The sequence below is a fragment of the Cyanobium sp. CH-040 genome (assembly GCF_024346135.1).
Classification (GTDB): Bacteria; Cyanobacteriota; Cyanobacteriia; order PCC-6307; family Cyanobiaceae; genus NIES-981.
Genome location: NZ_JAGQCJ010000007.1, coordinates 1 through 56,342, shown reverse-complemented (window position 1 = coordinate 56,342; position 56,342 = coordinate 1). Strand labels below are relative to the sequence as shown.

The 56,342-nt window shown below is 66.0% G+C and carries 57 protein-coding genes (1 of these 57 running past the window's edge); 41 read left to right on the top strand and 16 right to left on the bottom strand.

Features of this window, described 5'->3' with window-relative positions; genetic code table 11:
- From KBY90_RS08170 to KBY90_RS08130, 9 genes are all read left to right on the top strand, one after another.
- On the top strand, positions 1-94 hold the final stretch of the coding sequence (locus KBY90_RS08170; RefSeq protein WP_254968064.1) for a DUF2231 domain-containing protein. The gene continues 404 nt to the left of window position 1, outside the view; the window shows 94 of its 498 coding nt (coding positions 405-498); its start codon lies off the left edge, out of view; its stop codon occupies positions 92-94.
- Complete coding sequence (locus tag KBY90_RS08165; protein ID WP_254968063.1) at positions 94-711, top strand: DUF2231 domain-containing protein; 618 nt, start codon at positions 94-96, stop codon at positions 709-711. The genes KBY90_RS08170 and KBY90_RS08165 overlap by 1 nt, the downstream gene beginning before the upstream one ends.
- Complete coding sequence (locus KBY90_RS08160) at positions 708-1,673, top strand: cytochrome c oxidase subunit II (protein ID WP_254968061.1); 966 nt, start codon at positions 708-710, stop codon at positions 1,671-1,673. Before KBY90_RS08165 ends, KBY90_RS08160 begins: the two co-directional genes overlap by 4 nt.
- A 26-nt stretch (positions 1,674-1,699) precedes the next feature.
- Positions 1,700-3,430 carry a cbb3-type cytochrome c oxidase subunit I gene (locus tag KBY90_RS08155; protein WP_254968059.1) on the top strand — a complete coding sequence of 577 codons (1,731 nt, stop codon included), beginning with the start codon at positions 1,700-1,702 and terminating at the stop codon, positions 3,428-3,430.
- 4 nt (positions 3,431-3,434) lie between these two features.
- The gene (locus KBY90_RS08150; RefSeq protein ID WP_254968058.1) at positions 3,435-4,043 is read left to right on the top strand and encodes a cytochrome c oxidase subunit 3; all 609 of its coding nucleotides are present in this window, start codon (positions 3,435-3,437) and stop codon (positions 4,041-4,043) included.
- 13 nt (positions 4,044-4,056) lie between these two features.
- The gene (locus KBY90_RS08145; RefSeq protein ID WP_254968057.1) at positions 4,057-5,577 is read left to right on the top strand and encodes a GMC oxidoreductase; all 1,521 of its coding nucleotides are present in this window, start codon (positions 4,057-4,059) and stop codon (positions 5,575-5,577) included.
- Positions 5,578-5,910: 333 nt separating this feature from the next.
- Positions 5,911-7,335: an Eco57I restriction-modification methylase domain-containing protein gene (locus KBY90_RS08140; protein WP_254968056.1), complete on the top strand. Its 1,425-nt coding sequence runs from the start codon at positions 5,911-5,913 to the stop codon at positions 7,333-7,335.
- On the top strand, positions 7,332-8,117 hold the full coding sequence (locus tag KBY90_RS08135; protein ID WP_254968054.1) for a hypothetical protein: 786 nt from the start codon (positions 7,332-7,334) through the stop codon (positions 8,115-8,117). The genes KBY90_RS08140 and KBY90_RS08135 overlap by 4 nt, the downstream gene beginning before the upstream one ends.
- A gap of 81 nt (positions 8,118-8,198) precedes the next feature.
- A complete protein-coding gene (locus KBY90_RS08130) occupies positions 8,199-8,858 on the top strand; it encodes an HNH endonuclease (protein ID WP_254968053.1) in 660 nt (219 codons plus the stop codon).
- Between the two features lie 402 nt (positions 8,859-9,260).
- On the opposite strand, the gene KBY90_RS08125 is transcribed toward KBY90_RS08130, so the two are convergent.
- A complete protein-coding gene (locus tag KBY90_RS08125) occupies positions 9,261-10,328 on the bottom strand; it encodes an alkene reductase (protein ID WP_254968052.1) in 1,068 nt (355 codons plus the stop codon).
- Positions 10,329-10,667: 339 nt separating this feature from the next.
- On the opposite strand from KBY90_RS08125, the gene KBY90_RS08120 reads away from it, so the two are divergent.
- The 16 genes from KBY90_RS08120 to KBY90_RS08045 all read left to right on the top strand — a co-directional run bounded on the left by KBY90_RS08120 (position 10,668) and on the right by KBY90_RS08045 (position 25,235).
- Positions 10,668-10,859, top strand: coding sequence for a type II toxin-antitoxin system HicB family antitoxin (locus tag KBY90_RS08120; protein WP_254968051.1), 192 nt, complete (start codon positions 10,668-10,670; stop codon positions 10,857-10,859).
- Positions 10,860-10,901: 42 nt separating this feature from the next.
- A complete protein-coding gene (locus KBY90_RS08115; RefSeq protein WP_254968050.1) occupies positions 10,902-11,099 on the top strand; it encodes a type II toxin-antitoxin system HicA family toxin in 198 nt (65 codons plus the stop codon).
- A gap of 126 nt (positions 11,100-11,225) precedes the next feature.
- Positions 11,226-12,014 (top strand): alpha/beta fold hydrolase, encoded by a 789-nt coding sequence (locus KBY90_RS08110; RefSeq protein WP_254968049.1) that lies wholly within the window; start codon positions 11,226-11,228, stop codon positions 12,012-12,014.
- Positions 12,011-12,241, top strand: a complete 231-nt coding sequence (locus KBY90_RS08105; protein WP_254968048.1) for a hypothetical protein — start codon at positions 12,011-12,013, stop codon at positions 12,239-12,241. Before KBY90_RS08110 ends, KBY90_RS08105 begins: the two co-directional genes overlap by 4 nt.
- A gap of 252 nt (positions 12,242-12,493) precedes the next feature.
- On the top strand, positions 12,494-13,762 hold the full coding sequence (locus tag KBY90_RS08100; RefSeq protein WP_254968047.1) for an ATP-binding protein: 1,269 nt from the start codon (positions 12,494-12,496) through the stop codon (positions 13,760-13,762).
- Between the two features lie 3 nt (positions 13,763-13,765).
- Positions 13,766-13,996, top strand: coding sequence for a hypothetical protein (locus tag KBY90_RS08095; protein ID WP_254968046.1), 231 nt, complete (start codon positions 13,766-13,768; stop codon positions 13,994-13,996).
- Entirely contained in the window at positions 13,993-14,367 is a 375-nt protein-coding gene (locus tag KBY90_RS08090; RefSeq protein WP_254968045.1) for a VOC family protein, read from the top strand. The genes KBY90_RS08095 and KBY90_RS08090 overlap by 4 nt, the downstream gene beginning before the upstream one ends.
- 13 nt (positions 14,368-14,380) lie before the next feature.
- Complete coding sequence (locus KBY90_RS08085) at positions 14,381-14,554, top strand: hypothetical protein (RefSeq protein ID WP_254968044.1); 174 nt, start codon at positions 14,381-14,383, stop codon at positions 14,552-14,554.
- A gap of 35 nt (positions 14,555-14,589) precedes the next feature.
- On the top strand, positions 14,590-14,709 hold the full coding sequence (locus KBY90_RS08080; RefSeq protein WP_254968043.1) for a type II toxin-antitoxin system PemK/MazF family toxin: 120 nt from the start codon (positions 14,590-14,592) through the stop codon (positions 14,707-14,709).
- Between the two features lie 48 nt (positions 14,710-14,757).
- Positions 14,758-14,985, top strand: a complete 228-nt coding sequence (locus KBY90_RS08075; protein ID WP_254968042.1) for a type II toxin-antitoxin system Phd/YefM family antitoxin — start codon at positions 14,758-14,760, stop codon at positions 14,983-14,985.
- Positions 14,982-15,392 (top strand): type II toxin-antitoxin system VapC family toxin, encoded by a 411-nt coding sequence (locus KBY90_RS08070; RefSeq protein WP_254968041.1) that lies wholly within the window; start codon positions 14,982-14,984, stop codon positions 15,390-15,392. The genes KBY90_RS08075 and KBY90_RS08070 overlap by 4 nt, the downstream gene beginning before the upstream one ends.
- A 43-nt stretch (positions 15,393-15,435) precedes the next feature.
- The gene (locus KBY90_RS08065; RefSeq protein ID WP_254968040.1) at positions 15,436-15,702 is read left to right on the top strand and encodes a type II toxin-antitoxin system Phd/YefM family antitoxin; all 267 of its coding nucleotides are present in this window, start codon (positions 15,436-15,438) and stop codon (positions 15,700-15,702) included.
- On the top strand, positions 15,702-16,094 hold the full coding sequence (locus KBY90_RS08060) for a type II toxin-antitoxin system VapC family toxin (RefSeq protein WP_254968039.1): 393 nt from the start codon (positions 15,702-15,704) through the stop codon (positions 16,092-16,094). Before KBY90_RS08065 ends, KBY90_RS08060 begins: the two co-directional genes overlap by 1 nt.
- A gap of 293 nt (positions 16,095-16,387) precedes the next feature.
- Positions 16,388-16,600, top strand: coding sequence for a hypothetical protein (locus KBY90_RS08055; protein ID WP_254968038.1), 213 nt, complete (start codon positions 16,388-16,390; stop codon positions 16,598-16,600).
- A 398-nt stretch (positions 16,601-16,998) separates the two neighbouring features.
- Positions 16,999-21,438, top strand: a complete 4,440-nt coding sequence (locus KBY90_RS08050) for a hypothetical protein (protein WP_254968037.1) — start codon at positions 16,999-17,001, stop codon at positions 21,436-21,438.
- 11 nt (positions 21,439-21,449) lie between these two features.
- Positions 21,450-25,235, top strand: coding sequence for a hypothetical protein (locus KBY90_RS08045; protein WP_254968036.1), 3,786 nt, complete (start codon positions 21,450-21,452; stop codon positions 25,233-25,235).
- A 1,287-nt stretch (positions 25,236-26,522) separates the two neighbouring features.
- Here KBY90_RS08045 and tssD read toward each other — a convergent pair.
- On the bottom strand, positions 26,523-27,011 hold the full coding sequence (tssD, locus tag KBY90_RS15170) for a type VI secretion system tube protein TssD (RefSeq protein ID WP_396122556.1): 489 nt from the start codon (positions 27,009-27,011) through the stop codon (positions 26,523-26,525).
- A gap of 201 nt (positions 27,012-27,212) precedes the next feature.
- Here tssD and KBY90_RS08040 point away from each other — a divergent pair, with 201 nt between their 5' ends.
- Entirely contained in the window at positions 27,213-27,338 is a 126-nt protein-coding gene (locus KBY90_RS08040) for a hypothetical protein (protein ID WP_254968035.1), read from the top strand.
- A gap of 128 nt (positions 27,339-27,466) precedes the next feature.
- Complete coding sequence (locus KBY90_RS08035; protein ID WP_254968034.1) at positions 27,467-28,192, top strand: MBL fold metallo-hydrolase; 726 nt, start codon at positions 27,467-27,469, stop codon at positions 28,190-28,192.
- A gap of 186 nt (positions 28,193-28,378) precedes the next feature.
- On the opposite strand, the gene KBY90_RS08030 is transcribed toward KBY90_RS08035, so the two are convergent.
- From KBY90_RS08030 to hemL, 3 genes are read right to left on the bottom strand one after another with little or no spacing between them, the layout of a single operon-like run.
- Positions 28,379-28,783: a YccF domain-containing protein gene (locus KBY90_RS08030; protein WP_254968032.1), complete on the bottom strand. Its 405-nt coding sequence runs from the start codon at positions 28,781-28,783 to the stop codon at positions 28,379-28,381.
- A gap of 28 nt (positions 28,784-28,811) precedes the next feature.
- Positions 28,812-30,074, bottom strand: coding sequence for an NRAMP family divalent metal transporter (locus KBY90_RS08025; RefSeq protein WP_254968031.1), 1,263 nt, complete (start codon positions 30,072-30,074; stop codon positions 28,812-28,814).
- Positions 30,075-30,096: 22 nt separating this feature from the next.
- Entirely contained in the window at positions 30,097-31,383 is a 1,287-nt protein-coding gene (gene hemL, locus KBY90_RS08020) for a glutamate-1-semialdehyde 2,1-aminomutase (RefSeq protein ID WP_254968030.1), read from the bottom strand.
- Between the two features lie 230 nt (positions 31,384-31,613).
- Between hemL and KBY90_RS08015 the strand changes: the two genes are divergently transcribed.
- On the top strand, positions 31,614-33,098 hold the full coding sequence (locus KBY90_RS08015; protein ID WP_254968029.1) for an FAD-linked oxidase C-terminal domain-containing protein: 1,485 nt from the start codon (positions 31,614-31,616) through the stop codon (positions 33,096-33,098).
- A 6-nt stretch (positions 33,099-33,104) separates the two neighbouring features.
- Here KBY90_RS08015 and xth read toward each other — a convergent pair whose 3' ends face one another.
- On the bottom strand, positions 33,105-33,920 hold the full coding sequence (gene xth / locus KBY90_RS08010) for an exodeoxyribonuclease III (protein WP_254968027.1): 816 nt from the start codon (positions 33,918-33,920) through the stop codon (positions 33,105-33,107).
- 51 nt (positions 33,921-33,971) lie between these two features.
- Between xth and KBY90_RS08005 the strand changes: the two genes are divergently transcribed.
- Entirely contained in the window at positions 33,972-34,394 is a 423-nt protein-coding gene (locus KBY90_RS08005; RefSeq protein ID WP_254968025.1) for a hypothetical protein, read from the top strand.
- Here KBY90_RS08005 and KBY90_RS08000 read toward each other — a convergent pair.
- Positions 34,306-35,175, bottom strand: a complete 870-nt coding sequence (locus tag KBY90_RS08000) for a tetratricopeptide repeat protein (protein ID WP_254968024.1) — start codon at positions 35,173-35,175, stop codon at positions 34,306-34,308. The genes KBY90_RS08005 and KBY90_RS08000 overlap by 89 nt on opposite strands.
- 62 nt (positions 35,176-35,237) lie before the next feature.
- Between KBY90_RS08000 and KBY90_RS07995 the strand changes: the two genes are divergently transcribed.
- From KBY90_RS07995 to KBY90_RS07970, 6 genes are all read left to right on the top strand, one after another.
- The gene (locus KBY90_RS07995) at positions 35,238-35,975 is read left to right on the top strand and encodes a hypothetical protein (RefSeq protein WP_254968023.1); all 738 of its coding nucleotides are present in this window, start codon (positions 35,238-35,240) and stop codon (positions 35,973-35,975) included.
- Positions 35,976-35,978: 3 nt separating this feature from the next.
- Positions 35,979-36,704 carry a DUF554 family protein gene (locus tag KBY90_RS07990; protein ID WP_254968022.1) on the top strand — a complete coding sequence of 242 codons (726 nt, stop codon included), beginning with the start codon at positions 35,979-35,981 and terminating at the stop codon, positions 36,702-36,704.
- The gene (locus KBY90_RS07985; protein ID WP_254968021.1) at positions 36,701-37,345 is read left to right on the top strand and encodes a hypothetical protein; all 645 of its coding nucleotides are present in this window, start codon (positions 36,701-36,703) and stop codon (positions 37,343-37,345) included. Before KBY90_RS07990 ends, KBY90_RS07985 begins: the two co-directional genes overlap by 4 nt.
- 1 nt (position 37,346) lies before the next feature.
- Positions 37,347-38,606 carry a nickel pincer cofactor biosynthesis protein LarC gene (gene larC, locus KBY90_RS07980; protein ID WP_254968019.1) on the top strand — a complete coding sequence of 420 codons (1,260 nt, stop codon included), beginning with the start codon at positions 37,347-37,349 and terminating at the stop codon, positions 38,604-38,606.
- On the top strand, positions 38,603-39,679 hold the full coding sequence (locus KBY90_RS07975; protein WP_315858716.1) for a lysylphosphatidylglycerol synthase domain-containing protein: 1,077 nt from the start codon (positions 38,603-38,605) through the stop codon (positions 39,677-39,679). The genes larC and KBY90_RS07975 overlap by 4 nt, the downstream gene beginning before the upstream one ends.
- 77 nt (positions 39,680-39,756) lie before the next feature.
- Positions 39,757-40,245: a Fur family transcriptional regulator gene (locus KBY90_RS07970; RefSeq protein WP_254968171.1), complete on the top strand. Its 489-nt coding sequence runs from the start codon at positions 39,757-39,759 to the stop codon at positions 40,243-40,245.
- Positions 40,246-40,337: 92 nt separating this feature from the next.
- Here KBY90_RS07970 and KBY90_RS15090 read toward each other — a convergent pair whose 3' ends face one another.
- Positions 40,338-41,378 carry an AraC family transcriptional regulator gene (locus tag KBY90_RS15090; RefSeq protein WP_254968017.1) on the bottom strand — a complete coding sequence of 347 codons (1,041 nt, stop codon included), beginning with the start codon at positions 41,376-41,378 and terminating at the stop codon, positions 40,338-40,340.
- A 212-nt stretch (positions 41,379-41,590) separates the two neighbouring features.
- On the opposite strand from KBY90_RS15090, the gene KBY90_RS07960 reads away from it, so the two are divergent.
- Positions 41,591-43,093: an arylsulfatase gene (locus tag KBY90_RS07960; RefSeq protein WP_254968015.1), complete on the top strand. Its 1,503-nt coding sequence runs from the start codon at positions 41,591-41,593 to the stop codon at positions 43,091-43,093.
- Here the strand turns inward: KBY90_RS07960 and KBY90_RS07955 are convergent.
- Positions 43,088-44,107 carry an HAD family phosphatase gene (locus tag KBY90_RS07955; protein WP_254968013.1) on the bottom strand — a complete coding sequence of 340 codons (1,020 nt, stop codon included), beginning with the start codon at positions 44,105-44,107 and terminating at the stop codon, positions 43,088-43,090. The genes KBY90_RS07960 and KBY90_RS07955 overlap by 6 nt on opposite strands.
- 64 nt (positions 44,108-44,171) lie before the next feature.
- Here KBY90_RS07955 and KBY90_RS07950 point away from each other — a divergent pair, with 64 nt between their 5' ends.
- The 4 genes from KBY90_RS07950 to KBY90_RS07935 are packed head-to-tail and all read left to right on the top strand — an operon-like array spanning position 44,172 to position 46,908.
- Positions 44,172-45,206: a formylglycine-generating enzyme family protein gene (locus tag KBY90_RS07950; RefSeq protein WP_254968012.1), complete on the top strand. Its 1,035-nt coding sequence runs from the start codon at positions 44,172-44,174 to the stop codon at positions 45,204-45,206.
- A gap of 5 nt (positions 45,207-45,211) precedes the next feature.
- Positions 45,212-45,598, top strand: coding sequence for a DUF1622 domain-containing protein (locus KBY90_RS07945; RefSeq protein WP_254968011.1), 387 nt, complete (start codon positions 45,212-45,214; stop codon positions 45,596-45,598).
- On the top strand, positions 45,595-45,996 hold the full coding sequence (locus tag KBY90_RS07940) for a YidH family protein (RefSeq protein WP_254968010.1): 402 nt from the start codon (positions 45,595-45,597) through the stop codon (positions 45,994-45,996). Before KBY90_RS07945 ends, KBY90_RS07940 begins: the two co-directional genes overlap by 4 nt.
- Before the next feature lie 48 nt (positions 45,997-46,044).
- Positions 46,045-46,908, top strand: coding sequence for a bile acid:sodium symporter (locus tag KBY90_RS07935; RefSeq protein WP_254968009.1), 864 nt, complete (start codon positions 46,045-46,047; stop codon positions 46,906-46,908).
- A 13-nt stretch (positions 46,909-46,921) separates the two neighbouring features.
- Here the strand turns inward: KBY90_RS07935 and KBY90_RS07930 are convergent, their stop codons facing one another.
- The 4 genes from KBY90_RS07930 to KBY90_RS07915 all read right to left on the bottom strand — a co-directional run bounded on the left by KBY90_RS07930 (position 46,922) and on the right by KBY90_RS07915 (position 51,827).
- Positions 46,922-48,520 carry a mechanosensitive ion channel family protein gene (locus KBY90_RS07930; protein WP_254968008.1) on the bottom strand — a complete coding sequence of 533 codons (1,599 nt, stop codon included), beginning with the start codon at positions 48,518-48,520 and terminating at the stop codon, positions 46,922-46,924.
- 281 nt (positions 48,521-48,801) lie between these two features.
- Positions 48,802-49,839, bottom strand: coding sequence for a porin family protein (locus tag KBY90_RS07925; RefSeq protein ID WP_254968007.1), 1,038 nt, complete (start codon positions 49,837-49,839; stop codon positions 48,802-48,804).
- A gap of 537 nt (positions 49,840-50,376) precedes the next feature.
- Positions 50,377-51,258: a hypothetical protein gene (locus KBY90_RS07920; protein ID WP_254968006.1), complete on the bottom strand. Its 882-nt coding sequence runs from the start codon at positions 51,256-51,258 to the stop codon at positions 50,377-50,379.
- Between the two features lie 92 nt (positions 51,259-51,350).
- On the bottom strand, positions 51,351-51,827 hold the full coding sequence (locus KBY90_RS07915; RefSeq protein WP_254968004.1) for a hypothetical protein: 477 nt from the start codon (positions 51,825-51,827) through the stop codon (positions 51,351-51,353).
- A 261-nt stretch (positions 51,828-52,088) separates the two neighbouring features.
- Between KBY90_RS07915 and KBY90_RS07910 the strand changes: the two genes are divergently transcribed.
- On the top strand, positions 52,089-52,244 hold the full coding sequence (locus tag KBY90_RS07910; protein WP_254968003.1) for a hypothetical protein: 156 nt from the start codon (positions 52,089-52,091) through the stop codon (positions 52,242-52,244).
- Here the strand turns inward: KBY90_RS07910 and KBY90_RS07905 are convergent.
- The 3 genes from KBY90_RS07905 to KBY90_RS07895 form a co-directional block, all read right to left on the bottom strand.
- Complete coding sequence (locus KBY90_RS07905) at positions 52,241-53,797, bottom strand: iron ABC transporter permease (protein WP_254968002.1); 1,557 nt, start codon at positions 53,795-53,797, stop codon at positions 52,241-52,243. The two genes, KBY90_RS07910 and KBY90_RS07905, sit on opposite strands and share 4 nt — an antisense overlap.
- A gap of 24 nt (positions 53,798-53,821) precedes the next feature.
- A complete protein-coding gene (locus KBY90_RS07900) occupies positions 53,822-54,868 on the bottom strand; it encodes an extracellular solute-binding protein (RefSeq protein WP_254968001.1) in 1,047 nt (348 codons plus the stop codon).
- 112 nt (positions 54,869-54,980) lie between these two features.
- The coding region (locus KBY90_RS07895; protein WP_254967999.1) for an iron uptake porin at positions 54,981-56,342 on the bottom strand (1,362 nt) is incomplete at its 5' end.

Sequence of the window (56,342 nt, the reverse complement as noted above, 5' to 3'; positions counted from 1 at the left end):
GGTGGTGCAGGTGCTGTTGGGCAACCAGCTGGTGTGGGTGTACGGGCTGCACACGGTGCCCGTGGTGGAAGCGGTGCGCGCGGGGCTGGTGTGATGGCTGCTGTTGCTGCGCTCAGGGCGTTCACGCCGGTGACCGACCAGCTGGGCCCCAACCAGCTGCCCTATTCGATGCCCGTGCACCCCAACCTGGTGCACTTCACGATCGGGCTGTTCGTGATCGCGATCACCTTCGACATCGCCGGCGCCCTGTTTCCGCTGGAGAAGCGCCTGTTCCGCTTCCTGGCCCTGCCGGTGACCCGCGCCGGCTTCCACGACGTGGGCTGGTACAACCTGCTGGCCTGCGCCGGCGTGAGTTTCCTCACGGTGGCGGCCGGTTTCTACGAGATGCTGCTGGCGGTGCCGATCGCGGGCGGGCGCAGCGACTTCGGCCTCGGCAGCATGGCCACCATGCTCTGGCACGGGGTGGGCGGGGTGCTGCTGCTGCTGCTGATCGTGGCGATGACGGTGTGGCGCGGGCTGCAGCGCTTCCGCTGGCGCCGCGACCTGGGCCGCCAGGTGCAGTGGAGCTACCTGCTGGCGGGTGTGGGGCTGTTCGTGCTGATCGGCGTGCACGGCACCCTCGGCGCCCAGCTGGCGGGCGAGTTCGGCGTGCACATCACCGCGGCCCAGCTGCTGGCTGGCGGCGTGGATCTGCGCGAGGCGCTGCCATGACCACCGCTTCTCCATCTCCGGGCCGCTCCCCCCGGCTGTGGGGCGTGCTGCTGGTGCTGCTGGCGGTGCTGGCCGATCTGGCCGCCAGCTTCTGGATGGCCGCCGCGTCGCACCACTGGCTGCCGGTGCCGGCCTCGGCCGCCGCCGCCCCGGTGGACAACCTCTTCGCCCTGGAGGTGGGCATCGGCAGCTTCATCTTCTTCGGCTGCAGCGGCGTGATGCTCTGGACGCTGCTGTTCAACCGCGCCCCCAAGTACGACCTGGACAACGGCGATCCGATCGAGGGCAACCTCAAGCTGGAGATCGTGTGGACGCTGATCCCGCTGGTGATCGTGATGCTGATCGCCTGGAAGGCGATCGACGTGAGCACCACCCTCTCCACCCTGGGGGGCAAGGTTCGCGTCACCGGCGGCCATGGGGCGATGCACGGCGCCGAGGGTCCCGCTGCCGCACTGGAGGCCGCGGACGATCCGGCGGCAGCTGAGCCGATCGAGGTGATCGGCCGCCAGTGGAGCTGGGAGTTCATCTATCCCAACGGCGTGCACAGCAGCGAGCTGCACCTGCCCGAAGGCCAGCGCAGCTACCTGCGCCTGAGCGCCACCGATGTGATCCACGGCTTCTTCGTGCCGGCCTTCCGGCTCAAGCAGGATCTGATTCCCGGTAGCGTGATCGACTACAGCCTCATCCCCACCCGCGCCGGCCGCTACCGGCTGCGCGATTCGATGTTCAGCGGCGGCTACTTCTCCTCCAACCAGACCGACGTGGTGGTGGAACCGCCGGAGCAGTATGCGGCCTGGCTGGAGCAGGCGCTGGCCCAGCCGCTGCGGCCCGCCGCCAATGCCGCCACCGACCTCTACGCCCAGCGCCTGGCCCGCGGTGACCGGGGCTGGGCCACGGTGCCGCCGGCGCCGCCGCCGCTGGTGCACGTGAGCGCCGATCCCGCCGCCAGCCACGAGGGCTGAACCATTCCGCCACCACTGCCCCCGCCATGACCAGCACCGCCCCCGCCCCCGCTCCCTCCTTCGACCCGCGCGTGCTCAAGGCGCCCCATCCGGTGCCGGGGGCGCCGAACAACTGGCGGCGCTTCCTGAGCTTCAACACCGACGCCAAGGTGATCGGCCTGCAGTACATGATCACCTCGCTGTTCTTCCTGCTGGTGGGCGGCCTGCTGTCGATGATCATGCGCGGCGAGCTGATCACACCGGCGGCGGATCTGGTGGATCCCACCGTGTACAACGGGCTCTACACGATGCACGGAACGGTGATGCTGTTCCTGTTTCTGTTCCCGATCCTCAACGGCTTCAACAACCTGCTGATCCCGCCGATGATCGGCGCGCCGGACATGGCCTTCCCGCGCCTGAACGCGGCCGCCTTCTGGATGGTGCCGGTGTTCGGCGTGATCCTGATGGCCAGCTTCCTGGTGCCGGGCGGACCCTCGGGAGCGGGCTGGTGGGCCTATCCGCCCCAGAGCATCCAGAACCCGCTGGGGCACTTCCTCAACGGCCAGTTCCTGTGGATCCTGGCGGTGGCGCTCTCGGGCATCTCCTCGATCATGGGGGCGGTGAACTTCATCACCACGATCATCCGCATGCGGGCGCCGGGCATGGGCTGGTTCCGGATGCCGATCTTCTGCTGGACCGCGGTGGCCGCCCAGGCGATCCAGCTGATCGGCCTGCCGGTGCTCACCGCCGGGGCGGTGCTGCTGCTGTTCGACCTGAGCTTCGGCACCAGCTTCTACCGGCCGGAGGGCGGCGGCGACCCAATGCTCTATCAGCACTTCTTCTGGTTCTATTCGCACCCGGCGGTGTATGTGATGGTGCTGCCGGTGTTCGGCATCTTCTCGGAGCTGTTTCCGGTGTATGCCCGCAAGCCGCTGTTCGGGTATCACGTGGTGGCGATCGCCTCGTTCGCGATCACCTTCCTCAGTCTGATCGTGTGGGTGCACCACATGTTCTACAGCGGCACACCGCAGTGGATGCGCAACCTGTTCATGGTCACCACGATGCTGATCGCCGTGCCCACCGGCATCAAGGTGTTCGCCTGGATCGGCACCCTCTGGGGCGGCAAGCTGCGCCTCACCACGGCGATGCTGTTCTGCCTGGGTGGGGTGTTCAACTTCATCTTCGCCGGCATCACCGGCATCATGCTTGCCACGGTGCCGGTGGACATCCACGTGGGCAACACCTACTTCGTGGTGGGTCACTTCCACACGGTGATCTTCTCCACCATCACCTACGGGGTGTTCGCCGGCATCTACCACTGGTTCCCGAAGTTCACGGGCCGGATGATGTATGAGGGCCTCGGCAAGCTGCACTTCGTGCTCACCTTCATCGGCAGCCAGCTCACCTTCCTGCCGATGCATGCGGCGGGGCTGCTGGGCATGCCGCGGCGGGTGGCGTCGTACGACCCGGAGTTCGCCTTCGCCAACGTGCTCGCCAGCCTCGGCGCCTTCCTGCTGGGGGTGGCCACGATCCCCTTCCTGCTCAACCTGGTGAGCTCCTGGGTGCGGGGCGAGAAGGCGCCGCCCAATCCCTGGCACGCCATCGGCCTGGAATGGCTGCTGCCCTCGCCGCCGCCGGCGGAGAACTTCGAAGACGACGTGCCCACGGTGATCAGCGGCCCCTACGGCTACGGCCTCGGCCGGCCGCTGGTGGAGGACGAGCAGCGCTACGTGGCCAAAGCCGCCAGCGCCGCCAGCGCCGCCACGGGGGGAGCCTGACGCCATGACCGCCACCACGCCCACCCCGGCCGACCTGCCCGCCCAGCCCGCTGCCCACGGCCACGGCCACGGCGATCACACCCTCACGGGCTTCGTGATCTTCCTGCTCTCGGAGAGCGTGATCTTCCTGGCGCTGTTCGCCGGCTATGCCATCTACAAGACCTCCTCACCCCTGTGGCTGCCGCCGGGGGTGGAGGGGCTGGAGGTGGCGATGCCCCTGCGCTTCACGGTGGTGCTGGTGAGCAGCAGCGGCGTGATTTACCTGGCCGAACGGGCCCTGCACCGGGGCCGGCTGGGGGAGTTCCGCGCCTGGTGGCTGCTCACCATGGCGATGGGCACGGTGTTCCTGGTGGGGCAGGGGCTGGAGTGGGCCGGGCTGCCCTTCGGGCTGGGGGATGGCGTGTATGGCGCCAGCTTCTACCTGCTCACCGGCTTCCACGGCCTGCACGTGCTCACCGGCGTGCTGCTGATGGGGCTGATGCTGGCCCGCTCGTTCCGGCCGGGCAACTACGACGCCGGCTCGGTGGGGGTGACGGCCGTGTCGCTGTTCTGGCACTTCGTGGATGTGATCTGGGTGGTGCTGTTCGTGCTGATCTACGTGTGGCAGCGCTGAGGAGGCCCCGGCGATGATCATCGACGACACGCTCTACGACGTGGTGGTGATCGGCAGCGGTGCGGCCGGCGGCACCCTGGCGGCGGAGCTGGCTGAGGCGGGGCGCAGGGTGCTGCTGCTGGAGCGGGGCGAGCGGCTGCCGCTGGTGGATCAGAACGTGGTGGATGTGGACCTGTTCCGCAAGCAGCGCTACCACCCGGAGCAGCCCTGGTTTGGCAGCGACGGCGATCCCTTCAAGCCGCAGATGGTGTATGCGCTGGGGGGCAACACCAAGATCTGGGCGGCGGTGCTGGAGCGGCTGCGGGAGGCGGAGTTCGAGGGCGTGGCGATGCAGGACGGCCGCTCGCCGGCCTGGGGCCTGCACTACGGCGATCTGGAGCCCTGGTACGACCGGGCCGAGGCGCTCTACCGGGTGCACGGCCAGGCCGGCGAAGACCCCACGGCGCCGCCGCGCGCCGGGGCCTATCCGTATGCGCCGCGGCCGATGGAGCCGGTGCTGGAGCAGCTGCATGCCGACCTGTCGCGCCAGGGGCTGCGGCCGTATCACCTGCCGCTGAGCTGGAGCGAGAACGCGGCGGATCCCACCGGCGATGCCGAGCTGTTCGGCGTGGAGCGGGCCCTGGCGGCGGCCACACCGGCGGCGGTTCGCAGCGGGGCGGAGGTGGAGGCGCTGCATGTGGACCCCTCCGGCCGCCAGGTGAAGGGGGTGGAGGCACGGATCGGCGAAGACCGCTGGCTGTTCCAGGGGCACCAGGTGGTGCTGGCGGCGGGGGCGGTGAACACGGCGGCAATCCTGTTGCGTTCGGCGGGGGAGCGGCATCCGCGCGGGCTGGCCAACGGTTCGGATCAGGTGGGCCGCAACCTGATGAAGCCCCAGCTCACGGCGATCCTGCAGCGGGCCAGCAGCCCCAATTCGGGGCGCTACTCACCGGCCCTGGGCCTCACCGAGTACTACTGGGGCGACAAGAACGTGAACTATGCGCTGGGGTCGATCCGCAACGGCGGTGGGGTGCTGCAGGATCCGCTGTTCGCCGAGTCGCCGCCGCTGCTGTCGCTGGTGAGCCGGCTGCTGCCGGATCCGGCGCTGGAGTGGTTGGCCGACCGTTCGATCACCTGGTGGGCGATGACGGCGGTGCTGCCCGATCCGGAGAACCGGGTGACGGTGCGGGGCGAGCGCATCGATGTGGCCTACATCGCCAACAACCGCGAAGCCCACGACCGGCTGGTGTACCGCTGGCTGGACACGATCCAGAAAACCGAGGCCGACCCCGCCACCACGGTGGTGCAGCGGGCCCCGATCTACCCCCGCGGCGAAGCACCGCTGAGCGTGATGGGCCTGGCCTGCGGCACCTGCCGCATGGGCAGCGATCCGGCCACGTCAGTGGTGAACCTGCAGGGCCGCTGCCACGAACTGGAGAACCTCTGGATCGCCGATGCCAGCGTGTTCCCCAGCTGCCCGGCGGTGGGGCCCGGGCTCACGGTGATCGCCAATGCCCTGCGCGTGGCTGGGGAGGTGCAGGGGGTGTTGGGGTGAGGTTTGTTTCCACGCTTGAGACATCGCCCCGGGTGTTCTGTAGCCCTCTGCACCATTGGTTCTCGGGTCCGATAACCACCCCTACTCTTTTGAATGTCGAAGCGAGAAGCGATGCCCTAGCTGGGTTTTGTGGATCACTGAGCCATGATTGCGGTGTGGTTATCGGACAGGGGGGAGGCTCTTCCCTTGGTTTACGGAACCGTCCAATGACTAGTTGGGCGGAATGGAAGCGAGCGCTTCCCCTGCCTGAAACCGAGATTTTGAGGCAGGCAGTCACCATAGACCGACCCTAGGCTCCATCCCAGGTAAGATCCCATCATCTGAGGGCATTGCATGCGCGGTTTCGTGCCCACGCAATCGACCACCGTTGATCTGATGGTGGAACTACTGTTTAGGGAGAAATGGCCGGACGAGACCGATAGGATACTTGATCCTGGTTGTGGACCCGGTGCCTTTATTGACGGAATACTCAGGTGGTGCGAGGCCAACAATGTAAAGACGCCTCAAATCACAGGAGTTGAGCTTGACGTTGAAAGAGCAGAGAAAGCAAGAAAGAAGTTCGCGGCTATACCACAGATTGAGATCATCACCAGTGACTTCTTGCTTGACAAAGTAAAGGGGCCTTTTGAGTATGTCATTGGAAATCCTCCTTACGTGTCAATACTATCCCTCACAGAAGCAGAGAAACGGCAGTTCCGTAACCACTATAAATGTGCCGTAGGCAGATTTGATCTGTACATGCTTTTCATTGAAAGGGCAATCTCGCTTTGCAAAAAAGATAGTACGCTTGTTTTTATTACACCTGAGAAATTTACCTACGTGCAAGCAGGTTCGGAAGTGCGGAAGCTCCTGGCATCACACGCTATTACTGATATTATCCTTCTCCAAGAAAATGAATTTCCTGGGCGAACCACGTATCCGACAATATCAAGAGTAAGAATCTCAGCAACAACTGACAATACAGTCATCCGGAGTCGAGACGGCGCAAGGTTTACCACTGTATTGCCGAATACTGGTGAGAGTTGGCGCCATCTCTTGTCAAGCAGAAAACTATCTGAAGTTACGGGGACTCTTCGTCTAGTCGATTTTTGCCATCGAATTAGCTGTGGCATTGCCACAGGCGCTGATGCCGTCTTCGTGAAAGAGCTCAATGAGCTGCCTGAGAATCTTGCGCAGCATGCTTGGCCCACGATATCAGGCAGGCAATTGCAGCCCACAACATCTACAGTCAAGACATCTTCTGTGATTCTTATTCCCTATACGATAGAGTCTCGGCTGCAAAGTCTAGAGGATATTGGTGAGCTAGGCACTTATCTTAGTCGATCTGATATTAAGTCGAGACTTGCCATGCGTTCTTGCACACAACGCAAACCATGGCATGCCTTTCATGATGCACCGCAGATGAGCGACTTGCTACGCCCAAAGATACTCTGCAAGGACATCTGTGATGATCCTGTATTTTGGATAGATCAAGAAGGCCTTGTAGTTCCACGGCATTCAGTCTACTATATCGTTCCAAGTAATCCGAGGCACTTATATCTCTTGGCTGAGTTCCTAAACTCAGATCCAGCTAAGTCATGGCTATCGTCCAACGCTCAACGGGCTGCCAATGGCTTTTTGAGAATCCAAAGCTCAGTGCTCAAGCGCCTCCCCATACCCGAACATTTGGCTCACAATCTCTTAGAAGACCAAATTACAAATCTAAGCCTTCGGCGAGTGCAGAAGTCAATGAGGGCTGAGGTGCTGAAAGTAGCATGATCACGCCAGCCGACCGAGTAGTAGAGCGAATTCAGCAAGACAGGTACCATGATCATAGATCGGCACGTCATTCAGACATCATCTGCAATCACTTCATCTTGGATCTCCTTAAGGAGTGCCCAGCCCTTGCCAATGATATTGAGAACGCCAAAGTAGAGTATCGCCTTAATGTGGATGTGCCAGGACTAACTCACAAGGTCGATCTGATGATTTATGAAGTAAGTGATGCCGATGGCGACCCAGCGCTTGAACGAGCCAGATTGTGCATGGAAAACAAGTCGGTTATTACGGCACATGGCAAAAACAGAAAGAATAGACAGAGCGACTTGTCTGACTTTGTCAACCTCTTGCAAACAAAGAAGCCTGAGGCAATTGTCTTAGGGCATGTTCTCGTAGGGACTGGGATTCAATACGTTAATATTCCTGATGCCGTAAAGCGCAAGTGCCAGATTTTGGGAATTGACTTCGACCGTGATGTCTTGCCCAGGCTTTCGTCGGGTGACCAGAAGCTCTGGGAAGAGTTTGGAACAAAACCGAATTCGCTTGATGCCGCGACTAAGACTATAGAAATGATGCGAACGCTGCCGGTCAAAGAGAGGGGATTTACTCACGAACTAGGTTTTGACTTTCTTCTCATTGAACCTGTCTTCGTCGATAATGTAAATCCTCCGCGAGTCGAGCGAGAAAATCCATTTGGCATTAACGTTGATGGACAGTACGAAGAGATGCTTAGGCGCACCTGCCGAGCTTATACTTCTAGGTGGCATACTTTAGCAGGATAGCCACCATCCTCCCAACATCAAGATGCAGAAGACGGGTGCAGAGAGCTTAATCTATGCGAAGCATCCTGCCCGCTTCTGATCTTGAGCGTTAGACAGACAGATGCAGGACTTGATAGGTTATCAAGAATACTCAAGCTCTCAGTAAGTATTGGCATGCCAAGTCGACCGAATAAGCTCTGCAAGCATTGCAAGCAACTAAAGCCGATTGAGGAGTTTGTCAAGGCCAACGGCCTCCATAATCCACGCGGCAATAAATGCCATACATGCTATGCGACTGGAATTAGAAAGACAATCTTTGAGCTGCTGGAAGGCAGGGACAGCTGTATATACTGTGATGTTAAAATTCCAATCCCCCCGGCTGGCAAGGCATTCTCGCATTACCTAGAGAGAGATCATATGGACCCAAGAGCACGAGGGGGATGGGATCATCCAGACAATCTTATCTGGTGTTGCAGGAAGTGTAATCAAAGAAAGAGAGATGCACTGTTTGTTGACTGGCTCAATACGATTCCGCTAGCCTACAAAGAAAATGCAAGACAGGTATACATAAAAAGGCACTGTTACCAGCCAGATGAGTTCTTTCCATTTGATCTGGGAGGAACCGGGATCACAGTAAGTGTTGGGCTCTTGGGGAAGAGGGATAGGGATGAGCTCGAGATTGGATGTGAGTGGTATGACTATACCGATGATGAGAGTAACCCAGGTGGCTGGGAGCGCTGGTTCGTAACTTGCCCCATTTAGCGCAAGTGTGCGACTTAGATACGCCCCCAGCATTTTAACTGTCGAAACTGTCTTGTCTACGCGAGCGCCTTTACGGAGCCGATCTTTATCTTCAACGGATGATTGTCTGCCAATAAGCTACGGAGGTGGTCTATCCAGCCCCTGGGGTGGACAGTCCTCCATCAATTGACTGCCTGCGCTATTTATTCCTTGCTTGCCACTCAGGGCAGCGTTAGATAAACAGCGTCTACTTTCTGAAGTGCCTGCCTAAGCGGTTGCCTGCTTATCTCGAACAGTTCGTCAAGGATCACCAGATCCTGCTGGAAGCCGTCGAGCCAGGACGGTTCGAGGCCCTGGTGGAGCAGGATCTGTAAGGTGGACACCCGCAGCGAGCGCCTCTCCACCCATCGAACCCACCCTCCCTCAGGCCGGAGCGAGCGTGGGGTAGTCGGTGTAGCCCGCCGGCCCGGGGCTGTAGAAGGTGGCCGGATCGGGTTCGTTGAGCGGAGCGCCGCGGCGAATGCGCTCGGGCAGATCGGGATTGGCCAGGAAGGCCGTGCCGAAGGCCACCGCATCCACGGTGCCGGCGGCGATGGCCGCCTCGGCCTCGCTGGCGTCGTAGCCCATGTTGCTCACCAGCACGCCGCGGTAGTGCTCGCGGGCGGGGCTGAGCACATCACCCTGCTGGCGGCCCAGGAAATCGCCGCGCATCAGGTGCAGATAGGCCAGGGGCAGATCGTTGAGGCGCCGGGCCAGCCAGGTGATCAGACCGATCGGATCGCTGTCGGCCATGTCGTTGAAGCTGTTCAGGGGCGAGAGGCGCAGGCCCATCAGCGGCGTCTCGCCGGCCACCGCCTCCAGCACCTCCAGCAGCAGCCGGGCGCGGTGCGCGATCGGCCCGCCGTAGGGGCCGCTGCGGTGGTTGTTGCCGTCGCGCAGGAACGCATCGAGCAGGTAGCCGTTGGCGCCATGCACCTCCACGCCGTCGAAGCCGGCGGCCATGGCGTTGCGCGCCGCCAGGCGGAAGCCCTTCACGATCGCCGGAATCTCGTCGTCGCCCAGTTCGCGCGGCACCACATAGGGCTGCTTGCCCTCAGGCGTGCGCACCGTATCGCCGCTGATGGCGATCGGACTCGGCGCCACCGGCACCCGGCCGCCGTTGAGCAGCGGATGGCAGGCGCGACCGCCGTGCCAGATCTGCAGCACGATGCGCCCGCCGGCGCGATGCACCGCATCGGTGGTGAGCCGCCAGCCATCCACCTGGGCCTGGCTGTGGATGCCGGGCTCATGCCAGAAGGCCGAATGGCCCTCCATCGCCATGGTGGCCTCGGCGATGATCAGCCCGGCGCTGGCCCGCTGCGCGTAGTACTCGGCCATCAGCGCCCCGGGCACATGGCCCTCCTCCGCCCGGCAGCGGGTGAGGGGAGCCATCCAGATCCGGTTCGGGAGCTCCAGCGAGCCCAGGGCCATCGGCGAGAACAGACTGGACATCGGGGACGGTGCGGGCGGCAGGGCCATGGGCATTGTGCTGCTGCTAGGCCGCAGCGGCCTGAAGACGTCGATCGACACCCACACGCTGAATCGTCGCTCCCTGGGCGTCTCCAGCCCAGCCGATGAGCGCTGACTGTGGATCCGAGCAAACCGATGGTGATCGGATCCGCATCAAATCCTCTCAAACGCAGGGAGGAGCGGTGGAAGCTGGAATCTCCCATGGAGCGTTCTGCGGCACAAAGCGCTGCGTTGCTTGGCGCGTGGGAATGGCCGCAGCATGGACGGCCTGAGTAGAGTACTGAAATTACCCTGGTTCGACAGCAACCGGAGGAGCAATCCATGCATACGATCAAGTACGTTCATTGGCATGAGGATGATTCCTGGTTTGGCTACCTTGAGGAATATCCTGATTACTGGACGCAAGGCGACACGCTCGCTGACTTGGTTGAGCATCTCAAGGATCTCTACCTGGACCTCTCAGGCGGACATATTCCTGGTGCTCGCAAGGTCGGTGAATTAGTCATGCCATGAAGCGGGCTGAAGTCATGCCATGAAGCGGGCTGAAGTCATGCCATGAAGCGGGCTGATTTGATTAGGACGATCGAGCAGGGTGGATGCGTCCTCGTGCGCCACGGAGGCAAACACGATTGGTATCGGAATCCCGCTTCAGGTGTCTCACAGCCAGTGCCCAGACATCGAGAAATCAAGGAGCCACTTGCACGCCGGATTATCCGCCTTCTGTTGGATGGCTCGATAGAACCTTCCGCTTGAGATCAGTGACTGACCGCAGAACATTGCTACCCACCAGACCCGCTACCATGATGATCTGGTCTCACTATTGCCACTTTGCGGGCTGGTGATGTCAAGCGTTAGGTAGCGCATTGACCGAGGTGCGAGATGCCAACTGTTGACACTGGCGATATCGTCACGTACTACGAAGAAGCAGGATCAGGTGAGCCCCTGATTCTGATCTGCGGGCTGAGCGCGGATCTGCAGGTGTGGCGATCTCAGGTTCCCGACCTGTGCAGGCGCTTCAGGGTCATCTGCTATGACAACCGCGGCGCCGGGCGCACGAGCGCGCCCGATCAGCCTTACAGCATCGCCGGGATGGCCGATGACCTGGCGGCCCTGCTCGATCACCTGCAGATCAACTCCGCCCATGTCCTCGGCTGGAGCATGGGCGGGCTGATCGCCCAGCACTTTGCGCTCACGCGGCCTCAGCGCGTGCGCAAGCTGATTCTGCTGTCGACGACATGCCAGGCCGACGGCTTCTTTCGCCTGGCAATCCAGAACTGGATGAACATCCGGCGTTCCGACATGCCATTCGAGCAGATCCTCCGCTTCGTGTCGCGCTGGGGCTACAGCCCCGCTTTCTATGACAACGATGCGGTCTACGAGAAGCTCATTCAGGTGCTGGCGGCGAATCCCTATGCACAGGAGGCCCACGCCTTTCTCAGGCAGGCCGAGGCTTTGCTTGCGTACAACACAGGGGAGGCTGCAAGTGAAATCCGGGCGCAGACGCTGGTCATCGCGGGCATCCACGACAATCTGTTGCCGCCGTATCACGCCGAGGTTCTCGCCAAGACCATTCCAGGGGCAACCTTGAGGATGCTGGGCGGCGCGCACACAGGCTTCGACGAGTTTCCCGACGCGTACAACCGAGCGATCCTCGACTTTCTCCAGTGACAGCTGCTGTGCCGGTGATCGGCATCGACGTGGGCGTTTACGCCGCCCAGCTGAGCAGCCGCGAGCGGGCCGTTGGCTATCCCGGCAACGTCTACGGCTGGATGCTCCAGGGCGGAGCCCTCTACCGGGAGCTGGAGGCCAGCCAACCCCTGCTCACCGGACTGCCGGCCATCGGCTGGCCAGCGGTACCCCTTGCCGGGCCTACGGCGAGGTGGTCACGGGGCTGATCGTGGTGCCGGAGCAGCCGCACGGCACGGAGCAGGTGCCCGACTGGAGCGACTGGACCGGATGACGCCGGCGGCTGGAGTCCAGCTACTGGTGGACCTGGACCTGGCCCTGCGGGGCTGGCTGGAGCTGCCCAGAGAGGTGCTCACCTTTTCCGGCATCCGACTGCCGCCTTTTCATGCATCCAACAGCCGCTCTTTCCTGCATTAGAGTTCCGAGATTTCCTGCATCAGACTGCTCGGAGAGACGCCTTCGTGGCTTCCAGCGCTGGCTCTGCCTACCGTTCCCGCATCGCCGATGCAGAGCTTGAGGCTTGCCTGGCCTCCGCCGGCGCGGTGGTGATCGAGGGGCCCAAGGCCTGCGGTAAGACCTGTATGGCACAGCAGCTCGCCGCCTCCACCGTGCTGCTGGATGTGGACACCGCTGCCCGCCAGGCGCTGGCGGTGGATCCTGCCCTGGTGCTGGCGGGGGCCCGGCCGCGTCTGCTTGATGAATGGCAGGTGGAGCCCGCCCTCTGGAATCTGGTTCGCCGGGCGGTGGATGCGTCCCCTGAGCCTGGGCAGTTCCTGCTCACAGGCTCGGCGGTGCCAGCCGATGAGGCCGATCGCCACACCGGCGCCGGCCGCTTCTCCTTTCTGCGGCTGCGTCCCATGACCCTCTGCGAGAGCGGTGCCGGCCAGGGCGGTGTGTCGCTGGCGGCGCTGCTGGAGGGGCAGCCCCCCAGCTGCGCTGATCCGGGGTTGGCGCTGGCGGATCTCGCCGAGCTCGTGTGCCGTGGCGGCTGGCCCGCCCAGGTGGATCGGCCCCTGGCGGCCGCCTGCCGCGCCGCCCGCGACTACTTGGAGCAGGTTCGTCAGGTGGATGTGCAACGCGTGGATGGGCGCCGCCGCGATCCCCAGCGTCTCGGTGCCTTGCTGCGTTCCCTCGGCCGCAATGTGGCCACAGAGGTGAGCCTGTCCACCCTGGCGGCGGATGCCGGCGGTGCCGATGGCCCTCTCGATCCACGCACCGTGGCCGACCATCTGCAGGCTCTGGAGCGGCTCATGGTGATCGAAAACCAACCCGCCTGGCGGCCCCATCTGCGCTCCAAGGCCGCCCTGCGCCAGGCTCCACGTCGCCACTTCTGCGATCCATCCCTGGCGGTGGCTGCCCTGGGCGGTAGCCCCCAGCGTCTGCTCAACGATCTGGAGTGGCTGGGGTTGCTGTTTGAATCGCTCGTGGTGCGCGATCTGAGGGTGCTCGCCCAGGCTCTCGATGGCCAGGTTTTCCACTACCGCGACAACTACGGCGTTGAGGTAGACGCGATCGTGGAGCTGCGTGACGGCCGCTGGGGTGCGATCGAAATCAAACTGGGGCCTGGGCAGGTGGAGACTGGCGCTGCCGGCCTGCTGCGCTTCCGCGAGCAGATCGACAGCCGACGCACCGGCAAGCCTGCCTTCCTGGCGGTGGTGTGCGGCAGCGGCTATGGCTACCGGCGATCCGACGGCGTCTCCGTGGTGCCGGTGGGGGCGCTGGGGCCCTGATCAGTGACATCCCCGGACACCGGATTGCCGGATTCGGTGATCGCGGCCATCCAGCAGTTGCTCGCCAGCTACCCCGAGGTGGAAACCGCGATGCTCGATGCCTCCATCACCCACCCAGCTCTGCAGGCTCACATCGAACGTGTCGGCAAGGTGCTGTACCGCCGCGCCGATCTGCTGCCCTCACCGGAAACCGCCCTTAGCGTGAGTTCATCCCCGAGCCAGGCCCCGCCATGATCCGAAACCCCGTCAACTGGTTCGAGATCGCCGTCGCCGACATCGAGCGGGCCAAGCGGTTCTATGAGGCCGTGTTCGCCCTCACCCTCACCAACATGCCCAGCCCCGAGGGCGGTGACTACTGGACCTTTCCCATGTGCGACACCCTCATGGGAGCCGGCGGCGCCCTCACCACCATGGAGGGCATGAAGCCCGGCCCCGGCGGCACCCTGATCTACTTCGCCTGCGACGACTGCGCCGTGGAACAGGCCCGCGTGGAGCCCGCCGGTGGCAAGGTGCTGCAGCCGAAGATGAAGATCGGCGAGTATGGCTACATCGCCGTGTGCATGGACAGCGAAGGCAACCCCATCGGTCTGTATTCGCAGAGCTGAGCGGGGCGCAGCCATGCGGGCCAGGTTGGTGAAGATCGGCAATTCCCGGGGGCTGCGCCTGGCCAAGCCGCTCCTCGAGCAGGTGGGCCTCAGCGACGAGGTCGACATCCAGGCCGCTCCTGTTGTTCTGACGATCAGACCGGTGGCCAGGCCGCGGCCCCAGATCCGAAGACCAGGCCATGGGTGATCCTCTCCCCGAGCCCTGAGGGCAAGGTTGGTCATGTGGTGCCCGATCAACTGCGCACGGTGGATCGCGAGCGGCTGATCAGACGCCTCGGCGTCCTGTTCGAGTCCACCCTGTTGGAGGTGCTTGGCGTGCTGCAGGAGATGTTTGCGGTGTAGGGGGCTGAACCCAAAAATGCCCACTAAGGTGGATCAATGGACATTTCTGTGACCGAGTTCCGCGCCCAGTGCCTGGAGTTGATTCGGCAGGTGGAGAGCGGCGGCGAGGTGGTGGAGATCACCCGCCACGGCAAGCTGGTCGCACGCCTCATGCCGCCTTCCCTCGGCTCCGGCCCAGGTCCCAAGCCCTGGGCGGCTCTGCGCGGTTCCGGTGTCCTCCACGCTGAACCAGAGGAATCCGTGCTCGATGCCCAGGCCTTCGATGCCTTGCGGTGAAGGTTCTGCTGGATACCCATGTCTGGCTTTGGTGGCTGCTGGGCTCCGAGCGCCTCAGGACCCAGGAACGGCATTCGCTGGATCGCCTGGCTGCCGCCGGCAGCACGCATCTCTCGGCCATGAGCCTCTGGGAAGCGCAGATGCTCCATGTCAAGGGCCGGCTGGTGCTGGATCGTCCCTTCCCGGGCTGGCTTAGGGAGGCCGCTTCTCCTGGGGTTGTCCAGCTCCTGCCGCTCGATGTGGAGGTGGTCATCGCGCTCCAGCAGTTGCCGGAGGGGTTCCACGGTGACCCTGCCGACAGGCTGATCGTTGGTACAGGGCTGGCCTACGGCCTGCAGCTCGCTACCCATGACCAGGCCATTCGCAGCAGTGCAGTGATCCCGATCTGGAAGGGATCGAGGGAGTAGAGCGCCCCTGGCCTAGTCTGGTCTGGTCCAACCCTGTGCGGCCATGGCGTCCCGTCCCGGCACCGGTCCCAGCCGGGTGGTGAACATGCTCGAAGCCAAGACCCACCTCTCCCGGCTGGTGGAGGCGATCGAATCCGGCGCCGAAGCCGAGGTGGTGATCGCCCGCAACGGTCGGCCCGTGGCACGGCTCACGAGCCTGGAGGCGCCGCAGCGACCCCGCCGGCTGGGCATCGCCCGCGGGCAGTTCGTGGCGCCCGACTCCATCGATGACGCCAATCCTTTGATCGCCGACCTGTTCGAGCAGGGCTGATGCGCCTGTTGCTCGACACCCACACCTTTCTCTGGGCCCTCACCGACGATCCCAGGCTGGGGCCCCTCAGCAGGGAGCTGATCACCCGCCAGGCCAGCGCGGTGCTGCTCAGCCATGTGTCGCTCTGGGAGATCGCCATCAAGCATGCCCTGGCCCGTGCCGACATGCCCCTGTCGGCGCGCCAGGCCATCCCCTGGGCGGACCAATCCGGCTACGACGTCCTCCCCGTCGACCTTCCCCATCTGCTGGCGCTCGAGCAGCTGCCCCTGCACCACCGCGATCCCTTTGATCGTCTGCTGGTGGCCCAGGCCATCTGTGGCCCCTTCACCCTGCTCAGCGCCGATGCGGCGTTCAGCGCCTACGCCTGCCCTCTGCAGGATGCGCGCGTCTGACGTGGACGAGGCCGTGCGGCCAGATCACCCAGGCCACCCAGGCCCCATGGCAAACGCAGTCATCCGCTGGCGCCAGCGGCCCGTGAGCGAGCAGGCCTAGGCGATACCCCGAGACGTGATCAATCGCTTTACGGCGACACTGCGGGCTCTGGATTTCCAGATTTGGCTATCGCATCCCTCCGGCAGGCGCTTGCCAGCTACCCCGTGGTGCGATCCGCGATTCTCTATGGCTTATGCGCCCTGGGCTGCCACTTTCCCGCCTTCGATTTCGACGCACATTGATCGGTTCTGGAATGAGCTCCAGCACCCTGGCTGGCGTTGATGACGAGCTCCATGATCCGCTCCTTCCCTGGATGATCGACCTCTTCTGTTTCGCTGCCATCACCCACTGGGCTCTGCTTGCTGACATCGAACGAGTCGGTAATGTTGTGATCGTTGAAGCCTTGGGTTATGGCCCTTGGTGGAAATGCCGCCCCGTGTTTCTTGTTGAGACTGAAGATCATTAGCTGGTGGCATGATTAAGAAGCGCAAAGGCAAGTTGACTGGCGGTTGCCGCCACTCATGATGGAGGCATCGGCTTCGGACACCCTTTTTCCTGATTGACGCATCCTGATCGATGCCAATCAGATCCGAGCAGGGATTCCTTTGTTTTTACCCGCCTTTACACCCGTTTAATCCCAGCAGGACGATCTTTGCGTCCCGGCTTTCTGCTGAGACTTTTCATCTGACAACTGGCAGGAAATCCACGAGTCGTTCCCACGAAACGAAAGTTCTCATGAAGTCACCTCGCCTTTCGTTCGGGACGCTCACAACGCTTCACCTTCCCCGGCTTGACCCTGTCGCTCTGTCGCTGGCCGAACGGCGCGGGGACCCGAAGCAGGGGTCCTTCGACTGGCTCGCAGGGATGGCCGAAGTCTTCCTCGGTCCGCAGCCCGAACGGGTTGAGACTCAGGAACTGCCGCTGCCAACAGCCCAGGGACCGCCTCTCCAATTCCTCACCCTCGGGCCCTTCTCGCTTGCCTACAACAACCGCCAACTGACCTTGCGGGAGCAGGGGGACAGCCAGTTCTGGCACCTGGCGGTCTCCTGGTTCGGTGGCACCCCCACTCTTTCCGTGGTCCAGAAGGATGGCGGCGTCGACATCAGCCTGGCGGACGCCTACTACCCAGGAACCACCATCCCAGCTTCGCTCAGGGCCGCCATCCGTCTGGTGGAGGGCGAGTGGACTCTGCGGCTGCGGCTCAAGTACGCCAGTTTCGACGCCGCCCTTCCTCTGTCGCCCTGGCTGAAACGCACCGACTGGGCCATCTCGCCGGTCCACCTGGATCTGGACTGCTGTCCCCTGGGCCTCGCCTCTGCACTGGTGGCCCACGGACCTGGAGTCGCCGCCTTCACCCCGGACTGGCTGCTGGGCACGCTCAGCTTCGGTGGCTTTCGACTCCAGGGATTCCCCGGCAGCGTCTCGGCTGACGCGGCGCTGGTGGCGCTGCTAAGGCCGGGAAGTCAGCAGTTCTTCCTGCCGAACTCCCAGAGGCGCACCGGCATCGCCTTCGCCGACAACCAGCAGTTTCCGCTCCAGCCAGAGTTCGGTACATCCGCCCCGACCATCCACCTGGGGGACTTCCGCTTCGACGGGCTGTTGCTGGAGGCGGGCCTGCTGCCCAACGCAGAAGCCATTCGCTTCCTCGTTGCCCACTCGCAGAACGATCCCACCCCGGCGGGACTTGAGACCGGAGGCGGCCTTCGCGGCAGCGATGGCACCCCATTCCGGATTCCGCTGCGCAACCCCCTCTACGCCCAGCTGTTTGACGACGATCGGCAGCGGCTGGCCGCCGGGCTCGTTGCCCGGGTGGAGAACGAGCCCTTCTGGCTTCACAGCCCCGGCGTGAGCCTGCTGCTGGCCCCGTCACGTCAGATGCCCTTCACCGGGATTCTTCAGGTCGGGGAAATGCCTCCCGGCATGGTCTGCCGGCTGAGCCTCCTGAAGAGTGCTCCCAGGGTGGAAGGGATGCTGGTCCGCCCCGAAGCGGCGCCACCCCGCTCAGAACTCCTCATCACCTGGCGGCCCTTACCGGGGTCGATTCAGCCCGCGTTCGGTCATGTGGAAGTCGACGCTGCCAGCGACAGCGCGACGGTGCGGCTACCCGGCAACACGACTCTGGCCGTGGTGCGGCGCGACGACTTCCTCCACCTGGGATATCACTGGACCAATCTGCGCCTGGTGAGCGAGGGCGCGACACGACGCCTCGTGCCGCTGACAGCGGGCCCATCCCACCTGGCGGTGATCTTTCCGCCCCAGAGCATTGGCGAGGAGACCTTCTTTGAGGCCGATGACAGCTACGAGGTAGAGAAATCGGACATCCCCTCAGAAGGTGACCAGCACGGCGAGAGTCAGCTCGAAAAGGCGCAGAAGCTGGAGGCAGAAGCGAAGGGGAAAAAGAATGATCCCAGCTATCCACCACCACCGCCGGTGAAGGCTCTGCTGGCCAAGCCGAGCCGCCTCGTTTTCTTGCTGCCCCAAGGAGCCCCAGGATTCCTGTTGGACAGCTCCACGCTTCTTGACTGGCAGAGCCTCACCCCTTCCCTAGCCGTCACGGCCCTGCCCGGAGCGGTGATGTTGGAGCGGCCTGGCTTTCCCAACATCGTTCTGCCCGGCGCCGAGCCAGTCCTGCGGCTCTCGGACGTCATAACGAGCCAAGTCGCGCCCGATTCCACCAATCGCGTTGCGTCAATATCACGGTTCAGCACAACCTTCAGGCGTCGCGGGGTTCTCGGGAACCTGCGTCCCATCGACAGGATCTCCGTCCTGCCGGGATTGTTAATCAAACCCACACCCCCTCCTGCCACCACCACCCAGATCGAGATCCCCTTCCGGCTCCTGCTTTCCCCTAACCGTTACGGCACCTGGGTCCACGCCGCCGAGCCGGTGACCAGGGCGGGCAGGAGCGAGCTCTGGCACACCCGGCTGGCGGTGCGATCCGGCCATGCCCTCAGCGAAAACCCCCACGCCTTCCGAACGGTGCGGGCCATCTGGTCGCGGGACCACGACATCACAGCCGCCTTCGACAAGCCGTTCCTGATGCCCCTGGATCAGGACGACCGGCGCCAGATCGTGCATCTGACCTCCGACTTCACCATTCAAGACTTCACTCCACCACCAGTAAGGATCAACAGCCTGATGCTGTCCTCACTGGGTGGATGGCTCGACAGCGACCTCCAACTGCAGCCGCCCAGTGGTTATGCCGTGGAGCAATGGCGGCATCGGGCCACCATGGGACGCGACCACTACGTGCGGGTGGTCTACAAGGGGTTCCTGTTCCCGTTCGGCCATCGGGCGTCTCTGGTGAAGATCAGCGAACGCAAGGTGGAACCCTCCCCCAGTGGCGACCCGGTGGCTTACATCCGTCAGCGGATGTTCCTCGTCCTTCGCGAGCGGGAGCGTACCTACGGTGGCGGCGCCTATGAGCACGAGGGCCGCGAGACACCCCTGCGGAGGGTGCGGATCACGACGGTCGTCACCCCCAACCTGGACCCCCCCCAAGACTCGCCCCTAAGTCCTCCCGAAGGCTCCGCATGGGCCCCCCAGGCTGTTTCTCCCATTGCTGCCTTCTGGCCCAGCGTCGGGGAGCGCGATTTCAGCTTTCATCTCAAAGGATGGGACTGGGAGGGGCACGAGCTCGATTTCCTGATGCCCCTGGCCTTCGTCCGCTCCGATGTGCTTGTTGAAGAGAACGAAGAGGGCGAAATTCTCTGGATTGGCGAGGCGGCCAAGGCCTACAACTGCGCAGAGGAATCTCGTCGGACGACCTCTCTCGGCGGGCAGCAACTGGCCCTGGCAGACGCTGACGGGTATGACGGGAAGACCACCTTCGACGCTCTGGAGCTGAGCTTCAAGGCCCTCCCACCTGCCGACGGTTCCAGAGAACCCCCCTGCTATCCGGAGCTCGAGCAGGCCAAGATCGCTCTCGCCGCCCTGCGGCAGATGAGCGGCGCGAACGATGCAGCCACCATCGTGCTGGCTTCTCAGTACCTGGACGACGGCTTCCACCCTGACAAGAACAAGGCCGGTCTGTTCGCTGAGATACCGTCTCCCCCCTCCCTGGACTACTCAGCCGGCAACAGCGCTGACCGCTGCGGTGGAGTTGCCACACCCAGCCTGATGATCCGGGGCCTCTCCCGGGAGCTGGGCACTGTGGGAGACACAACCGACGATTTCGTGGCGGGTCGCTTTGATCCTGCGAGCTTCTTCGCCGGACTTGATGCCAAGATTCTTGGAGGAATCAGACTGGTCGAGATTCTTGAAACTCTTGCGCCCGCTGATTTCGCCTCTCAGACGCCAGCGCTCGTCACGACCAACTCAAGCACTGAGCTCACCACAGCTCTTCACTGGGAAACAACGAGTTTGAAGGATAGTGGCTCCTTCATCAGAGGAGGTGCACCAAAACTCGCCATTGACAGTATTCTCAGGACACCCAAAAGCCAGGATGGTGATCAGAGAACCTTTGAGCTGACTGGCAGTATCTCTGATTTCACCCTCAACCTCGCCAATGTGGTGGAGGTGGAGTTCGAGACATTTTCCTTCACCTCCAAGGACGGCAAAAAGCCCGACGTTCACGTGGCGATTGCCGACATCCGCTTCACCGGGCCCCTGGCGTTTGTGGACACCCTGCGGGAGTACTTGGAGCCCGGCAACTTTGCCGATCCCCCATACCTGGAGGTGACGACGCAGGGAATCACAGCTGGCTACTCCCTCACCATCCCGGCAGTTTCTGTTGGGGTGGTCTCCATCGCCAACATCGCTCTCGGTGCACGGCTCTGCCTTCCCTTCACCGGGGAACCGATGCGGTTGCGATTCAACCTCTCGGAGCGCCAAAGTCCCTTCGTTGTTTCGGTGGCTCCGTTCGGTGGCGGAGGGTTCTTCGCTCTGGCGGTGGGTCTGGACGGTGTGGAGACCCTGGAGGTCTCCCTCGAGTTTGGAGGCTGCGTAGCCATCGACCTGGGTGTCGCGAGTGGCGGGATTTCGCTTATGGCCGGGATCTACATCAAGATCGAGGTGACCAGCAAACAGTCTCAGCTCACTGGCTATGTGCGCGCTAATGGCTGTCTTGAAGTGCTCGGACTCATCGCCATATCTCTTGAGTTCTACCTGGGCCTCGATTACGCCATAGATTCTGGCAAAGCGTGGGGTGAGTGTCGGGTCTCTGTGACTGTGGAGGTCCTTTTCTTCAGTGCCAGCGTTACCGTCACCATGAGAAAGCAGTTTGCAGGGTCCAGTGGAGATCCGCCCTTCGGGGAGATGATGCCCCAGCCACGCTGGGAAGCTTACGCCGCAGCATTCGCTTAGGGTTCGATGTCATGAAACAGGCCATCATCTGGACTGCTCTTCCCAAGGGAATCAGCGACAACGGCAACCTTCTCCATCTGTCGGTACTGGTGTCGCCACGGCTCGACACCGGCGGCGCGCCCTTGAAGCTCAGCGACTTCCCGGCCTTCGTCAACTGGCCGGGTCAGCCCCTCGACATCGCCATCCAGTTCAGTGGGCAGGGGGCGGTGAATGCCACCATCATCAGTTCTCCCGCCGATCCTGCCATCTGGGAGGCCCTCTTCCCCGCTGAGGAGACCACGGTGCGCTCCTATGAGGAAGCGAACAACACAACACAGCTGATCCACTCCTATCCGGTGGTCCACGTGGTGGAGCACCTGCGCAAGTTGTACGCCGCTGTGGGAGTTTCCTCCCCCACGGAACTGCCGCTGCTCGCCGAGCTGGATCAGAAGGGAGCGACAGAGATCGCCACGATTGAGGGTGGTGGAAAGGAGTGGGACAATAAGGATACCAAGTTTGAGAATGATCTTCTAAATGAATACAGGAGGCTGAACCTCACCGCACTGCCGCCGGGCCCACCTAAGCCGGTCATGGACTTCTTCCGCGCCAAGCATTTCCACCGCTTCAAGGGTGGGAAGTTCGACAGACCGGTGCCACTTCCGGAGTTGGATTTCCATCAGGCCCTCTCCATGCTCGGCAATCACCCCCTGCTCCTGCGCAAACTTGGGCTCCTGCTCGATGTGAGTGTTCCCCTGGCAGGCCAGGCCGCCGGCGGCACGGTGCAGGTGGCAGGCGTGGAGCACCCGTTTGACAGTGACGATCAGCCCGTGCGCGTCCAGTACCTGCTCGACATGGCGAAACGACGCTTCTTGGCGGCCCCGAAGCCGTCGTCAGATCTGGCGGATGGCTGTCTGCGGCTCAACACCAGTGAGTTTTCGCTGCTGCAGGTTGATGCGGACGGAGCGGCCCTCAAGGCCATCGACTTCGCCAACCAGCTCAAGATGCGCCGGGGGGGGCGCTTGAAGAGCGCCGACTCGCCAGACGAGGATGGGCTTCCGGCCCTGCGCTCCGGTGGAATCTCGATGGTGCGCACCGGGCGGGCAGTGCGGATGGCCCACACGTTCAAGACTGTCCACGAGACCAACAAAGCCCTGAATCCCCAGAACCCGCCGAAGCTCTTCGCTGACGACGTCACGTCCGGCTTCCGGGTGGACATTCAGGACGGCTCGGGGAGCTGGTATTCGCTCTGCAGGCGCGAGGTCACCTATCGCGTGGGTCGCCTCTCCGCAGAGCAGGCCACCATCACCAGCTCAGACGAAGGTTCCGTCACCGCCGCCGCCATGCAGGATGTGGACCCTGCGAACACCGACTTCTATCTCCATGAGGCCATGTTCCATTGGGACGGATGGAGTCTGGTCGCCCCCCGCCCTGGCGAAGCGATCCAGTCCGATGGCCTCAACCACAAGGAGAATCTCGGCCCCGATGGCAAAGCGCTAAACCCCTCGCAGACGTCCCTCGACCTGGAGACCACCGCCGAACCGACCCCAGGCTCCCTGCCGCGCCTGCGGTACGGAGGCACTTACCGGATCCGGGCCCGGGCGGTGGATGTGGCCGGCAACAGTCTTCCCTTCAACGACCCTGATCCTGGCCAGGCCTCTCCGCAGATCACCTACCGCCGTTTCGAACCCGTGGAGGCGCCGGCCGTGGCCATCGTCTCCACGGTTCAGCCCGAAGACCTTCCGGGAGAATCGGCGGCACGCCTGGTGATCCGCACCTACAACAGCACCCCTGCAGAAGACGCAACCATTTCCCCGGAGACATCCGTGCGGCTGCTGCTCCCTCCACGCACCGCTGTAGCCACCATCGAGCAGTACGGCCTCCTGGACACCCCTGGTGGAGTCGATGCCAGCCCGTCCACCTGGCAACTGCTTGCGGATAAGGATCAGCCTGAGGAGCTGGATGATCCCACTGGGAAGGTTTGGCATTATTCCGACCCGACCGATCTGCCGGCCGAAGTTCCTTATCTGGCAGATCCCTTTGCCAGCGCTGCAGTGCTGTGGGGCCTACCCGGCATGGCGCCCGAAACGCTCCAGGTCATCAACTTTGACGCAGCCCCCGGCTGGTGGCAGGCAAAGCCGTTTCAGCTGTCTGTTATCGAAGGGAATGGCTCCCCAAGCTGGGATCCCACGGCACGGGTCCTCACCGTGGAACTCCCCAAGGCGGCGATGGTGAATGTGCGCTTCAGCTCCAGGGTCACACCCGAGGATCTCGAGAAGCTGGCCGTGTGGAAGTGGATCGAAGAGGAGGCCTTTGACGACGACGATCGGGTGCGTCTGAGGCAACTGGCCCTTGACGGGCTGCACTGGATGCTCACTCCCTTCCGCGAATTAACCCTGGTCCACGCCGTCCAGCAGCCCCTGGCGGCGCCGGTGATTGAGACACTCAACCCCCGCAAAGAGCGTCTGGGTGACACGTTCGCGACTGTGGAGGGAACGGTGGGTGTTCACGCCCCGAGCACAGACAAGGTCGACCTGAGGGCCTTCTGGAGTGAGCCCACCGGCTTTGGATTCAACCGGAAACAGGGCGAATCCCACGCCTTCGACCTCCCCGTAATCTCACCGGACACTCCGTCGGTTCCCTGGGGGAGGCGTCGCCATGAGTTCGGCGACACGAAACACAGAAGGGTGAGCTACTGCGCCATTGCCACCACTCGGTTCAGTGAGTATTTCGACCCCAAGCTTCCTCCTGCCGCGCTGACCCGTCCTTCTCAGGACGAGCTTCCCCCCGCTGCGAACCTTCATCTGTTCGAGGCTGACGTGCTGAACTCCGCAAGGCCCCTGGCACCGAACCTTCTCTACATCCTGCCCACCTTCGAGTGGGACGAAGGCACCGACGAGCGGGGGGCCTTCAGCCGCCGCTCTGGAGGGTTGCGTCTTTACCTCGAGGAGCCATGGTTCTCCTCAGGTGACGGTGAGCTGCTGGGGGTGGTGATCTGGCCTGGCGAATGGGATTGGTGCGTTGCGGGCCACCCCATCGGGGATGGCGGCCAAACCAATGCCATGGTGCCCGACCAACTCAAGCCCTACGCCACCCAGTGGGGTCGAGATCCCATCTGGGTCTCTGGGCCCACCCAGCAGGTGCCGTCACTCCAGAATTTCACCAGGGCCGTGGCGGTGCAGACCGGTCTTCTCCTCGAGGAGCAGGGGGGCGAGCCTGGCGACGTCCCGGTGGCCGTGGCTGGCCATGCGGTGGGCTACGACGAAGAGCGCCGTCTCTTCTACTGCGAACTCGATATTGACGCCGGCGACACCTACTACCCCTTCGTGCGGCTGGCGCTCGTGCGCTACCAGCCGAAATCCATTCCCGGCGCCGAGCTCTCTCGCGTGGTGCTGGCCGACTTCGCCCAGTTCGCCCCGGACCGGATCTGCTGGGTGGCCCGGGACGCCGACGACCCGGCCACGCTGCGAATCACCGTCTCGGGTACAGGCTACCGCCGCAACGCGTCCTTCAGCTGCACCAGCGAGATCGAGGCCCGCCTCGAGCGCTGGCTCGGCCCCGTGGAAGGAGACCTGGGCTGGGTGCCGGTATCGACTGATCCGGTCGCACTCCTCAATGCGCAGGCTCTGAAGACACTCTCCGTCTGGCAAGGATCCCTCACCGTTCCGGTCGATGACCCCGAAGCCCGCTTCCGGGTGGTGGTGGAGGAGTACGAAGCATTCCTGGGAGACATCCCCCAAGAGGAGTACGGAGATCAGTTCGGCTTCGGGCGAGAACGACGCCTCGTCTACTCCGATGCGGTTGAGGTAGGGTCAGTGTGAGATAGGCGTCGGGGCTGGATCATCGTGAGGCGAGGCATCGAGCTTGACTCGGGAATCTGGCAGATTGCACTGGGCATCTTCAGTGACACGTCTTGTTCAGTCATTGATATCTTTCTGTTGTCTCCCTGAGGGTAGGGCACTTGTTCGGGTCAACCGGAATTCTCTCCAGGAATCTGGACTGACGATATGGCATGACTACTGAGATGTCCTGGATCATCATGTATGGGCAGGAGTTGGCAGAGATTCGATCGGTCATTCGAAGGCAATGATCATCGCTCCATCTTGCCGGTCAAGCAAAGGAGGGCAACTGCTAGCAGGGATCCAATTGATTCTCGATTTGGTGTTGAATCAGTCAGCCAGTGAAGCAATGATGATGTCTGCAATCCTAGATGCCTGTGCAATTCCCCGGTCCCTGTGACCCTTCATCGCGATGCTACTTATAAGCATGATGACTTCTTGAGGCTGTAGTCAATGTTGATCTATTGTGGCCATTCTGGAACATCCATCTATCATGATGCTGTCTAGCATGCGGAAAAGATGGCTTGAATAAATTGTTCAGTGATCTATGCTGCTTCAGGCTTGAGGATGAGGAGCATGATTATTCGACGCGACCTGCTTGGTTACATGTCTACATTTTCCGCTTCAATAGATCTCCAGTCTCCAACAGATCTGATCGCAATGAAGAGGGCTACCTAGGGTCATAGTGACCAAGACCAAACAATGCAATGCAAGCGAAAGCTGTCATCGTTGTGATCATGGCCAAGAGCGTAGCCAGAAGAGACCAGCCTGTCGATCTTTCTCTCCTTGCGATGCTTAGAAAACACAAGAGCAGCGAGGTCGACAGAGTAATGCTGCCGGCTACGAGCAGTATTTCTGTGATAAATGCTGACCACATCGCATCAAGGCCAGAGGTGGCTTTAGTGACGGCATATTGCTCATAAGTGAACCCGACTACAATGAGGATGTGAACCAATGCAGCAATAAAGTTTGCCACAGAGAAAAGAGGTCTCGTCTGGCTGCGAGCCTTTGGGAGGTGCATCTTTATAGACTTCCTAGGGGGCATCACATTGAGGGAGCCAGGACAGTATGCTCTGTAATTGACGGGCCAACGGCTGGCTGGGCTGAGACTCGATAGTGATCCTGGACTCCTGTCTTAATGTTTGGAAGTTGAATTGGCCTTGCTACTGGCAATTATGCGGTTATTGTCCGGCGGGAGACCTTGCTTGAAGCTGAACATTAGCGAGTTATCATAGGTTGAGCCCCCCGTTTCGCTGCGGCTTGTAACTGTTATGCGATGGGGGTCTGCCACTCATCATTCGTAGTTATTTCTCCGTCAACCCAAGTCCAAGTAATCCTTCGATAGCTGAACGAAATGTGTTCTCGCACAGCATGCGGGACATTATCTGGATACTTGTTGTTAAGCATCTCTTGGCTGATTTCGATGATCGCAGCATCTTCGAGTTGAATTGTATAGTATTGCATCTCCTTTCCAGATTTGCTTGGTTGCCAAAACATCAGTTCCCATTGCGGAAGATTCTCGTTGTTCACTAGTGCTCTAGCCAGGAGAGGCGTCGAACGATCAATCTCCTTGGTGATCGTGAGAGGTTGGTGTCGGTGCTTTCCTGTCGGTAGACCGCTAGCCGCGTCACGTGGTGAGAGGACTCCGTGGGAAAATGCTATAACCAAAATCTGATTCTCGCGTCCCGGTTGGTCCACGGAGCCCTGAATCGATCCTTGGATTGACCCCGCGATTTGCAGATATGCATTGAGTGCCATGCTCTCGGCTCCAACGGTTACCCTCAACCCCTAGTGTGGCGCTCTCGTGTGCGAGTGTGAATTGATTGAAGCCTCTCTTCGCAGTACGCTGCATGTGTCAGGTGCAGATGGGCTTCGGGCCGCCCAGTCGACCGAGATGTAGGCTTTCACCCCCACCCGGAACAGCGACCTGTTTGATGTGCTGCCCAAGTGCTCTACGCCATGCCCCCTGTTTCCCGAGAGACCCGTACCAAGCCTTTCCTCGATGTTGTGCTGCAGCACGACGTGATCACCGGTGTGCAGCAGCTGGCCCGTGAGAAGGTTGTGCCACTGATGCGTCTCCGCTAGCACAACTTGATCCCAGATGCCTTGGCCGAGATCGGCCAAGGCTTTAAGCGGTATCTACATGCGCCGCAGAATGTGCCGCAGACTTACGGATACGTTGGCCCTGATTCATTCCCTGCTGCACCCACCCCATGACGACCATCACCGAGATCGCTCCCGACCTGTTTCGCCTGTCGATTTATGTGCCGGAGCTGGATCTGCAATTCAATCACTTCCTTGTGCGAGATGAGCAACCGTTGTTGTTTCATGCAGGCCTCAAGGGGATGTTTCCCAGCCTGAGCGAGGCGGTCGCCACACTCATCGACCCTGCATCGCTTCGCTATGTGGCCTGGAGTCACTTTGAGTCGGATGAAATCGGTGGTCTCAACCACTGGCTTGAGCTGGCGCCGGACGCTGAGCCTGTCTGCACCTTCGTCGGCAAGGTTGTGAGTGTTGATGACTTTGCCATCAGGCCCGCACGGGGTATGGGCCCAGATGATCTTCTCGTCACGGGTCAGTACCGTTTTCAGTTTCATCCCTCCCCACATCTTCCGCACGGCTGGGATGCGGGCCTGTTGTTCGAGGAAACCCAGCGAACCTTATTCTGTTCAGACCTCTTCCATCATTTTGGAGCCGCAGTCCCGGTCACATCCAGTGATCTTGTGGGCCCGTCTCTCGAGGCGATGCGGCAGATGCAGCAGGGTCCTCTCTCCAGTTATCTGCCGTACACCCGCCAGACCGATCGCTTGCTGGCTTCATTCTCTGAACTAGATCCCAGAACACTGGCTGTGATGCATGGATCGTCGTTTTCAGGTGACAGTCGACGACAGCTGCATGATCTGGCGCTGGCCGTGAAGGAGGTCTTTGCCGCGGCTTGACCAACCCCTTGAATCGCCCGGCCTCACGTTCTGGGAACTGGTGGCAGTCCTGCTCCTCGTCGTGGAAGGTGCCCATCCGCCAGCTCTCCCAGGCCTCAAGGGCGTTGTTGAATTCCTCGAGCGTGATGCTGATCCGGGTGCGGGCTGCCTGGGTCACGCCTGTTTTGCTTCCCTGGGGCCGGCGGCTCAGCGGTGGGTGGGCACCACCTGCATGCCGATCGGCGCCAGGGCGATCAGTGCCAGCTTGATGTGCTGAATCCCGAAGGGAATGCCGATGATCGTCACGAAACAAGCCACGGCTGAGCTCAGGTGGCCGATCGCCAGCCACCAGCCGGCCACCAGAAACCAGACGATGTTGCCCACCAGTCCCAGCGGGCCGGTGCCGAAGTCCATGTGCCCGGTGAGCTCCCGCCGGCTCACGGCCTCGTAGCCGAAGGGCCAGAAGGAGAAGTTGCCGATCACGAAGCAGGCCCTGGCCCAGGGGATGCCCACGATCGTGATGGCGGCCACCAGTCCGGCCAGCCACCAGCCCAGGCCCATAACAAAGCCGCCGAGCACAAACCAGAGGACGTTGAGCAGGAATCGCAGCATGGGCCCGGCGGTGCTGCCACCAGCTTGCTCACCCCCCGCGCAGGGTGAGGGCGAACAGCACCACGAACACGCTCAGCACCACCAGGCCCAGGCGCGCCACCGCCAGCAGGCCGGGGCCGAGCCGGTCGGCCGGGGCCACCTGGCGGCCCTGGATCACCCGCAGGTTCATCCAGGCCAGCACCGGCGTCGTCACGAACGACACCACCATCGCCAGCTGCACCAGGGTGCCCATCGAGCCGGGCCACAGGCCCAGCACGGCGCCGGCCAGGGCGAAGTGGAGGAGCATCCAGAGCTGGTGGTCGCGGCGGTCGTGCACCGCCGGCCCCGCGAAGCCCCGCAGCAGCCGCACCCCGGCCGAGGCCGCCCGCGGGTAGCCGTCCAGGCAGGTGATGCTGGTGCTGAACATCGTGGTGAAGGCGGCCGCGGCGATCAGCGGATAGGCCCAGCCCCCCAGGCTGGCGGTGTAGAGGCCGATCAGCTGCTGCGAGAAGGCGGCGCCGGCGGGGGAGAAGCTGTCGCCGGTGCCGTGCATCACCCAGGCCCCCAGCAGCAGGAACAGCACCGCCATCACCACCGTCACCAGGTAGCCCAGGTTGAAGTCGGCCTCCACCTCGGCCAGGCTGCCGCGGTGGCCCGAGTCCTCCTGGCGGGCGTAGATCCACAGCGACGACCAGGCCGCCAGATCCAGCGGACACGGCATCCAGCCCATGAGCGCCACCAGGAACGGCAGGGACGCCAGGGTCCAGGGGCTGGGGCTGAACCACTGGGGATCGTCGGCCACCGGCCCCTGCACCAGCATGGCGCCGGTGGCCAGCACCGTGCTGATCACCAGCACCGCCACGATCAGCTTGCTCAGCCGGTCGAGGCTGCGGTAGTGGCCGAGCAGCAGCAGCAGCAGGCAGACGCCGAGCAGGCCCACCGCCAGCAGGTTCGGTGCCCCCGGCAGGAAGCTGGTGGCCAGGCTGCCGGTGACGGCGGTGACCGCGGCGATGTTGGCCACGCCGGTGGTGAAGGTGATCAGCAGATACACCGGCAGATACCAGCCCCGCTGGCGCCGGTAGCCCTCCAGCAGGCTCAGGCCCGTGGCCGCCGTGAAGCGGCTGCCCACCAGCAGGAACGGGTACTTGAACAGGTTGGCCAGCAGCACCAGGCCCACCAGGCCCAGGCCGTAGCGGGCGCCGGCCTGGGTGGAGGCCACCAGGTGGGAGCCGCCGATGGCGGCGCCGGCCAGCAGGATGCCGGGCCCGAGGGCCTGGCGCAGGCCGGCGGGGGTGAGACGCTCGCCGGCCATCGTGCCGCTCTTGGGGTGCCTGTCAGGCCACCGCCGCGAAGCAGTCGCGGAAGGCGGCGATGGTGGCGTCGATGTCTTCGTCGGAGTGGGCCAGGGAGGTGAAGCCGGCCTCGAAGGCGCTCGGCGCCAGGTAGACGCCGCGCTCGAGCATGGCGCGGTGCAGCTTGCCGAAGCGGGCCGCGTCGGCCGCCTTGGCCTCCTCGAAGTTGCGCACCGGCCCCTCGCAGAGGAAGAAGCCGAACATGGCGCTGATCGAGCCGCCGCAGATCGGCAGGCCCGCCGCCTTGCCGGCCTCGAGGATGCCGGCGATCAGGCGCTTGGTGATCGCGTCCAGGCGCTCGTAGGTGCCGGGGCGCTTGAGCAGCTCCAGGGTCTTGATGCCGGCGGTCATCGCCAGCGGGTTGCCGCTCAGGGTGCCCGCCTGGTACATCGGGCCGGCCGGCGCCACCATCGCCATGATGTCGGCCCGGCCGCCGTAGGCGCCCACCGGCAGGCCGCCGCCGATCACCTTGCCCATCGTGGTGAGGTCGGGGGTGATGCCGAACTTCGCCTGGGCGCCGCCGTAGCTGATCCGGAAGCCGGTCATCACCTCGTCGAACACCAGCAGGGCGCCGTTCTCCTTGGTGACCTCACGGATGCCCTCCAGGAAGCCGGGCACCGGTGGGATGAAGCCGGCGTTGCCCACCACCGGCTCGAGGATCACACCGGCGATCTCGCCAGGGTTCTCGGCGAACAGCCGCTTCACCGCCTCCAGGTCGTTGTAGGGGGCGGTGAGGGTGGCGGCGGCGGTGGTGCGCGGCACCCCCGGCGAATCCGGCAGGCCCAGGGTGGCCACCCCGGAGCCGGCCTTCACCAGGAACATGTCGGCGTGGCCGTGGTAGCAGCCCTCGAACTTGATGATCTTCTCGCGGCCGGTGAAGGCGCGCATCAGCCGCAGCACCGACATGCAGGCCTCGGTGCCGCTGTTCACGAAGCGCACCATCTGCACGCTCGGCACCGCCTCGATCACCAGCTCCGCCAGCTGGTTCTCCAGCTCGCAGGGGGCGCCGAAGCTGGTGCCCTTGTCGAGGGCCTCGTGCAGGGCGGCGATCACCTCGGGGTGGGAATGGCCGCAGATCGCCGGGCCCCAGCTGCCGATGTAATCGATGAAGCGGTTGCCGTCCACGTCCCAGGCGTAGGCGCCCTTCACCCGCTCGAACACGATCGGGTTGCCGCCCACCGAGCGGAAGGCGCGCACCGGCGAGCTCACGCCCCCGGGCATCAGCTTCTGCGCGGCGCTGAAGAGGTCCTGGGATCGGGTCGTGTTCAAGGCGGGGGCCGAAACGGGTGCCGAGGTCAAGGGGATTCCGCTGGCGATGGAAAACCGTGGCCCATCCTGACCCAGAACGGCCCCACCCGCCGGCACCGGTCACCACAGACTGTGATCCAGGGGCCCGGTGCGGGAGCAGACTTGAACCGCGCCAGCACCCGCAGCCCCTTGATCCGCGCACCCCACGGCCACCCTTCCGGCAGGGCCTGCAATCCCGGCACCCCCCGCCCGTGAGCCGCGACTGGGCCGAGCTGGAACGCGGCCTGCGCCGCCTGCTGCCGTCCCGGGCGGTGGTGGCGGCCCGCCAGGAGCTGCTCGCCTACGACTGCGACGGCCTCACCCTGCACCGCCATCAGCCGCCGCTGGTGGTGCTGCCCGAAACCACCGAGCAGGTGGCGGCGGTGCTGCGCTTCTGTCACGAGAACGGCGTGCCCTTCGTGGCCCGCGGCAGCGGCACCGGCCTCTCCGGCGGCGCCGTGGCCGAGAGCGAGGCCCTGGTGATCGCCACCAGCCGCATGCGCCGGGTGCTGGAGGTGGATCTGGAGAACCGGCGGGTGGTGGTGCAGCCCGGCGTGATCAACAGCTGGGTCACCCGGGCCGTGGCCGGCGACGGCTTCTACTACGCCCCCGATCCCTCCAGCCAGGTGGCCTGCAGCATCGGCGGCAACGTGGCCGAGAACTCCGGCGGCGTGCACTGCCTCAAGTACGGCGTCACCAGCAACCACGTGCTGGCGCTGGAGGTGGTGCTGCCCGACGGCACCGTCACCACCCTCGGCAGCGACCTGGACGAAACCCCCGAACTCGACCTGCGCGGCGCCTTCATCGGCAGCGAGGGCACCCTGGGCATCGCCACCGCCATCACCCTGCGGCTGCTGCGGGCGCCCCAGAGCGTGGCCGTGCTGATGGCCGACTTCGGCTCCATGGAGGCCGCCGGTGAGGCGGTGCGGCGCGTCACCGCCGCCGGCGTCCTGCCGGCGGGGATGGAGATGATGGACCGGCTGGTGATCGAGGCCGTCAACGACTACCTGCGCGGCGTGGAGGGCTTCGAGGAGTACCCCGCCGACGCGGCGGCGGTGCTGCTGATCGAGCTCGACGGCCAGGAGCGGGAGGTGGTGGCCGCCGCCGAGCTGGCCTCCGCGCTCTGCCGCGAGGCCGGCGCCCGCCAGGTGCGCCAGGCCTGGCAGGAGGAGGAGCGCGCCCTGCTCTGGAAAGGCCGCAAGTCGGCGATCTCGGCCCTGGGCCGCCGCTTCCCCAGCTACTACCTCCAGGACGGCGTGGTGCCGCGCAGCGCCCTGCCGCGGGTGCTGGCGGCGATCGAGGCGCTCAGCGAGCGCTTCGCCCTGCCGGTGGCCAACGTGTTCCACGCCGGCGACGGCAACCTCCACCCCCTGATCCTCTACCGCGACGGCGAGCCCGGCGTGCGCGAGCGGGTGCAGGAGCTGGGGGCCGAGATCCTGCGCCTGTGCGTGGACGCCGGCGGCAGCATCACCGGCGAGCACGGGGTGGGCAGCGACAAGCGCTGCTACCTCGACTGGATGTACGGCCCCGACGACCTGGCCACGATGCAGCTGCTGCGCGACGCCTTCGATCCCCAGCGCCGTGCCAACCCCGGCAAGATCTTCCCCACCCCGCGCAGCTGCGCCGAGTCGGCCCGGCGGGTGCAGGTGCTGAAGGCCGAGGGGGTGGAGCTGCCCGCCGAGGCGGTTGTGTTCTGAGCGGCGTCACCCCTCCTCGTCGTCGGGCGGCCAGGCCAGGTGCACCACCACCGGCGCGTGGTCGCTGGGCTGGGTCTGGCCCCGGGTGTCCCGGTGGATCACGCAGCCGGTGGCGCAGGCCAGCAGCTCCTCGCACAGGTAGATGTGATCGATGCGCCAGCCCTGGTCGCGGTCCCAGGCGCCGCTGCGGTAGTCCCACCAGCTCCAGTGGCCGCTGCCGGGTTCGAACATGCGGAACGCGTCCTGCAGCCGCTCCCCCAGCAGCTCGCGCAGCGCCCGGCGCTCCGGCTCGCTGGCCATGATCCCGCCGGTGAACCGCACCGGGTCCGGCAGATCCCGGTCCTCCGGGCCGATGTTGAAGTCGCCCAGCATGCACAGGGGCTCGCCCTGCTGCTCCTGCGCCTCCAGGTAGCGCCGCAGGCAGGCCAGCCACTCCAGCTTGTAGGCGTACTTGTCGCTGCCCACGGCGCTGCCGTTGGGCACATAGAGGTTGAGCACGCGGATGCCGTCGATCCAGGCGCTGATCACCCGCTTCTGCTCCCCCAGCCGCTCCGCCTCCGCATCGCCGCCCAGCAGGGCGCTGAAGCCGATCTGCACGTCCTCGAGCGGCAGGCGGCTGAGGATGGCCACGCCGTTGTAGGACTTCTGGCCGCTGATGGCGCAGGCGTAGCCCAGGGCCTCGAAGGCCTCGGCGGGGAAGCGCGCATCCTCCACCTTGGTCTCCTGCAGGCAGAGCACCTCGGGCCGCTCCTGCTCCAGCCAGGCCAGCACCTGGGCCAGGCGCGTGCGCACCGAATTCACGTTCCAGCTGCCGATGCGCATGCCGCCCCCTGAGCGCCCTTAGCATGCCTTCCAGTCGAAGGAAGGAACCCCATGACCGCCCGTTCCCGCTCGACCACCTCCCGGCCCTTGGGCACCGTCCGCCCCTCGCGTGCCGGCAGGTCGGCGCGTGCCACGGCCCTCCTGGCCGCCGGTCTGCTGCTGGCGCCCTTCAGCCTCGGCGTCGGCGCGGCCCGCGCCCAGCAGGGCGGACTCGGCCAGAGCATCACCACCCCCCAGCAGCAGCAGCAGCTGGATGACGGCATCGGACCCAGCCGCTCCGGCAGCATCCTCGATGCCACCAACCCGATCGACCTGATGAACCGCATCCGGCGCGCCACGGCGCTGGACAACGCCACCCCTCCCGGCGACGCCATCGACGCCGCCCTCAGGGACTTCGAGGCGGGCTCCCAGCCGGCTGGTCGGCCTGCGGCTCCGGGGTCGGCTGCTGGGTCTGGCCTGATGCAGGCTCCCTGAGCGAGGCCAGCCCCCAGGCGGCGGCCAGCCGGTCGAGCTGCTGCTGCTGCTCCGGATCGCTCTGACGCCGGCGCGCCTCGCTCAGGGTGGCCTGGGCCGCCGCCACATTCCCCTGGCCGTGCTGCAGCAGCGCCCTGGCCAGCAGGGGCCGGGGATCGGCGGGAAACAGCGTGGTCAGTCGGATCAGCTGCGCCTCCGCCTGGCCGGGCTCGCCGAGCCGCTCCAGCACGTTTGCCAGCAGCAGCCCGATCGGCAGGGCCTCGGGCCTGAGCTTCGGTGCGATCGCCCGCTGCAGCGCCGCTTCCAGCTGGCTGCGGGCCTCGGCGCCGCGTCCCCCCTCCAGCTGCAGCAGCGCCATCAGCTGCAGGGCCTCCACCTGGTCGGGCCGCTGGCGCAGGATCTGGCGCAGCTCCCGCTCGGCGCCGCTGCGGTCGTCCTGGTCGCGGCGCAGTTCCGCCAGCAGCAGCCGCAGTGACCAGCGCTGGGGATCCTCGTCGGCCAGCCGCTCCAGCAGGGCCGTGGCCTCCTGCTGCTGGTCGAGGGCCACCATCAGCTCCAGCAGCCGCTGCTGTTCCTCGGCGCTGGCCGCGCCATCCTCCACGCGGCGGCGCAGCTCACCGGCCTGCTTCACCAGGGCCGTGCGTGCGCCCGCCTGGCCGCCGGCCAGCTGGCGCTGCCCCAGCCACCAGCCCGTTCCGAGACAGAGCACGGCCAGGGCGCCCGCGGCCAGTCCCAGCCACAGGCCCTGGGGGGCGGAGGATCGGTTCGGGAGGCGGGGCATTCGGAGCGCCGTTGAACCTGCGTGCGCTGAGTCTGCCGGTCCGCTGCCCCTACATTGGCGCCATGCGCGACCACCCCATCCCCCCGGTCACCGAACCGCTGCAGTACCGGGCCATCGGCCTGGTGCGCGGCACCTACGTGCCGGCCGCCGACGATCAGATCAACCGCGGCGCGATCCACACGGCCGACGGTGAGCAGCTCGAGGCCGTGGTGCTGGGACGGCTGCTGACCCTGCTGCGCCGTCACGTCGACCTGGCCGAACCCCATCTCTGGGTGGTGTACCCCCGCAGTCGTGAGGAGGGTGGCCTGCATCTGCAGATGGTGGGCATCTGGGAGCCCAGCACCCTGGCCGCCACCGACGCAGAGGCACCCGCCGAGGCGACCTCCGACGCGACTCCCACCGAGCCTCCCGCCGGCGATGCCCTGCCCGAGGGTGACGACTACTTCTCCGTGCGCGGTGAGCTGGTGTTCACCAAACCGGAGACCGGCGATCTGGTGGTGAAGGTGCGCCAGCGTCCCCGGGGCGACGGCCAGCGGCCGGCCCCCTTCAAGCTGCAGCTGCGCGGGGAGGTGCCCCTCGAGCATCTGCGCCACTTCGTCTCCCTCGACCTGCGCCGCCAGGGCCAGGCGCTGACGCTGGAAGGTCTGGAGGTGATCGGCCCGGTGGCCCAGCGCGGCAACCGTGGCGGCAAGGACCGCCGCAGGCAGCCCGACAAGCGCCCCCGGGGCGGTCACCAGGGCGGGCAGCCCCGCGGCCCGGAGTCCCCCCGTCGTACCGCCGTGCTGCGTCCCGGCCGCTGAACCATGGCCCTCTGGGAGGCCACCAGCGGCACCTGGATCAACCTGCTGGCCGTGGCCCTGGGCACCGCCGTGGGCGCTGCCCTCGGCTCCCGCATCAGCCTCGATCTGGCCCAGCAGTGGCGCCGCTGGCTGGGGGTGGTCACCCTGCTGCTGGCGGTGCAGATGGTGCAGCCGCTGTGGCAGCTGCGTCTGGGGGCCTTCCCGGCGGTGCTGCCGGCGCTGCTGGCCCTGGTGCTGGGCGTGAGCGCGGGTGAGGCCCTGGCGCTGGAGCGCCGCCTGGGGGCCTGGTTGCGGGCCGGCGGCAGCGCCGTGGCCGGTTCCGGGCCGGGCATCCTGGCGGGCACCTTCGTGCTCTTCTGCGTGGGGCCGATGACCCTGGTGGGCTGTCTGCGCAACGGCGCCCTCGGCGACGCCGACCTGCTCCTGGTGAAGGCCGCCCTCGACGGCGTCAGCTCCGCCCTGCTGGCGGCCGGCGTGGGGCTCACCCTGGCCTGGGTGCTGCTGCCCATGGCCGTGTTCCAGTTCGCCCTCTCCGCCGCCGGCGCCCTGATGGCGGCGGGCCTCTCCGATCCCATGGCCAGCCCGGTGCTGGTGTTCAGCGCCGCCCTGGGCGGCCTGCTGGTGCTCAGCCTCGCCCTGGAGCTGCTGGAGCTGCCCCATCCCTCCAGCGTCAATGCGTTGCCGGCCCTGCTGCTGGCGCCCCTGCTGGGCTGGGGGATCCAGCCATGACCTCCGCCCTCTCCGCCGGCGTGGCGGTGGCCCTGATCAGCCTGCTGGCGGTGATCGGTCCGCTGCTCGGCCTCTCGCCCGCCTGGATCGCCCTGCTGGCCGGGCTGGCCCTGGGCGGCCTCACCGTCGATGCCGCCGGCTTCTCCGGCCGCGGCGGTCACCTGCTGGCCGAGGCCCTGCCCGGCTGTCAGGCCCGCCTGCGCCGCATCGCCGTGCATGAGGCCGGCCACGTGCTCGTGGCCGCCGAGGAGGCCCTGCCGGTGCGCCGCGTGCTGGTGGGCAGCCTGGCCTGTCTGCAGGCGGGGTTGCCGGCCGGGGGCAGCACCGAGTTCGACCCGCCGGACCACGCCAAGCTGCCGCTCGAGGAGCTGCGCCGCTGGAGCCGCGTGTTGCAGGCCGGCATGGCTGCCGAGGCCCTGATCTACGGCGACAGCATCGGCGGCGCCGATGACCGGGCGCTGCTGGGGCGTCTCTGGGGGCTCTCCGGCCACGACGTGGCCACCGCCCAGCGCGAGCAGCGCCGCGCCCGCCGCGAGATCGACCAGCTGCTGCGGCGCCGCCGCGGTGATCTCGAGGCCGAGGCCGAACGCCTGCTGGCGGCGGCGCCGCGCCTGGGGCGGGTGCGTCTCCAGGAGGCCTGAGGTGGGCCAGCTGGCCCTGCTCGACTGCCCCACCGGCCTGGCCGGCAACATGCTGCTGGCGGCCCTGTTCGACCTGGGCGTGCCCCGGGCGGTGGTGGAGGCCCCGCTGGCCGCCCTCGGCCTGGACGGTGCCTACCGGCTGGAGCTGGAGGAGCGGCGCAGCGGCGGGCTGCGCGGTCTGCACCTGGCGGTGCGGGGCCTGGAGCCGGAGCCGCCGGCGCGCCACTGGAGCCGGCTGCGCGAGCAGCTGCAGCAGGCCCCCCTCGAGGAGGCCCTGCGGCAGCGGGTGCTGGCGGTGTTCGGCCTGCTGGCGGAGGCCGAGGCGGCGGTGCACGGCCACCCCCCCGAGCGGGTGCACTTCCATGAGGTGGGCGCCGTGGATGCCCTGGTGGATGTGGTGGGCGTGTGCGCCGGCCTGCTGCACCTCGGCGTGGACCGGCTGGTGTGCGCGCCGCCGCCGGCGGGCCACGGCACGGTGCGCACGGCCCACGGGCTGCTGCCGCTGCCGGCGCCGGCGGTGCTGGAGATCGCCCGCCGCCGCTCCGTGCCCCTGGCCGCCGCCGAAGGTCTGCCGCCGGCGGAGCTCACCACCCCCACCGGCCTGGCCCTGGCCGCCTGCTGGGCGGACCGCTTCGGGTTGCCGCCGGCCCACGTGCCGCGGCGGGTGGGGGTGGGGCTGGGCAGCCGTGAGCTCGACCGCCCCAACCTGCTGCGGCTGGTGCTGGCCGATGCCCTCGGGTCCGCTGACGCTGGCGGCTTGGAGCCCAGCGGCGCTGGCGCTGCGGAGCCGGCGGAGCCGTGGCTGGAGACGGTGCTGGTGCAGCAGGCCCAGATCGATGACGCCACCCCCGAGGACCTGGCCTTCCTGATCGAGGCCCTGCGCCAGGCCGGAGCACTGGAGGCGTTCAGCCAGCCGCTGACGATGAAGAAGGGCCGGCCGGGCTGGCTGGTGACGGCCCTCGGCCGGCCTGATCCGGCCGCCGCGGCCCGCCTGCGCCAGGTGTGGTGGCGCCACGGCACCAGCCTGGGGCTGCGGGAGCAGCAGCAGCGGCGCTGGGTGCTGCCCCGCCGCAGCCTGGAGCTGGACACGCCCCTCGGGGTGGTGCGGGTGAAGCAGGCCCGCCGCCCCGATGGCCGCTGGAGCAGCAAGCCCGAACATGACGACCTGATCGCCCTGGCCCGTCGCCACGATCTGGCCATCGACCAGGTGCGTGCCACTGTGCAGCACGCGCTGGACAGGCTTCCCCCTCCCCCGCCGTGACGTTCCCTTCCCTGAGGCTCCCTCCCGCACTGCAGCGGCTCCAGCAGCAGGCCCTGCGGCAGTGCAGTCAGTGCCTGCGCGGCCTGGCCGGTTCCCTGCGCCCCCTTGTCTCTGCCCTGCCGCCGCTGCCGCCGCTCCCCGGTGGTGTGTCGCTGTGGGTGAGCCTGCTCAGCTTCGGCTTCGTGCTCGCCGCCCTGGTGGGCAACGGCCGGCGCATGCTGCAGCTCAGCCTCGACCCCCAGGGCTGGTGGTGGCTGGTGCTGGCGGTGGGGGTGAGCCTGCTCAGCCTGGTGGTCAACGCCCTGGGCCTGGGGGTGGTGCTGCGCTGGCTGCGGCTGCGGCCCCGCTGGCCCGCCCTGGTGAGCCTCTACCTCGACACCAACCTGCGCAAGTATCTGCCCGGCGGCATCTGGCATCTGGCCGGCCGGGTCGCCCCGCTGCGGGCCGCGGAGGGTCCCCTGCTCACGCCGGCCCCCCTCACCCTGGCCCTGGTGGCGGTGGTGTTCGATCCCCTGGTGGCGGCCGTGGCGGCCCTGGCCCTGGTGCCGCTGGGGGGCATGCAGGGTGGACTGGGCCCGCTCTGCCTGCTGCCGCTGCTGCTGCTCTGGCCCCGCTGGCTGGCCCCGCTGCTGGAGCGGCTGGAGCGGCGCCAGGCCCGGCGCCTGCGGCTGGAGCCGGAGGCGCTGGAGTCGCTCAACCGCTCGCTGGGCGAGGCGCTGGCCGGCTATCCCTGGCCGCCGCTGCTGGTGCAGCTGCTGTTCGTGCTGCTGCGCTTCGGTGGTTTCGTGTGCTGCGTGCTGGCCTTCGACCTGCACGCCTCCCTGCCCTGGACCAGCTGGCTGGCGGGCTTCGCCCTGGCCTGGGCCGTGGGCCTGCTGGTACCGGGGGCGCCCGGGGGCCTGGGGGTGTTCGAGGCCACCCTGCTGCTGCGTCTCGGTGGCGCCGTGCCGGAGGCGCCGCTGCTGGCGATCGCCCTCAGCTACCGGGTGGTGGTGACCCTGGCCGATCTGGCGGCGGCCGGCTGCACCCGCCTGGACGGCTGGATCGACCGGCGTCTCGCCCAGGCCGGCTGAGGCTGTTTGCAATTGCGCCTATTGTTGAGAGCGTCTGGGATCGTGCGGTGCCGGCTCCCTCCTCGTCCCGGGCACCGCTGTCCGCTCCGCTCAGCTCCTCCGGCTCGCCTGGCGACGGCCTGCGCAACAGCCTGCACCACCGCGGTCAGCGCCTCACGCCCCAGCGCCAGCGGGTGCTGGACCTCTTCGAGCGCATCGGCGAGGGCACCCATCTGAGCGCCGAGCAGGTGCACCAGCGCCTGCTGCGCGACCGGGCCCGGGTGTCGCTGGCGACGGTGTACCGCACCCTGCGGCTGCTGAGCACGATGGGACTGCTGCAGGAGCTGGAGCTGCCGGAGGGCGGCCGGCGCTTCGAGCTGGCCAGCGACGCCCACCGCGACCACCACCACCTGGTGTGCATCCGCTGCGGCTGCACCGAGGAATTCGAGAATCCGGCCGTGCTCGAGGCCGGCCAGGCGGCCGCCGAGGGCCGCGGCTTCCGGCTGCTGGAGTGCGTGCTCAACGTGCGCGCCCTCTGCCCCCGCTGCGCCGCCGAGGAGGCCCTGGAGCTGGGAGGGCCGGCCTGAGCAAGCCCCTCTTTCTTTGGTGGCAGCCCCCGCACTCTCCGGGGGCTGCTGCCCAGGGAGATGGCCGCCGCTGCCACCGCCGGCCTGCCCGCTCAGCAAAGCTGGCGCCTCCCTTCGTGCATCAGTTCGGAGGGGCGCAGCCCGAAGTGAGCACTGAAGTCGCGGCTGAATGACGCCAGGTTGCCGAAGCCGAAACGGGAGGCGATCTCCCCCACCGTGTCGCCGGGCTGGGGACGCAGCAGGGCCTGGCGGGCCAGTTCGAGCCGTTGACGACGCACCCACTGCACCGGGCCACAGCCGAAGCGCTGCTTGAACGCCAGTTGCAGGGTGCGGCGGGAGTAACCGCTGCGCCGCTCCATCTCGGTGAGGTTGATCGGCGTGTGCAGATTGGCGCGGATCCATTCCAGGAGATCCTCGAAGATGCGCTCCCGGGGTGCCACGCCGCCCTGTCGATGCACGGCCAGAACGGTGTCAAGCCGCGGGTGCAGCAGCAGCGCGAAGACGCGGTAGATCAGATCGTCAACCTGGAGCACATCCTGATGGCCATGGGTATCCAGATCGGGGTTGTCGAGCAGCGACAACGTTCGCCGAAACACCTGGATCAGTTGCAGGCTGCGTCGGTTTTCGCACCCGAAAACCCTGGCCACCTCCAGATCGCTGGCGAAGCGCTGCTGGGAAACCCCGAGCCCGGCGATGGCGGCGGCCGTGCTCCTCAGCCGCTCCAGATCCAGGCGCATCACCAGGGCATTGAGGTGATCGGTCGTGAAGCGGTAGGTGGCCCCTGGTGAGAACCAGAGGGGCCGCGACGGGGTGATCGCCTGGCTGAGGCCCTGGGTCTGATAGCGGATGCTGCCGGCCAGGCAGAGATTCACATAGGCGTTGCCCTTATCCTCACCCATGGCTCCCTCGATCGGCGAGCTATAGCCGCTGGTGAGGAGCAGGGAGCCCGCTCGGATGGTGTTAGTACGGTGCACGAACCCTGCTTCATGGCCGCGCCGCGGCGCGAAGTCGAGCACCGGGTGGTGCCGGGCCAGGCGTTCGCCCAGCGCCTGCGGGTCGCGATCGTGCTGGGTGTGCTGGTCGTGGAACAGAAGCGGCACGGCTGCCGCGGACCCGCCGGGCTTGTCGAGCACGTCCGTTCACGCAGCCGCTGGTGGGCGGAATCTAGGTCTCTCGCGGCGGGCCGCCATCCCCGTCCGGAGCCTTGCGGCAGCTACCGCAGTCAGCTGCCGGCGCCGAACTTGACGGTTCACGCAGCAACAGTGCGGTAACGGAGCGCACCCATGGGCTGACGTTCCTGAGAATCATTCACAGGATGGACGGAGTGCTCCCTGCATTCCCAGCCATGCCGAACGGCAAGCCCAACATCCTCATCCTCTGGGGGGATGACATCGGCCAGAGCAACCTCAGCTGCTACAGCGACGGTCTGATGGGCTACCAGACCCCCAACATCGACCGCGTGGCCAAGGAAGGGGGCCGCTTCATCCACTACTACGCCGAGCAGAGCTGCACCGCCGGCCGTGCCGCCTTCATCTCCGGCCAGAGCGTCTTCCGCACCGGCCTCAGCAAGGTGGGCCTGCCCGGCGCCGAACTGGGCTACCGCACCGAGGATCCCACCATCGCCTCGCTGCTGAAGCCGCTGGGCTACCGCACCGGCCAGTTCGGCAAGAACCACTTCGGCGACCGCGACGAGCACCTGCCCACCAACCAGGGCTTCGACGAGTTCTTCGGCAACCTCTACCACCTCAACGCCGAGGAGGAGCCGGAACTGCCGGACTATCCCAACCCCGAAGACTTTCCCAACTTCCGCCAGAATTTCGGTCCTCGCGGCGTGCTGCACTCCTGGGCCAATCCCGACGGCACCCAGCGCATCGAGAACACCGGCCCGCTCACCAAGCAGCGGATGCAGAACTGCGACGAGGAGTTCCTGCGTGAGGCCAAGCGCTTCATCCGCGAGGCGGTGGCCTCCGGTGAACCCTTCTTCGTGTGGTTCAACACCACCCACATGCACTTCCGCACCCATGCCCGCCCGCAGGATGTGGGTCGCTCAGGGCGCTGGCAGTCGGAATACCACGACGTGATGATCTATCACGACGAGTGCATCGGCGAGATGCTCGATCTGCTCGACGAGCTGGGCGTCACCGACGACACGATCGTGATGTACAGCACCGACAACGGGCCGCATATGAACAGCTGGCCCGATGCCGGCATGACCCCCTTCCGCAACGAGAAGAACTCCAACTGGGAGGGGGCCTACCGGGTGCCCGCCCTGGTGCGCTGGCCCGGCAAGATCGCCCCAGGCACCCTGTTCACGGAGATCGTGAGCCATCTCGACTGGCTGCCCACCCTGCTGGCCGCCGCCGGTGAACCTGAGATCAAGGAGAAGCTCAAGGCCGGCCACCAGGCGGGCAGTCGGCACTACCACGTGCATCTCGACGGCTACAACATGCTCGACTACTGGACGGGCCAGACCGACAAGAGCCCGCGAGTCGAATTCTTCTACTTCTCCGACGACGGTGACCTCACCGCCCTGCGCTACGACAACTGGAAGATCGTGTTCATGGAGCAGCGGGCCACCGGCACGCTGCAGGTGTGGGCCGAGCCCTTCACCGCCCTGCGGGTGCCGAAGATCTTCAACCTCAAGACCGATCCCTACGAGCGCGCCGACATCACCTCCAACACCTACTGGGACTGGATGCTGGATCACGCCTTCATGCTCGTCCCCGCCCAGAGCATCGTGGGCCGCTTCCTGGCCACGTTCCAGGAGTTTCCGCCGCGTCAGAAGGCCGCCAGCTTCTCGCTCGAGGAGGTGATGGACAAGATGGCCAGCACCACCGGGCACTCATAGGCCGTTCCGGCTGGAGGGTGCGAACACCACCCTCCAGTCCCGGGCCATGTCCACCACCAGCCAGCCCCGTTCCGGGGCCTGGCGCAGTGCTTCCACCAGCCGGCCGCTGCTGCGGGGATTGGCGTCGTAGGCATACTCCCGCTGCGGGTCGGTGTGGTGGACGAGCAGGCCGAGGGAAGGCCTGGGATTGGCGATGGTGGTGTACTGCAGCATCTCCAGATCGCCATCGGAGTTGCCGAAGGCGGCGATCGGCTGCCGGCCCAGGACGGCATGGATCCCCACCGGCTTACCCCCCTTGTCGTCCACGAACAGATGATCGAGCCCTTTCACCAGCACCGGCCGCCCGTCCCGCAGTTCGAAGCGGGTGAGGGCCGTGCTGCCCACCACCTGCTCCGGCGGGATGCCATACACCCGTTCCGCCCACACGCGCATGAAGTCGGCCCCGCCGCCGGACACGATCACGGTGCGGAAGCCGTGGCTGCGCAGCAGTTGCAGCAGCTCCAGCATGGGCTGGTAGGCGAGTTCGTCGAACCGCCGTCCGAAGCGGGGGTGGCGCGCCGTCTCAAGCCAGCGCAGCACCGACGCCCGGTAGTCCTCGCTGCTCATGCCCGCGTGGGTGAGGGCCAGGATCCGCAGCAATCCCTCGTGGCGGGGGCCCGCCACCAGGGCGGCCACGTCGTTGCGCAGGGCCGCCTGCACCATCGGGTCGCGGCGCAGTTCCGGCTGCTGCTTCACCGCTTCCCGCAGCCTGTCCAGCGCATAGAGCAGCTGGAACGGCAGGGGATTCTCCGGCCACAGGGTGCCGTCGTTGTCGAACACTGCAAGGCGCTCCGCCACGGGCACGAAGTCCGCAGAGTCCTCCCGGCTCACCCGGCGCACGAACGTGAGCAGGCCCTGCTTGAGCGCCCCGTCGTTCCAGGACGGCAAGGCATCCGGCTCGGCGGCCCTGGCGGGGATCCAGCCAGCCAGCGCCATCACGACCAGCACGGCAGCGGCCCGGCGGGAAGGTTCCACGAGTCAGCCCCGGTGCGTTGGCTTCCGATCCTGACAAGTCCACAGGCACCGCGGTGATCCGCCCATGACCATCGATCGCCCCAGGCCCCGCCCCGGCATGTCCCCCACCATCACCGCTCCAGAGGTCTCCGCCCGCCCGCCCGGGCGGGCCCCGGCCCGGGACATGGTGTGGATCCCGGGTGGGACCTACACCATGGGCTCCGATCACCACTATCCCGAGGAGGCGCCCGCCCACCGGGTGCGGGTGGAGGGGTTCTGGATCGACCGGGCCCCGGTCACCAACGCCCAGTTCCAGAAGTTCGTGAAGGCCACGGGGTATGTGACCCTTGCCCAACGGCCTGCGGATCCCGCGGATTACCCCGACGCCCGGCCGGACCTGCTGGCACCCGCCTCGATCGTGTTCGTACCGCCGGCGGGGCCGGCCGGCACCGCCGATCCCTACCGGTGGTGGCAGTACGTGCCCGGTGCCGACTGGCGGCACCCCGAGGGCCCGGGCAGTTCCATCAAGGGCCGTGACCAGCATCCCGTGGTTCATGTGGCCTTTGCGGATGCCGTGGCCTACGCCGCCTGGGCCGGCAAGACCCTGCCCAGCGAAGCGGAATGGGAGCGGGCCGCCCGGGGCGGACTCGAAGGGGCCGAATTCGCCTGGGGCGAGGAGCTCCACCCCGGCGGCGTTCCCATGGCCAACACCTTTCAGGGCGACTTTCCGCATCACAACAGCCGCCGCGATGGCTTCGAGCGCACGTCGCCCGTGGGTTCCTTCCCGCCGAACGGCTTCGGGCTGCTCGACATGATCGGCAACGTGTGGGAGTGGACCGAGGACTGGTATGCCGACCACGGCCGCGTGGTGGCAGACCACAAGGCCGCCGGGGGCTGCTGCACGATCGACCATCCCCGCGGATCCACCCGCGAGGCCAGCATCGACTCCTCCTCCCAGCACGGCACCATCCCCCGCAAGGTGGTGAAGGGGGGCTCCTTCCTCTGCGCGCCGAGCTACTGCCGCCGTTACCGCCCGGCTGCGCGCATGGCCCAGGGCATCGACACCTCCACCTGTCACATGGGCTTCCGCTGCATTGTGCGACTCCCCCGATCCGCCTGAAGCCGATGGAAGCAATCGAACAGCTGGACGTTGTGCTCATCACCGTTGTCGGGGTGATGCGCTTCGTCCTCGAATCCCTCTCCGTTCTCTGTGTGATCACCGGCCTGGTGGCGGTGGTCCGTCTGGCCTCTCCCTTTCCCCTCAACCACCGGCGTCGCCACCGGCCCACCAGCGGCATCCGCCTCACCTTCGGCAGCTGGCTGTCGATGGCGCTCGAGTTCCAGCTGGGGGCCGACATCGTGGCCACCACCACCGCGGCCACCGGCCAGAACCTCATCCAGCTGGCTGTCGTGGCCGTGATCCGCACCTTCCTCAATGTGTTCCTGGCTCGGGAGATCGAAGCGGAGCAGAAGATGGAGGCAGCGCTGCAACAAGCAGGAGCACACGAATGACCTCCCAACCCGTCAGGAACCTCAACAACGAACTCGCCAAGCAGCGCAACCGGGCCGCCGCCGAGCGCACGCTGATGGCCTGGATCCGCACCTGTCTCTCGCTGATCAGCTTCGGCTTCGGTCTCGACAAGATCATCGGCGCCATCAACCGCACCCGCCTCGGCGACGGCAGCCATGTGGATCTGAGCGTGCGCCTGATGGCGATGGGATTCGTGCTCATCGGCATCCTGGCGATGGGGTCGGCCATCCGCCAGCACCGCAGGGATCTCCGCCAGATCCGCCGCGACGATTATGTCTACATCGAGGAGACGTCGATCTCAACGGCCACCGCGGCGGCGCTGATCGTGATCGGCGCGGTCGCCTTCATCATCCTGATCCTCGGTGCGCTCTCGGCTTGAGCGGGTTCACAAGCTCTGCCCTCGATTCCTGCTCTTTCCTTCCTTCCCATGGCCCAGGCCGCCGCGCTTCTCGTTCCCGCCACGCTGTTCGCGATCATGTTCGCGCTCGGCCTGGGACTACCGGTAGGGATCCGCGAGCTGATCAGGCGCCGGCGCGCCCTGCTGCTGCGGGTGCTGCTCGGCAGCTGCGTGCTCGTTCCCCTGGTGGCGGTGCTCCTTCTCCAGTTGCCCCTCAGTGAGCTGCTCTCCCAGCCCGCCCGCTTCGGCTTTGCCCTGATGGCGGTGTGCCCCAGCGCGCCGCTCACGCTGCGCAAGGCGGACAAGGCCGGCGGCAGCAGCGCTCTGGCGGCAACTCTTCAGGTCAGCGCCGCTCTGGCGGCCATCGTGTCCATCCCCTTGATGGCCTACCTGCTCACCACGCTGCACGGCGTGGAGGGGTGGGACATTCAGCCCCGGCAGGTGGCCCTCCAGATCGGCCTGGCCCAGATCCTGCCGCTTTCCCTCGGCATGCTGGTGCGGCGGCGATGGCCGGTCTGGGCTGCCAGCCAGACCGGCTTCTTCGACCGGCTCGCCAACGTGCTGCTGCTGATCCTGGTGGTGGCGGTGCTGCTGAAGACCGGGCACCTTCTGATCCCCTTCGTGAGCCGGAATGTCCTGGCCCTGGCCTTCATGGCGGTGATGGTGCTCGCCTCGATGGCGATCGGCTTCCTGCTGGCCGGAGCGGACCGCGAGGACCAGACCACCGCGGCCCTGGTGACCTCGATGCGCAATCCCGGTCTGGCGCTGCTGTTCGCCGCTATCCACGGCCCCAGCATCGAGGGCCTGAAGCTGGCGATCCTCGTCTACCTGCTCGTCACCGTGGTGGTGCACATCCCCTTCCTGCGCTGGCGGAGGCAGTTCGCTGCCGCCTGATCAACCCTCCTGATCAACCCTTCGGCTCCCGGGCTCCGTCGTTGGGGGCTGCGGGCACCGTGCTGGCGTTGCCGTTGCGGATGGCGTGGTACCCAGGGGAGAGAATTTCCACGTTGGCCCTGGCGAACTGATCCTGCAGAGCAGCCAGCACCTCCGAGAGCGTCTGCCGGTAGGTGCCGGCATCGCGCACGAAGGCGTTCAGTTCGTAGCTGATGTGGAAGTCGTTCAATGACGTCTGCAGCACGAAGGGTTCGATCTCATCGGTGATGCCCGCCACGCTGCGGGCGGCGCCGAGCATCAGCTCGTGCACCTGCCGCCAGGGCACGTCGTAGCCGATGGTGATCGTGGTGGCGAGAGCCACCGGCTGCTGGATCTCCCGCCGCGAGAAGCTGTAGTTCACCACGGAGGCGCCGATCACGGTGGCGTTGGGAATGCTCACCAGCTCGTTGCGCGGCGTCTGCAGACGCGTCACCAGCAGGGCCCGGTCCTGCACCACCCCGAGAACGCCATTGATCTCCACCCTGTCTCCCTCGCGGAAGGCCCGGGTGTAGATCAGCATCAGGCCGCTGATGACGTTGGTGGCGATGGCACTCGAACCGAAGGCCGCCAGCACGCCCACGAACAGGCCGGCTCCCTGGAACACCTTGCTCCCCGAGCCGGGGATGTAGGGGAAGGCGGCCGCCAGGCCGACCAGGGTGAGCAGGATCGCCGCCAGGCGCGCCGTGGGCAGGGCCCACTCCTGATAGAAGCCGGGGATGCGGACCCGTCCGCGATCCAATGCCTGGAACCAGGCATTGCTGGCGCGGATCACCAGGATGGTGATCGCCAGGATCACCAGAATCGAGAGCAGGTTGGGAATGGCCTGTACCACCCCGTTCAGGAAGCCCATCACGAGATCCCGGATCTGACTCCGGAGACCCGCGGCGATGCCCTGGGTGGGAGGGAACAGGCCCAGCAGCAGCGGGATCAGCAGGTAGCTGATGAGGATCAGCACGCTCCAGTGGATCACCTGGCGCAGGCGTTGCATCAGCCTGCGCACCTGATCCACCTCCACGAACCCGCTCAGGCCGAGCCGGCTCAGGCGTTGCAGGATGAACCGCGGGCGCTCGGCAATCCGCCGGCGCAGCCGCTGGTTGATGTTTCCCTGCACCCGCAGCCAGAGGACGTAAATTCCCAGCACCAGGGCGGCCAGTGCCGTTCCCGTCAGCCAGGTGGAAAGGGTGCGGCGGTCGCGGAACGCGCTGATGGCTGTGCGCAGGTTGTCGCGGTAGCTGTTCGCCAGCTGCTGCCGGCTGAGTCCGAAACAGGACGCCTCGCGGTCGTCCACGGCCATCTCGGGCGCGAAGTGCCCGTCCTGCTCAAGGATGCCGATCACGGAGAAGGGAGGTTCCTCCTGCACGACCAGCTGGGAGGGCTGAACGGCCAGGTCCTTCGCCAGCTGGAGCAGCCGCCCCTCGGCACGACGTACGTAGGCATCGAGTTTCTGGGCCCCCGGTGCACGCCGGATCTCCAGCACCTTCTGGCCGTCGAGGGTGATGAAGCCCGGCTTCGCGGCACATCCCGGCTTGCCGGTCACCTCCGCTGGCGCCGCATCCTTGGCCGTCGCGGCCAACGCGTCACTCCCAAGAGCCCCCACGGGTGTCTGCGTGGTGAGGAGAATCCCAAAGGTGAGTGCGAGTGCCAGGCAGAGGGAAAGGACGGGTCCATGCCTGTGGATCCGATCACGGCTCCTCCTTGCCAGCTCCGGCATGGCCGCACTCCTCACGGGTCAGGGCTGGCATCCTGGCCTAGGCCCCCTCGCCCATCTGCCCTGGGGGTCACCCCTTCCTGGCTGTGTCTTCTCAGGAGCGGAAGGGGTCGGAAAGGGGCGCGTGGCTTCATGGGTGAGGGGCTTCAGAAGAAGAACGTCAGTCCCACCTCGATGCCGTTCTGGTCGAGGTTGAAGCCACTGCTGGGTCTCTTGTCGTTCCGGTACTCCAACCCCACGTAGCGCCAGGAAAGATTCAGCTGGGTGCTGTTGCCGATGGCGTACCCCAGGCCCACCTGGGCATTGCCGGAGAGGTCCCGATCGCCGCTGATGCCGAAGCCGCCGATGTCGGCCCGGGCGAAGGCGCGCAGCCGGGGTGAGAGAAACACCTGGCCCTGCACGCCCACCAGCGGCTGCGCCCAGGTGCGCCCGAAGGTGCCCTGCCGTTCGAACTCCAGCCCCAGCGGCCCGTTGCCCTGCACTTCCGCATCCACGTCGAGAGTGGCATCGATCAGCCGCACGCCGGCGTAGGGGACCAGGGTGAAGGCGCCCGGTTTCGCCAGCGCGGTTTCCGGTTCGCCGATGCGGTACCGCACGGCCAGGTCGTAGATGCCCAGCTTCTGGGTCACCTCCGCCTCGCCCGTGAGGCGGCCTCCCGGGCCGGTGCGCGCCCCCTGGGCGCCGAGCCGCACGTAGCTGAGATCGGTGAGCAGCCCCCAGCGGCCGCGCTCCACACTGCCCCTCACGAAGGTGGCCCACTCCAGGGCGTCGAGGATGTCGCCCAGGTCCAGGTCCACGTCCGCCTCGAAGCCGCGGACGCGGGTGGTTCCGGTGGCTTTCAGGGGAGTGAAGCCGTAGAGCTCGAGGGTGCCGCGCCACACAGCCTCGCCATCACCGTCGCCATCGCCTTCGCCATCACCACCTGCATCGGTGTCGCCAGCGGCATCGGCGGTGGCCGGCGCCGGATCCGCTCCCGCTCCCGATTCCTGTGCGGCCTCCAGCGGGAGACCCGGCATCGGTCCGCCCGCCTGGGCGAGCGGCTGCGCGGCGGTTTCGGGGGCGGTCGACTGGTCCGTGGAGGGCTCAGGTGCGGACTCGGCCCTGGCGGCGACAGGGGCGAGCAGGCACGGAACAACTCCAAGGACCGCGGCGATCCCAGCGAGGTTGCTGAACACAGGCTGCATGGTCGAATCCTGTCGGGTGGCGAGTTGATCGATCCGGGGCACCCGATCGGAAGAGGTTGCGGCCAAGGTGGTCGCCCGTCGCGGAATGGACGTGAGTTTTATCACCGTTCGTTGCGGATGTCGAGGGCGAAAAGCTGTGTTCAGCCAACTGGTGAAGGCGCGGCCAAGGAATCACCGTCAAGCGAAAGATTGTCCGACTTGCGCATCCATCCGGTGCGGCGGCACCGGTCTGTCCAGTTCAGGCCCCTGATCGCAGATCACGGCCGGTTGTGACCAGGCCACCGCGGGGCGTTGGGCTGGGGGTATTGGATAGTCATCTGATATCCAAGGGTTCACTGAGCCGTGCTGGCTGGTTCGGCCCAGGCAGCTCTCCAGCAGGCGGAAGCAGGCCCGGTAGAACAAGTCATGGGGTGCAAGGTTGGCAGCGGTTGAGTTCCGGCAGTCGTCTGTTCAGTCCCACCCTTTTCACTGCCCTTTGGAGCCGAGGTTGCGATTGGGTCTTGCAGCGAGAAAGGATCCTGCTGGAAGACCCGAAGCTCAGACCGAACCGAACGCCACCTGGCAGGCGGCGTTCAGCAATTCAGCCTCGCTGGCACTGCTGGGATTGCGTCCGTTCAGTGTGCCGCGGTTGCAGTCGGCATCGAAGTAGGTTTCGCCGCTGCCTGCCTCCACCGCAAACCGCACCGCCTGATCGTTGATGGGCTCCACCGTGCCGTACAGGAGTCGATAGTCGGTGTTGGGCACCACCACATAGGTGGTCTGGTTCGACACCGCGTTGTCCACGGCGGAGTTGATGATCGCGGCCGTGGTGAGGGTGGTGAGGCCCCAGGCGGCGGCATTGGCGCCCCACCAGCCCCAGTTCGACGACCTGTAGCCGCTGTCGTACCAGCCGTAGTTCCAGGGCCGTGCGTAGCCCCAGCCGGGCCGGGCCCAGCCGGGATAGCGATCCCAGCGGTCATCCCAGCGGTCGTAGCGCTTGTCCCAGCGCTTGTCGATGTTCCTGGCGCGCTGGTCCCAGCGATCATCGATGCGGTCGGCACGCTTGTCGAGATTCTTGTCCCGCCGGTCCAGCCGTTCATCCCGACGATCCGCCTGCTTCTCCCGTGTGTCGAGCTTCTGCTCGCGGCGGTCCTGCTTCTTGGATGCCTGGTTCCTGGACGTCTGGTTCTTGTCCTTGCTGCTCTGGCTCTTCAGCGAGGGGCCGTTCTTGCTGTCGGATTTCTTGGCCCAACCGCCCTTGGGTTGCTTGTTGCCCTTGCCGAGCCCCGACCCCGAGCTCTTGAATCCGCTCGAGCCCTTGGACGACGACGTCTTGCGGGAGACGCTCTTCTTCCCACCACCTCTCTGGCCACCTTTCTTGGCGAGCCACTCCCCATCGCTCCCGTGCCCCATGGACGGTGCGTCCGGCAGGTCGGCCATCCACGCTGCTCCGGCGGGAAGGCCCGGCAGGCAGAGGCAGCCGGCCAGCAGGAGGGCGAAGGGCCGCAGAGGGCGTTGATGCAATGCCTTCATCACTGCAACTCCTCGCAGCCTTCGTCGTAGCAGGCGAGCTTCACACGACCGTCGACTGCGAACAGCACCCGCACCAGGTCGCGGCCATCCATAGCCTCCGGTCTTTCTTCGCGGATGCTGTTGAGGTAGTTGGGATTCACCACGCACAGATCCCTGCCGTTGAAGCAGATGGTGTTGGTGGAGAACTGCACCGCGGCCGAGCTGAGGTACAACCAGCTCCTGGTGGCCTCATCGAGGCGGCCCATGCGCACCGGGTTGTCGGCGATGCGGATGGTCTCGGTGACCGTGCCGATCCTGTGGCGGTAGGTGGTGAAGGTCTCCTCTTCGATCGCTTCAACCACGCAGGGCTGGGCGGCACCGCCACGCAGGGAGCAGGTGGTTTCGAGGGTGTACAACGCTGCGCTCTGCGCCTGAGCCGGCGAGGCGGAGAAGGCGGCGCCGAGGCCAAGGGCAAGACAGGCGCCTGGCAAGAGCAAGGAGAGAGGGCGTGGCATCAGGGGACGGTCCCCGCGCGCGGGCCAGAGCGGCCGCGGGCGACTGGATGGAGTGACGGTCTGATCATGACCATGCCCACCTCAGTGCATCCATGGATCCACGAAAAGCTGTGCCCCCTGCGCAGAACCCGTTACACATGCGGGTTGCATCGGGCACACGCAATTGAGAATCGCTTGCAAAAGCGCCGCGATTCCTCCTAGGTTCTGGCTCTCTCCCACAGGCCAGCCAGCCAGCTGATCTCCATGGCCCAGCCCCTAGGCACCGCCACCTCCGACCACCCCAAGCTCTGCCCTGGCGTCCGCCAGTGCCCGGTTCTCAGCGCCGGCAAGAAGAAGGGCTGCAAGCAGAAGAAGTGCTCCAACTGGAAGGGCGGCAAGTGCCGCTGCGGCCGCGACTAGTCGCGGCGCTCCAGGGTGGGAATCAGGGCGATCGAGGCGGCCAGGCCCAGCACCATGATCAGCAGTGCCGGGCCCATCGCCGCCTCCACCCGCTCGTCACTGGCGTACTGGTACACGCGCACGGCCAGGGTGTCGAAGTTGAACGGCCGCAGCGCCAGGGTGAGCGGCAGCTCCTTCACCACGTCCACGAACACCAGAAGTCCGCCCACCAGCAGCGGTCCCCGCAGCAGGGGCAGGTGCACCCTCCGCACCACCGCCAGCCAGGAGTGTCCGAGGCTGCTGGCGGTTTCATCCATGGACGGAGGCACCCGCTCCAGGGCCGCGTCCAGGCCCTGCTTGCTCACCGCCATGAACCGGTCGCTGTAGCCCCACACCAGCAGCAGCAGCGGACTCAGCAGCAGCGGCCCGCCGAGGATCAGCAGCCCCACACCCAGCACGCTTCCCGGCACGGCGTAGCCCAGCCCGGCGATGAAGCTGAGCTGCCGGATCAGGGGCTGGGGGCTCCAGCGGCGGATGATCGCCAGCAGCAGGGCGCCGGCGCAGGTGATCACGGTGGCCGCCAGCGCCAGGATCAGGCTGCGGCCCGCCAGCCGCAGAAGTTCGTCGAGGGGTTCAGCCCGCAGGGCCGGCCAGCCTTCGCTGATCCACAGGACGGGAATGGCCACCGCCAGCAGCGGCGGAGTGGCCGTGGCCAGCTGTGCCAGTGCCGCCCGCCACCCCCGCAGGGGCCAGCTGAACGGACGCTCGCTCTGGCTTTCCAGGTTCCAGCGCTTGCTGCGCCGTCGCAGCTGCCGCTCCAGGGCGATCAGCACCCCCACGATCGCCAGGGCCACCAGCGACAGCAGTGCCGCCCCCTGGGGATCGCCGTCCACCTGCCAGCGATCGAGTATGCCGGCCGACAGGCTGGGCACGCCCAGCAGCCGCACGGCCCCGAGTTCATTCACCACTTCCATGGCGCTGAGGGCCACGCCGGCCCCGATCGCCGGCAGGGCGATCGGCAGGGCCACCCGCAAGAAGCTCGACCAGGGGCCCAGCCCCAGGGAGCGGCTGGCTTCCACCAGCCGGCGGCCACCCGCTGAGAAGCTCTCGGTGGTGAGCAGAAACACGTAGCTGTAGTTGGCCAGGCTGAGCAGGGCGATCGCCCAGCCCAGGCCATGGATGCGCAGGCCCTGGTGGCTGCCCCAGTCGATCAGGCTCGCGGCCAGCAGGTAGGCCGGGAACGCCATCGGCACCAGCTGGGCAACGCGCAGCAGGCGCCGGCCGGGGAAGCGGCACACGGCCGTGAGCCAGCCGATGCCCGTGCCCAGCGCGGCTCCCACCACCCCTTCGCCGAACACCAGCAGCAGGGTGCCGCGGATCTGCTCCGCCCCGCTGAAGCCCAGCCCCAGTGGACTGGGCTGGGCGGCGAAGAGGGCGTCCCAGAACAGGGCCAGCAGCGGCAGCAGCGCCAGCAGGCCGATGCCGAGGCCGCCCACGATGAGGCCCCGGCGGCCGTTGCCGACTGCCGGGGACGCTCCTGCGAGGTTGTGGTCTGGACGCGCCGTGGACTCCATCGCAGCTGGTGCCGAGGCTCCGCTCTACTTCCAGCCAGCCTGTTGCATCAGCTGCACGGCCTCGCGGTTGCGCTGACCCAGCTGCTTGATCGTCACCGGTGTGGCCGTGAACGTGCCGAAGCTCCGCAGGGTGGGGTTGTTGCCCCATCCCTTCACCGGATATTCGTTGTTGGCCCCGGCGTAGCCCTCGCCGGCGGTGGGGGAGGAGAGAAACTCCAGCAGTTTGCGGGCCCCTTCCGGGTTGCCCGAGCTGCGGGTCACACCGCCGCCGGTGACGTTCACGTGGGTGGGATTGACCCACACCACCTTCACCTTGCGGGCGTTCGCCTTGTCGGTGGCGTTGTCGGAGTTGAGCAGACGGGCCAGGTAATAGGTGTTGGCCACGGCGGCACCGCACTCACCCTGGCCCACCGCGCGCACCATGGTGGTGTCGGAGGTGAAGAAGGGCTGCTTGACGTTGGCCACCATGCCGGTCAGCCAGCGCTCGGTGGTGGCTTTGCCGGCCCGCTGCAGCACATCGGCGGTGAGCGACTGGCTGTAGACGCTGGAGCGATCGCGCATGCAGAGCTTGCCCCGCAGTTCTTTGCGCGAGAGATCGCCGTAGGTGCGGATCAGATTCGGATTCACCTGGGCCGGGTTGACCATCACCGGCCGGGCCCGGCGGGTGAGGGCGAACCAGTGGCCGCCGGGATCGCGCAGATTGGCGGGCACATCGCGCTTGAGGGCGGCCGAGTTGATCGGGCGGAACAGATTCATCTCCTGCGCTCTGATCAGACGGGCGGCATCCACCGTCACCAGCACGTCGGCGGGGCTGTTGGCGCCCTCGCGGCGCAGGCGCTCGATCATCTCATCGTCCTTGCCCTCGATGAGGTTCACCCGGATCCCGGTCTGGCGGGTGAACTGGGCGTAGAGCTCCTTGTCGGTGTTGTAGTGGCGACCGGAGTAGACGTTCACCACCTGGTTGCGGTTCTGGGCCTGGGTGACGGTGGTGACGGCACCCAGCAGGCTGAGGCTGCCCGCGGCAGCCAGGCCAAGGCGGAATGCCCTGGCGTTGAACAGGGACTGGATCATGACGGAGTGGAAAGGAAGGCCGGGAGCTGAAGCGGTTCGGCTCCCGGGCATGAGGACGTGTGAGGAGGTGTGAGGCGCTGGACTGGCTCCCGGGATGGTTCCCGGGTCTGGATCAGAACCGGAAGGTGGTCTGAATCACGCCGCCCCAGGCGTCGTTGAACCTGTTGGTGGCGGGTTCGTCGGCGTAGAAGAGGGCCGGGGTGATGCTGATGTTGTCGGTGACCTGGAAGCGGTAGAAGATCTCGTAGAGCATCGAGTTGTTCTCGCCACCGGTGAAGGGCGGCTGGCCGACGGCGAAGCCGGCGGCGTTGCCGGCCCAGCCCACATCGCTCCACTGCAGACCGGCCATCCAGGACTGGGAGTCATCCAGGCCGCCGCTGGCCCAGTTGTAGCCGTAGCCGAGGCTGATCGAGGGGATCCAGTTGCTGTCCACCGGGCTCCAGTAACCGGCGATCGAGAGGCTGTTGGTGTCACCGCCGTCGGGCACCCGGCTGCTGAAGTTGGCGTTGCGCTGGCTGGAGTTCTCCGTGCCGTAGCGGTAGCCGAGGGCCAGGCCCCAGTTCTGGCCGCGGTAGCCCAGCTGGGTGAGGGCGTTGATGCCGCTGTCGGAGCTGAAGGCACCGATGCTGGAATCGGCGAAGCCGTTGTTGGCGACGTAGTTGGCGTCAAAGGTGAGGTAGGGATTGCCCTTCTCCACCTGCTGCCGCCAGCTCACGCCCACACCGGCGCCGGTGGCCTTGTTGTAGGTGCCGGACGCGCCGGCCAGACCGAAGTAGTCGAGGATGTCCGACTTGTAGGCGCTCGGGATGAAGGAGAGCATCTCGGTGTTGCGCACCAGGGCGCCCACCGTCACGTTGAAGCTGTCCGCCACCGGGAAGCGGTAGAAGAGACGGTCGATGTTGACGCTGTCGGCGGTGCCGGTGGCCTTGTCGAGGGTGAAGACGCCCTCACGGAACGGCAGGCTGGAGAAGTTGCCGGCGCGCAGGCGGGTGCGCAGCAGGTCCTTGCCGGTGAAGCTGGTGTCGAAGCTCAGCCGCACGTCGTAGTTGACGGTGGTCTCGTCCGGGTCGGCCGGGCGGGTGCCGTCGCTGTTCAGGCGCGGGCTGGTGAAGTCGGGCGAGCCGGCCAGCATGAAGCTGGCCTCACCGCGCAGCTTGGTGGTGGTGGAGAACTGGGAGGCCTCCAGCTCACCCACCTTGGCCTCGAGGCCATCCACGCGGCCCTTGAGCACGGCCAGTTCCTTCTCGAACTCGGCCATCAGGCGCCTGAGCTCGTCGGTCACCTCGGTGACGCGGTCGAGACAGGCATTCAGGAGAGCGGCGGCCTCGAAGCGGGTCATGGCCCGCTGGCCCTTGTAGGTGCCGTCGGGGTAGCCGGCGACGCAGCCGTAGCGCTCGATCAGGTTGGAGAGCGCCTGGTAGGCCCAGTCGGTGGGCCGCACGTCGGAGAACTGGGAGATGCTGGTGACCTGCTC

Bases quoted from the DNA above. Each gene is read 5' to 3' on its own strand.
- KBY90_RS08165 (WP_254968063.1), top strand. From the start codon at position 94: ATGGCTGCTGTTGCTGCGCTCAGGGCGTTCACGCCGGTGACCGACCAG.
- KBY90_RS08160 (WP_254968061.1), top strand. From the start codon at position 708: ATGACCACCGCTTCTCCATCTCCGGGCCGCTCCCCCCGGCTGTGGGGC.
- KBY90_RS08155 (WP_254968059.1), top strand. From the start codon at position 1,700: ATGACCAGCACCGCCCCCGCCCCCGCTCCCTCCTTCGACCCGCGCGTG.
- KBY90_RS08150 (WP_254968058.1), top strand. From the start codon at position 3,435: ATGACCGCCACCACGCCCACCCCGGCCGACCTGCCCGCCCAGCCCGCT.
- KBY90_RS08145 (WP_254968057.1), top strand. From the start codon at position 4,057: ATGATCATCGACGACACGCTCTACGACGTGGTGGTGATCGGCAGCGGT.
- KBY90_RS08140 (WP_254968056.1), top strand. From the start codon at position 5,911: ATGCGCGGTTTCGTGCCCACGCAATCGACCACCGTTGATCTGATGGTG.
- KBY90_RS08135 (WP_254968054.1), top strand. From the start codon at position 7,332: ATGATCACGCCAGCCGACCGAGTAGTAGAGCGAATTCAGCAAGACAGG.
- KBY90_RS08125 (WP_254968052.1), bottom strand. From the start codon at position 10,328: ATGTCCAGTCTGTTCTCGCCGATGGCCCTGGGCTCGCTGGAGCTCCCG.
- KBY90_RS08120 (WP_254968051.1), top strand. From the start codon at position 10,668: ATGCATACGATCAAGTACGTTCATTGGCATGAGGATGATTCCTGGTTT.
- KBY90_RS08115 (WP_254968050.1), top strand. From the start codon at position 10,902: ATGAAGCGGGCTGATTTGATTAGGACGATCGAGCAGGGTGGATGCGTC.
- KBY90_RS08110 (WP_254968049.1), top strand. From the start codon at position 11,226: ATGCCAACTGTTGACACTGGCGATATCGTCACGTACTACGAAGAAGCA.
- KBY90_RS08090 (WP_254968045.1), top strand. From the start codon at position 13,993: ATGATCCGAAACCCCGTCAACTGGTTCGAGATCGCCGTCGCCGACATC.
- KBY90_RS08085 (WP_254968044.1), top strand. From the start codon at position 14,381: ATGCGGGCCAGGTTGGTGAAGATCGGCAATTCCCGGGGGCTGCGCCTG.
- KBY90_RS08065 (WP_254968040.1), top strand. From the start codon at position 15,436: ATGGCGTCCCGTCCCGGCACCGGTCCCAGCCGGGTGGTGAACATGCTC.
- KBY90_RS08060 (WP_254968039.1), top strand. From the start codon at position 15,702: ATGCGCCTGTTGCTCGACACCCACACCTTTCTCTGGGCCCTCACCGAC.
- KBY90_RS08055 (WP_254968038.1), top strand. From the start codon at position 16,388: ATGAGCTCCAGCACCCTGGCTGGCGTTGATGACGAGCTCCATGATCCG.
- KBY90_RS08050 (WP_254968037.1), top strand. From the start codon at position 16,999: ATGGCCGAAGTCTTCCTCGGTCCGCAGCCCGAACGGGTTGAGACTCAG.
- KBY90_RS08045 (WP_254968036.1), top strand. From the start codon at position 21,450: ATGAAACAGGCCATCATCTGGACTGCTCTTCCCAAGGGAATCAGCGAC.
- tssD (WP_396122556.1), bottom strand. From the start codon at position 27,011: ATGGCACTCAATGCATATCTGCAAATCGCGGGGTCAATCCAAGGATCG.
- KBY90_RS08040 (WP_254968035.1), top strand. From the start codon at position 27,213: ATGCCCCCTGTTTCCCGAGAGACCCGTACCAAGCCTTTCCTCGATGTT.
- KBY90_RS08035 (WP_254968034.1), top strand. From the start codon at position 27,467: ATGACGACCATCACCGAGATCGCTCCCGACCTGTTTCGCCTGTCGATT.
- KBY90_RS08030 (WP_254968032.1), bottom strand. From the start codon at position 28,783: ATGCTGCGATTCCTGCTCAACGTCCTCTGGTTTGTGCTCGGCGGCTTT.
- KBY90_RS08025 (WP_254968031.1), bottom strand. From the start codon at position 30,074: ATGGCCGGCGAGCGTCTCACCCCCGCCGGCCTGCGCCAGGCCCTCGGG.
- xth (WP_254968027.1), bottom strand. From the start codon at position 33,920: ATGCGCATCGGCAGCTGGAACGTGAATTCGGTGCGCACGCGCCTGGCC.
- KBY90_RS08005 (WP_254968025.1), top strand. From the start codon at position 33,972: ATGACCGCCCGTTCCCGCTCGACCACCTCCCGGCCCTTGGGCACCGTC.
- KBY90_RS08000 (WP_254968024.1), bottom strand. From the start codon at position 35,175: ATGCCCCGCCTCCCGAACCGATCCTCCGCCCCCCAGGGCCTGTGGCTG.
- KBY90_RS07995 (WP_254968023.1), top strand. From the start codon at position 35,238: ATGCGCGACCACCCCATCCCCCCGGTCACCGAACCGCTGCAGTACCGG.
- KBY90_RS07990 (WP_254968022.1), top strand. From the start codon at position 35,979: ATGGCCCTCTGGGAGGCCACCAGCGGCACCTGGATCAACCTGCTGGCC.
- KBY90_RS07985 (WP_254968021.1), top strand. From the start codon at position 36,701: ATGACCTCCGCCCTCTCCGCCGGCGTGGCGGTGGCCCTGATCAGCCTG.
- KBY90_RS07960 (WP_254968015.1), top strand. From the start codon at position 41,591: ATGCCGAACGGCAAGCCCAACATCCTCATCCTCTGGGGGGATGACATC.
- KBY90_RS07950 (WP_254968012.1), top strand. From the start codon at position 44,172: ATGACCATCGATCGCCCCAGGCCCCGCCCCGGCATGTCCCCCACCATC.
- KBY90_RS07945 (WP_254968011.1), top strand. From the start codon at position 45,212: ATGGAAGCAATCGAACAGCTGGACGTTGTGCTCATCACCGTTGTCGGG.
- KBY90_RS07940 (WP_254968010.1), top strand. From the start codon at position 45,595: ATGACCTCCCAACCCGTCAGGAACCTCAACAACGAACTCGCCAAGCAG.
- KBY90_RS07935 (WP_254968009.1), top strand. From the start codon at position 46,045: ATGGCCCAGGCCGCCGCGCTTCTCGTTCCCGCCACGCTGTTCGCGATC.
- KBY90_RS07925 (WP_254968007.1), bottom strand. From the start codon at position 49,839: ATGCAGCCTGTGTTCAGCAACCTCGCTGGGATCGCCGCGGTCCTTGGA.
- KBY90_RS07920 (WP_254968006.1), bottom strand. From the start codon at position 51,258: ATGGCCGACCTGCCGGACGCACCGTCCATGGGGCACGGGAGCGATGGG.
- KBY90_RS07910 (WP_254968003.1), top strand. From the start codon at position 52,089: ATGGCCCAGCCCCTAGGCACCGCCACCTCCGACCACCCCAAGCTCTGC.
- KBY90_RS07905 (WP_254968002.1), bottom strand. From the start codon at position 53,797: ATGGAGTCCACGGCGCGTCCAGACCACAACCTCGCAGGAGCGTCCCCG.
- KBY90_RS07900 (WP_254968001.1), bottom strand. From the start codon at position 54,868: ATGATCCAGTCCCTGTTCAACGCCAGGGCATTCCGCCTTGGCCTGGCT.